The organism is Streptomyces scopuliridis RB72 (assembly GCF_000718095.1).
Lineage (GTDB): Bacteria > Actinomycetota > Actinomycetes > Streptomycetales > Streptomycetaceae > Streptomyces > Streptomyces scopuliridis.
This window is the reverse complement of the sequence record NZ_JOEI01000031.1, coordinates 1-57489: the sequence shown is the minus strand read 5'-3', so window position 1 is coordinate 57489 and position 57489 is coordinate 1. Positions and strand designations below refer to the sequence as shown.

The 57489-nt window shown below is 71.6% G+C and carries 48 protein-coding genes and 2 tRNA genes (1 of these 50 only partly in view); 17 read left to right on the top strand and 33 right to left on the bottom strand.

The window, feature by feature from the left end; genetic code table 11:
• Positions 1–316, top strand: the final stretch of a protein-coding gene (locus tag IF11_RS0130590) for an LLM class flavin-dependent oxidoreductase (RefSeq protein WP_030355024.1). 746 nt of this gene lie to the left of the window's left edge; only the last 316 of its 1062 coding nucleotides appear in the window; its start codon lies beyond the left edge, outside the window; its stop codon occupies positions 314–316.
• 38 nt (positions 317–354) lie between these two features.
• Here the strand turns inward: IF11_RS0130590 and IF11_RS0130585 are convergent, their stop codons facing one another.
• Positions 355–1503 carry a methyltransferase domain-containing protein gene (locus IF11_RS0130585; protein ID WP_063759266.1) on the bottom strand — a complete coding sequence of 383 codons (1149 nt, stop codon included), beginning with the start codon at positions 1501–1503 and terminating at the stop codon, positions 355–357.
• Positions 1504–1927: 424 nt separating this feature from the next.
• Entirely contained in the window at positions 1928–3871 is a 1944-nt protein-coding gene (locus IF11_RS0130580; protein WP_030355022.1) for a putative bifunctional diguanylate cyclase/phosphodiesterase, read from the bottom strand.
• 315 nt (positions 3872–4186) lie between these two features.
• Between IF11_RS0130580 and IF11_RS0130575 the strand changes: the two genes are divergently transcribed.
• Positions 4187–5467: a M6 family metalloprotease domain-containing protein gene (locus IF11_RS0130575; RefSeq protein ID WP_420894629.1), complete on the top strand. Its 1281-nt coding sequence runs from the start codon at positions 4187–4189 to the stop codon at positions 5465–5467.
• Between the two features lie 78 nt (positions 5468–5545).
• Here IF11_RS0130575 and IF11_RS0130570 read toward each other — a convergent pair.
• The 7 genes from IF11_RS0130570 to IF11_RS0130540 form a co-directional block, all read right to left on the bottom strand.
• Positions 5546–5619 (bottom strand) — tRNA-Lys (locus IF11_RS0130570).
• A gap of 85 nt (positions 5620–5704) precedes the next feature.
• Positions 5705–6406: a bifunctional DNA primase/polymerase gene (locus IF11_RS0130565; protein WP_106979296.1), complete on the bottom strand. Its 702-nt coding sequence runs from the start codon at positions 6404–6406 to the stop codon at positions 5705–5707.
• 157 nt (positions 6407–6563) lie between these two features.
• Positions 6564–6911 (bottom strand): hypothetical protein, encoded by a 348-nt coding sequence (locus IF11_RS0130560; protein ID WP_030355019.1) that lies wholly within the window; start codon positions 6909–6911, stop codon positions 6564–6566.
• Positions 6912–7001: 90 nt separating this feature from the next.
• Positions 7002–8384, bottom strand: coding sequence for an AAA domain-containing protein (locus IF11_RS0130555; protein WP_030355018.1), 1383 nt, complete (start codon positions 8382–8384; stop codon positions 7002–7004).
• Positions 8381–10021, bottom strand: coding sequence for a hypothetical protein (locus tag IF11_RS0130550; RefSeq protein WP_030355017.1), 1641 nt, complete (start codon positions 10019–10021; stop codon positions 8381–8383). The genes IF11_RS0130555 and IF11_RS0130550 overlap by 4 nt, the downstream gene beginning before the upstream one ends.
• Positions 10012–11256 carry a hypothetical protein gene (locus IF11_RS0130545; protein WP_030355016.1) on the bottom strand — a complete coding sequence of 415 codons (1245 nt, stop codon included), beginning with the start codon at positions 11254–11256 and terminating at the stop codon, positions 10012–10014. Before IF11_RS0130545 ends, IF11_RS0130550 begins: the two co-directional genes overlap by 10 nt.
• On the bottom strand, positions 11174–12187 hold the full coding sequence (locus IF11_RS0130540; protein WP_030355015.1) for a phosphatase PAP2 family protein: 1014 nt from the start codon (positions 12185–12187) through the stop codon (positions 11174–11176). The genes IF11_RS0130545 and IF11_RS0130540 overlap by 83 nt, the downstream gene beginning before the upstream one ends.
• 230 nt (positions 12188–12417) lie before the next feature.
• Between IF11_RS0130540 and IF11_RS0130530 the strand changes: the two genes are divergently transcribed.
• Entirely contained in the window at positions 12418–13014 is a 597-nt protein-coding gene (locus IF11_RS0130530) for a histidine phosphatase family protein (protein ID WP_030355014.1), read from the top strand.
• 46 nt (positions 13015–13060) lie between these two features.
• Here the strand turns inward: IF11_RS0130530 and IF11_RS0130525 are convergent, their stop codons facing one another.
• A complete protein-coding gene (locus tag IF11_RS0130525; RefSeq protein ID WP_030355013.1) occupies positions 13061–14431 on the bottom strand; it encodes an NsdA family TPR-like regulatory protein in 1371 nt (456 codons plus the stop codon).
• Positions 14432–14707: 276 nt separating this feature from the next.
• On the opposite strand from IF11_RS0130525, the gene IF11_RS0130520 reads away from it, so the two are divergent.
• Entirely contained in the window at positions 14708–15139 is a 432-nt protein-coding gene (locus tag IF11_RS0130520) for a hypothetical protein (RefSeq protein ID WP_030355012.1), read from the top strand.
• A 212-nt stretch (positions 15140–15351) separates the two neighbouring features.
• Complete coding sequence (locus IF11_RS0130515) at positions 15352–16212, top strand: spermidine synthase (protein ID WP_030355011.1); 861 nt, start codon at positions 15352–15354, stop codon at positions 16210–16212.
• A gap of 23 nt (positions 16213–16235) precedes the next feature.
• Here IF11_RS0130515 and IF11_RS0130510 read toward each other — a convergent pair whose 3' ends face one another.
• Positions 16236–16799 (bottom strand): hypothetical protein, encoded by a 564-nt coding sequence (locus IF11_RS0130510; protein WP_037729028.1) that lies wholly within the window; start codon positions 16797–16799, stop codon positions 16236–16238.
• 132 nt (positions 16800–16931) lie between these two features.
• Here IF11_RS0130510 and IF11_RS0130505 point away from each other — a divergent pair, with 132 nt between their 5' ends.
• On the top strand, positions 16932–17738 hold the full coding sequence (locus IF11_RS0130505) for a response regulator transcription factor (protein WP_240627899.1): 807 nt from the start codon (positions 16932–16934) through the stop codon (positions 17736–17738).
• On the top strand, positions 17735–19129 hold the full coding sequence (locus IF11_RS0130500) for a sensor histidine kinase (protein WP_030355008.1): 1395 nt from the start codon (positions 17735–17737) through the stop codon (positions 19127–19129). Before IF11_RS0130505 ends, IF11_RS0130500 begins: the two co-directional genes overlap by 4 nt.
• A 221-nt stretch (positions 19130–19350) precedes the next feature.
• Here IF11_RS0130500 and IF11_RS0130495 read toward each other — a convergent pair whose 3' ends face one another.
• From IF11_RS0130495 to IF11_RS0130480, 4 genes are all read right to left on the bottom strand, one after another.
• Positions 19351–20769, bottom strand: coding sequence for a GH1 family beta-glucosidase (locus IF11_RS0130495; protein ID WP_030355007.1), 1419 nt, complete (start codon positions 20767–20769; stop codon positions 19351–19353).
• Between the two features lie 162 nt (positions 20770–20931).
• Positions 20932–21828 (bottom strand): carbohydrate ABC transporter permease, encoded by an 897-nt coding sequence (locus IF11_RS0130490; protein ID WP_030355006.1) that lies wholly within the window; start codon positions 21826–21828, stop codon positions 20932–20934.
• 9 nt (positions 21829–21837) lie between these two features.
• Complete coding sequence (locus tag IF11_RS0130485; RefSeq protein ID WP_078491005.1) at positions 21838–22908, bottom strand: carbohydrate ABC transporter permease; 1071 nt, start codon at positions 22906–22908, stop codon at positions 21838–21840.
• A 3-nt stretch (positions 22909–22911) separates the two neighbouring features.
• The gene (locus IF11_RS0130480) at positions 22912–24246 is read right to left on the bottom strand and encodes an ABC transporter substrate-binding protein (RefSeq protein ID WP_030355004.1); all 1335 of its coding nucleotides are present in this window, start codon (positions 24244–24246) and stop codon (positions 22912–22914) included.
• A 202-nt stretch (positions 24247–24448) separates the two neighbouring features.
• Here IF11_RS0130480 and IF11_RS0130475 point away from each other — a divergent pair, with 202 nt between their 5' ends.
• On the top strand, positions 24449–25597 hold the full coding sequence (locus tag IF11_RS0130475) for a LacI family DNA-binding transcriptional regulator (protein WP_078491004.1): 1149 nt from the start codon (positions 24449–24451) through the stop codon (positions 25595–25597).
• 385 nt (positions 25598–25982) lie between these two features.
• Here the strand turns inward: IF11_RS0130475 and IF11_RS0130470 are convergent.
• The 4 genes from IF11_RS0130470 to IF11_RS41695 all read right to left on the bottom strand — a co-directional run bounded on the left by IF11_RS0130470 (position 25983) and on the right by IF11_RS41695 (position 28838).
• Positions 25983–26055, bottom strand: a tRNA-His gene (locus tag IF11_RS0130470).
• Between the two features lie 105 nt (positions 26056–26160).
• Complete coding sequence (gene orn, locus IF11_RS0130465) at positions 26161–26763, bottom strand: oligoribonuclease (protein ID WP_037729002.1); 603 nt, start codon at positions 26761–26763, stop codon at positions 26161–26163.
• 10 nt (positions 26764–26773) lie between these two features.
• A complete protein-coding gene (locus IF11_RS0130460) occupies positions 26774–27994 on the bottom strand; it encodes a GlxA family transcriptional regulator (RefSeq protein WP_030355001.1) in 1221 nt (406 codons plus the stop codon).
• A gap of 478 nt (positions 27995–28472) precedes the next feature.
• Positions 28473–28838 carry a hypothetical protein gene (locus IF11_RS41695; protein ID WP_211266766.1) on the bottom strand — a complete coding sequence of 122 codons (366 nt, stop codon included), beginning with the start codon at positions 28836–28838 and terminating at the stop codon, positions 28473–28475.
• A 290-nt stretch (positions 28839–29128) separates the two neighbouring features.
• Between IF11_RS41695 and IF11_RS0130450 the strand changes: the two genes are divergently transcribed.
• Both IF11_RS0130450 and IF11_RS0130445 read left to right on the top strand, forming a co-directional pair.
• On the top strand, positions 29129–29650 hold the full coding sequence (locus IF11_RS0130450; RefSeq protein ID WP_030354999.1) for a universal stress protein: 522 nt from the start codon (positions 29129–29131) through the stop codon (positions 29648–29650).
• 245 nt (positions 29651–29895) lie between these two features.
• Positions 29896–30474, top strand: a complete 579-nt coding sequence (locus IF11_RS0130445) for an acetate uptake transporter (RefSeq protein ID WP_030354998.1) — start codon at positions 29896–29898, stop codon at positions 30472–30474.
• Positions 30475–30656: 182 nt separating this feature from the next.
• Here IF11_RS0130445 and glmS read toward each other — a convergent pair whose 3' ends face one another.
• Positions 30657–32486, bottom strand: coding sequence for a glutamine--fructose-6-phosphate transaminase (isomerizing) (gene glmS / locus IF11_RS0130440; protein WP_030354997.1), 1830 nt, complete (start codon positions 32484–32486; stop codon positions 30657–30659).
• Between the two features lie 64 nt (positions 32487–32550).
• Positions 32551–32826: a hypothetical protein gene (locus IF11_RS0130435; RefSeq protein ID WP_030354996.1), complete on the bottom strand. Its 276-nt coding sequence runs from the start codon at positions 32824–32826 to the stop codon at positions 32551–32553.
• Between the two features lie 257 nt (positions 32827–33083).
• Between IF11_RS0130435 and IF11_RS0130430 the strand changes: the two genes are divergently transcribed.
• The gene (locus IF11_RS0130430) at positions 33084–34772 is read left to right on the top strand and encodes a beta-N-acetylhexosaminidase (protein WP_030354995.1); all 1689 of its coding nucleotides are present in this window, start codon (positions 33084–33086) and stop codon (positions 34770–34772) included.
• Positions 34773–34844: 72 nt separating this feature from the next.
• Here IF11_RS0130430 and IF11_RS0130425 read toward each other — a convergent pair whose 3' ends face one another.
• The 9 genes from IF11_RS0130425 to IF11_RS0130385 form a co-directional block, all read right to left on the bottom strand.
• On the bottom strand, positions 34845–36623 hold the full coding sequence (locus IF11_RS0130425; RefSeq protein ID WP_030354994.1) for an IucA/IucC family protein: 1779 nt from the start codon (positions 36621–36623) through the stop codon (positions 34845–34847).
• Entirely contained in the window at positions 36610–37206 is a 597-nt protein-coding gene (locus IF11_RS0130420; RefSeq protein WP_051746371.1) for a GNAT family N-acetyltransferase, read from the bottom strand. Before IF11_RS0130420 ends, IF11_RS0130425 begins: the two co-directional genes overlap by 14 nt.
• On the bottom strand, positions 37203–38525 hold the full coding sequence (locus IF11_RS0130415) for a lysine N(6)-hydroxylase/L-ornithine N(5)-oxygenase family protein (RefSeq protein WP_051746370.1): 1323 nt from the start codon (positions 38523–38525) through the stop codon (positions 37203–37205). Before IF11_RS0130415 ends, IF11_RS0130420 begins: the two co-directional genes overlap by 4 nt.
• Positions 38509–39954 (bottom strand): pyridoxal phosphate-dependent decarboxylase family protein, encoded by a 1446-nt coding sequence (locus tag IF11_RS0130410; protein ID WP_030354991.1) that lies wholly within the window; start codon positions 39952–39954, stop codon positions 38509–38511. The genes IF11_RS0130415 and IF11_RS0130410 overlap by 17 nt, the downstream gene beginning before the upstream one ends.
• Positions 39955–39998: 44 nt before the next feature.
• The gene (locus IF11_RS0130405; RefSeq protein ID WP_030354990.1) at positions 39999–40838 is read right to left on the bottom strand and encodes a siderophore-interacting protein; all 840 of its coding nucleotides are present in this window, start codon (positions 40836–40838) and stop codon (positions 39999–40001) included.
• A 106-nt stretch (positions 40839–40944) separates the two neighbouring features.
• The gene (locus IF11_RS0130400; protein WP_030354989.1) at positions 40945–42120 is read right to left on the bottom strand and encodes an acyl-CoA dehydrogenase family protein; all 1176 of its coding nucleotides are present in this window, start codon (positions 42118–42120) and stop codon (positions 40945–40947) included.
• A gap of 6 nt (positions 42121–42126) precedes the next feature.
• Positions 42127–43074 (bottom strand): hydroxymethylglutaryl-CoA lyase, encoded by a 948-nt coding sequence (locus tag IF11_RS0130395; protein WP_030354988.1) that lies wholly within the window; start codon positions 43072–43074, stop codon positions 42127–42129.
• Positions 43071–45044, bottom strand: a complete 1974-nt coding sequence (locus IF11_RS0130390) for an ATP-binding protein (RefSeq protein ID WP_030354987.1) — start codon at positions 45042–45044, stop codon at positions 43071–43073. Before IF11_RS0130390 ends, IF11_RS0130395 begins: the two co-directional genes overlap by 4 nt.
• An 8-nt stretch (positions 45045–45052) precedes the next feature.
• Positions 45053–46684: a carboxyl transferase domain-containing protein gene (locus IF11_RS0130385; RefSeq protein WP_030354986.1), complete on the bottom strand. Its 1632-nt coding sequence runs from the start codon at positions 46682–46684 to the stop codon at positions 45053–45055.
• A 99-nt stretch (positions 46685–46783) separates the two neighbouring features.
• Between IF11_RS0130385 and IF11_RS0130380 the strand changes: the two genes are divergently transcribed.
• Positions 46784–47443 (top strand): SACE_7040 family transcriptional regulator, encoded by a 660-nt coding sequence (locus IF11_RS0130380; protein ID WP_078491003.1) that lies wholly within the window; start codon positions 46784–46786, stop codon positions 47441–47443.
• 168 nt (positions 47444–47611) lie between these two features.
• Positions 47612–48391, top strand: a complete 780-nt coding sequence (locus tag IF11_RS0130375) for a phosphatase (RefSeq protein ID WP_030354984.1) — start codon at positions 47612–47614, stop codon at positions 48389–48391.
• A gap of 38 nt (positions 48392–48429) precedes the next feature.
• Here IF11_RS0130375 and IF11_RS0130370 read toward each other — a convergent pair whose 3' ends face one another.
• The 3 genes from IF11_RS0130370 to IF11_RS0130360 form a co-directional block, all read right to left on the bottom strand.
• The gene (locus IF11_RS0130370) at positions 48430–49587 is read right to left on the bottom strand and encodes an acyl-CoA dehydrogenase family protein (RefSeq protein WP_030354983.1); all 1158 of its coding nucleotides are present in this window, start codon (positions 49585–49587) and stop codon (positions 48430–48432) included.
• Positions 49588–49691: 104 nt separating this feature from the next.
• Positions 49692–50216, bottom strand: a complete 525-nt coding sequence (locus IF11_RS0130365; protein WP_030354982.1) for a DUF1203 domain-containing protein — start codon at positions 50214–50216, stop codon at positions 49692–49694.
• Positions 50217–50398: 182 nt separating this feature from the next.
• Positions 50399–51859 carry a PucR family transcriptional regulator gene (locus IF11_RS0130360; RefSeq protein ID WP_051746369.1) on the bottom strand — a complete coding sequence of 487 codons (1461 nt, stop codon included), beginning with the start codon at positions 51857–51859 and terminating at the stop codon, positions 50399–50401.
• 127 nt (positions 51860–51986) lie between these two features.
• Between IF11_RS0130360 and IF11_RS0130355 the strand changes: the two genes are divergently transcribed.
• The 4 genes from IF11_RS0130355 to IF11_RS0130340 all read left to right on the top strand — a co-directional run bounded on the left by IF11_RS0130355 (position 51987) and on the right by IF11_RS0130340 (position 57390).
• Entirely contained in the window at positions 51987–53495 is a 1509-nt protein-coding gene (locus IF11_RS0130355) for a sodium:solute symporter family protein (RefSeq protein ID WP_030354980.1), read from the top strand.
• Between the two features lie 183 nt (positions 53496–53678).
• Positions 53679–54689, top strand: a complete 1011-nt coding sequence (gene speB, locus IF11_RS0130350; protein WP_030354979.1) for an agmatinase — start codon at positions 53679–53681, stop codon at positions 54687–54689.
• Positions 54686–56365 carry a thiamine pyrophosphate-binding protein gene (locus IF11_RS0130345; RefSeq protein ID WP_030354978.1) on the top strand — a complete coding sequence of 560 codons (1680 nt, stop codon included), beginning with the start codon at positions 54686–54688 and terminating at the stop codon, positions 56363–56365. Before speB ends, IF11_RS0130345 begins: the two co-directional genes overlap by 4 nt.
• A 161-nt stretch (positions 56366–56526) precedes the next feature.
• Positions 56527–57390 carry a serine hydrolase gene (locus IF11_RS0130340; RefSeq protein ID WP_030354977.1) on the top strand — a complete coding sequence of 288 codons (864 nt, stop codon included), beginning with the start codon at positions 56527–56529 and terminating at the stop codon, positions 57388–57390.
• Positions 57391–57489 lie beyond the last annotated feature (99 nt).

Sequence of the window (57489 nt, the reverse complement as noted above, 5' to 3'; positions counted from 1 at the left end):
CAGCGAGCGCGAGGCCCGCCGCCAGGTCATGTCCGGCGCCCTCTCCATGGTCCAGCTGCGCACCGGGCGGCCGGGACTCGTCCCGTCGCCGGAGGAGGCCGAGGCGTACCGGTTCAGCTCGATGGAGCAGGAATTCGTGGACAGCTGGCTGGCCAATATCGTGCACGGCACCCCGGACGCGGTCCGCGACGGCCTCAACGACCTTCAGAAGCGCACGGGCGCCGACGAGTTGATGATCACCGCCCATGCGCACAGCGGCGAGGAGCGGCTGCGCAGCTATGAGCTGATCGCGGACGCGTACGGCCTGCCGGCCTGACGGTCTGTGGGGCCTGGCACTTCGGGGCGGTCCCGGGGTCACCGCCCCGTCTCGTCCGCCCCTGTCGTGAGGGCCCCTGTCGTGAGGACCCCCGCCTGGGTGTGGAGCCACGGGGTCTGACGGCCGTCAGGGGTGACGGTCAGACCGAAGCGCTCCGGGCCCGGACTGCCGGCCCGGAGCCACCACCGGTACGTGGCCTCGACCTCGTCCCAGAGCCGGCGCGGGCCGTACTGCCAGACCGTGAGCCGCTGGTCCGTCCGGCCGTCCCAGTCGACGGCCGCCCAGGACGTGGTGTCGGTGGTGGCGAGCCAGAGCCGGGACGCCACGCCATGCACATCCGGATTGTCGTGCCAGGCGCGCCAGATGTCCGGGAGCCGCAGGCCGATGGCGAAGCGCGCGGCCGGATCGTCGCCCGCCACCGCCCAGGGGCACAGCTCCGTGGCGGACCGCTCGGGCAGCTGGTCGTCCTCCACGACATCGCGGTAGATCCGCAGATCCGTGCGCTGGTTGCGGATGAGCATGAACGCGGAGTGCGGGGAGAACCGGCCGGACGCGCTGCCGTCGTCCCGCACGGTGAGCCGCAGCAGCCCGAAGCGGAACCAGGGCGACTCCCAGGGCGTCAGGATCACCCCGCCCGGCCGGGTCTGCTCCAGCCAGGCGCGCGGCACCCGCCGTACGGAGCAGGTGGCGACGACCCGGTCGTACGGCGCGCCGGGCGCGTACCCCGACGCGCCGTCGCCCGTGACGATCCGGGGCTCCAGGCCGGCCCTCCGGAGACGGCGCGCGGCCTGCGCGCTGAGCCGGGGATCCAGCTCGACGCTGGTCACGCGCTCACTGCCCAGCCGATGCGCCAGCAGCCCCGCGTTCCAGCCGGTGCCGGTGCCGATCTCCAGCACGCGGTGGCCGTCCTCCACCGCCAGCAGGCGCAGCATACGGAAGACGATCGAAGGGGCCGACGCCGAGGACGAGGCCCGGCGCTCGCCGTCGCCCGGATCCCGGCCGTCATCGATCCCGTCATCGATTCCGTCATTGACCTGTGTCACCACCGGACCGTTCGCGTACGCGGCACGGAGCCAGTGGTCCGGTGCCGCGCCGCGGGTACAGGCCGTCAGATCGTCATCGACCCAGACCCTCTCCGGCAGGAAGCGATGCGCGTTGTCGGAGTCGTCCGAGTACGGCCGGGCCATCCACAACGCCGATCCTCCGCCTTGCGATGCTCCCCCGTGGCCTGAACGGCACGGGGGTACCCCCGGCACCGGACTGCCGCGGCCTGATCCGCGAAGATCCGCCGGACAGGCCCTGGCCGTACCGGGATCCTCGCCCCCCGCGTGCTTGCCGTCGCCCCCGCCGCCGGTCCTGCCCGTTCCCCAGCTCATGAGCTCATGCCTTTTGCTCCCGTCGTCTCCGCCGCTGTCGTGGTCCGGCGACCCAGCGGGACAGACGCCGGGACGCCCTTCCACGATCACCCAGCGCCCGGATCACCGGCAAGGCCGCCCGAACGAATGGCGAGTCCCCGCCAGCCAAGGGCCCATCCGTTCGGGTAAGGGCCGTTACGTAAGGGCCGTTACGTAACGGTGCCGGTGGCCGTCGCCTCCCGGGCGGGAGCGGGCGTCACGCGCCTCTCGGACTGGCCGCGACCATCTCCCCGATCCGCTCCGGCGCCACCGGACGGGAGAAGAGCCAGCCCTGCCCCGTGTCACAGCCGATCCGCTGGAGCCGCGCCGCCTGGCCCGAGGTCTCCACGCACTCCGCGGTGACCGTCAGCCCCAGCCGGTGCGCGAGCTGGATCATGGCCTCCACGATCGTCTCGTCGGCCGGGCTCGGATGGACGCCCTCGTCGTAGCGGAAACCGCGGACGAACGAGCCGTCCAGCTTGAGGACCGAGACGGGCAGCCGGCTGAGATACGCGAGGTTCGAGTAGCCGGTGCCGAAGTCGTCGATGGCGATCCGTACGCCCATGTCGCTCAGCGCCTGGAGCGCCTGGAGTGGCCGGCCCGCCGAGCCCATCACCGCGGACTCCGTCAGCTCCAGTTGCAGCAGTTGCGGCGCGAGTCCGGTCTCCGCGAGGATCTCCGCCACGTCCGCGACCAGATCGGAGTCCCAGACCTGGCGTACGGCGACATTGACGCTGACGAAGAGCGGCCGGGTGTGCGGGTGGTCCAGCTGCCACCGTCTCGCCTGGCGGCACGCCGTGCGCAGGACCCAGCGGCCTAGCTGCACGATCGAGCCGTCCTCCTCGGCGATCCCGATGAACCGGTTCGGCGCCAGAGTCCCGAACTGCGGGTGGTTCCAGCGCACCAGCGCCTCCACGCCCCGGACGGCCCCGTCGGCCATCCCCACCAGCGGCTGGTACTGGAGCACGAACTCCTCGCGTTCCACCGCCGGCCGCAGCGTCGAGGTGAGCGCCTGCCGGGTCATCCGGTGGGCGTTGCGCTCCGGGTCGAAGAGGGTCCAGCGGGCCTTCCCGTCGGCCTTCGCCCAGTACAGCGTGGTGTCGGCGGCCTGCATCAGACCCGTCGGGGTGGTGCCTTCCGCGGCCCGCTCCACGACCCCGATCGACGCCGAGACCGAGAGCCGCTGCCCGGCCAGGTCGAAGGGGCGCTGGAGCGCGGTGAGTACGGAGCGGGCCAGATCGGCGAGTTGTTCCGTACCGGTGGAGTCCTCGACGAGGATCGCGAACTCGTCCCCGCCGAGCCGCGCGACCAGATGCCCGCCGCTGCGGGTATAGCCGTCGTGGTCGGCGCACTCGGTGAGCCGGGTCGCCACGGCGGCGAGCAGCCGGTCGCCGGTGCGATGGCCGAGCGTGTCGTTGACGGCCTTGAAGCCGTCGAGATCGAGGTAGCACAGCCCGATCCGCCCTGTTCTGCCATCGCCGTACGACCGGCGGTCCAGATAGGCGGGGGACACGCCGTACGCCACGCCGTCGTACGCCGAGGCCTCCAGCGCGGAGGCGAGCCGTTCGAAGAACAGGGTGCGGTTGGGCAGCCGGGTCACCGGATCGTGCATCTGGAGATGGCGCAGCCGCGCCTGGAGCTCGCGCCGGTCGCTGATGTCCGCGATCGACAGCAGCGCGCCGCGGCTCTCCGGTACGGGGACGACGGTGACCTCGGCCCAGACGGTCCGCCCGTCGGGGTGCTTGAGCCGGCGGGTGCAGCGGAAGCGGGCGCGCCGGCGCTCCAGCACCGCGCGATAGGCCTCCCAGGTGCGGCTGTCGGAGGCGAGGTCGACGAGATCGGCCGCGGCCCGGCCGGTGAGCGCGGCGGGCTCGGTGTCGAGGAGCACGGCGAGCGCGTCGTTGGCGCTCGCCACCGCGCCTTCGTCGTCGATCACGGCCATGGCGAGTTCGGCGGCCCGGAAGGCGCCGCGGAAGTCCTGTGCGTCGCACGGCGCATGAGCGCCGGCCCCCGTATGCGCGTCGCCCGGGGTATGCGCGTCGTGCCCGCCCGGCGGCTCGGCGGCCGTTCTGCCGAAGGTATGACGCTCCGTGACGGGTGGCCGTGCGATGCCGGCCGCCGCGACCGCCGCTGGACGCGGCCCTTCGGAGGTTCCGCTCACGGCTCGCTCCCGCGGTGCAGTCGTGTCGTACAGAGTGGTCGGGACGGTCTGCCAGGGAAAGTGTGCCGATCATAGAGGCAGGCCGGGCGGCCATTCCAGCTCCTGGACAGCGAAGAGGCCCCGGAACCCCGCCGGCTTGCCACCGGGCGATCGTTTCTGCACGTCTGTGGCACCGGAAGAGCCCGCCGTGATCGCCTGTGACTTTCCGTGACGCGTCGGGGTGTCGGGTTGCCGACGCCGTGATCACGAGCCTCCTCACCCATGTGGTGCAGCGGAACAGGGCGTAGTCGTACAAAACGACCCAAGGTGGGAGTGGTGTCCCCCCATCCGGAGCCGGAGGTCGATGTGGAGCGTCCGCAGCCACCCGGGGGAGTGGAACGGCCCCGCCTGCGCAGGACCGCGGCCGCCGTGACCTCCCTCGTGGCGCTCGCCGCCACATCGCTGATCGCCGGGCCCGCCGGGGCCTCGGCCCCCGAAGGACCCTGCGCCCTGCCGCGCACCGGTGCCCATCACTCCCTCGGCCTCGACACCTGGAACGCCTCCTATCCGCGCCCGGACCGCGCCCTCGACGCGGTCATGATCTTTCTCTCCTTCCCCGACTCGGCGCCGCTGGCCGACCCCGCCGAGCTGGCGGCCGATCACTTCCCGGCCACCAGCCGCTTCTACGAGCAGGCGTCGTACGGGAAGTTCGCGCTGCGCGCCCACCCCCAGCTCCAGTGGTTCCGGATGCCGCACGCCTCCACCGACTACGGGATACGGCGCGACTGGGAGCCCGCCCGGCGCACGGCCTATCTGCGGGACGCGCTGGCCGCGGCCGATCCGGCGGTCGACTTCTCGCGCTACGACGTCGTGTATCTGGTCGCCGATCCCGACGCGCCCGGTGTCGACTCCGATGCCACGAAAGTGGTCAACTTCGACCGGCCGATGCGGGCGGACGGCACGGACATCCGGCGTATCGTCACCGTCTTCGAGCGGCACCCGCCCGACCGCAATGTGCTGGCCCACGAGACCGGGCATGTCTTCGATCTGGCGGACCTCTACCACCGGCCCACGAACGGCAAGGGCGACTGGGACACCTATGTCGGTGACTGGGATGTGATGGGAAGCCAGTTCGGGATGGCGCCCGATCTCTTCGGCTGGCACAAGTGGAAGCTCGGCTGGCTGGACCAGCGGCAGGTGCGGTGCGTGCCGCCCACGGGCACGAGCCTGCTCACCCTGGAGCCGATCGCGGCGGCGCCCACCCCCGGCGGGAGCGCCGGGACCCGGCTCGCGGTCGTCAGGACCGGCCGGAACACCGCGCTGGCCATCGAGGCCCGCGCGGCGACCGGCAACGATCTGCACACCTGCACCGAGGGGGTGCTGATCTACCGGGTACGCAGCGAGACGGCGTCGGGCGGCGGTCCGGTCGAGGTGGTGGACACCCATCCCGGTGGTGAGGCCTGCTGGGACCGGTCGGTCTATCCGCCGCTGGCGGACGCGCCGCTGGGGGTCGGCGAGACCTTCACGGTGGAGGGGGAGCGGACGCGGGTGGAGGTGGCGGACCGTACGCCCACGGGGGCCTGGACCGTCAAGATCACCCCGGAGGTCGCGCCTTAGAGCCGCTACAGCCACTGGCGCCTTGTGGACGGAAGACGAAGGAGCCCCTCGCTCGCGCGAGAGGCTCCTTCATGTCTGTGCGCCGCCAGGGACTCGAACCCCGGACCCGCTGATTAAGAGTCAGCTGCTCTAACCAACTGAGCTAGCGGCGCCTGCTGACGTCGTAGACCTTAGCACTCGGATCGGCGCGAAGAAAAATCGATATACGCGGGCCCGTCCAGAAGGCGTTTCCCGTGGTCAGGAGCACGACTGGGGCAGCCGGGCAGCCGCTCCCGCCACCGCTCCCGTCGACGGTTCGGGCGCCGTCCTGGGGCGCGGTACGGAGCCGGTCCCGGAGGCCGTCTGGTCGCGGGCCGCCCGTACGCACGCCCAGAGCAGCACATCGGGTCCCGGCAACCAGGGGTGGCGGGTGTCCGGGGCGACCAGCCAGCGCGGACCCGACGCGGGGCCCGGCGACAGCGGCGGTACGGTCACCGCGTCGCCGGTGCCGTGGCAGAGCAGGGGCGGCGGTGCCGTCTCCCGCCCGCTGTTGCCCGAGCCGCCCCACTCCTCCCAGGAGAGCAGGGACGGCAGCCGCTGGGCGGTGCCCGGCGCGGTGAAGAGGAGCGTACGGCCCCGGTACGCGGCGACCGGCCCGGAGCCGGGACCGTCCGACCAGAGCCGGTCCAGCATGCGCCGGCCGAAGATCGCGGGGGCGTTCACCACATCGAAGGCGGAGCCGCAGGGCAGCACCGCGGGGGCGGTCGGGTGGGCGGTCCAGAGGGAGAGCGTGGAGCGGGAGTACGGTCCGGCGGAGACGAGCCACTCCGCGCCTGCCGGGGTGACCCGCGCGGTGTGATGGCGGCCCTCGTCACGGAGCAGACCGAAGATGTCGGTGCGGCGCTCGTCGTCGCTCATACCGGGACTCAGCGGGGATTCATCTCGTAACCATGCGCTCATGGCAGTCAGATCTACCGGGAGTAATGAACCCGTTCCCGAGAGTTCGCGAAAGACGGGACAGGGGGGCGCGGGGAGGCGTAACCTGCGCGCCGCATATGCCACACGAGTGCCACACCTGGCTCACCCGGCCCGCCGGCACCTCCCGTGCCGCCCGGTCTCACTGGCTCGCCATGCCCTCGCCGCTCAGCAGGTCCCGGCCGAACTCGACCATCTTCTTCGTGTAGTCCTCGGTCCACTGCGCGCGCAGCGCGATGTCCGCCGTCGTCAGCCGGTCGAAACGGCGGGGATCGGCGAGCTGCGCGGCGGCGATCGCCTGGAACTCGACGGCCCGGTCGGTCGCCGCGCGGAACGCGAGAGTCAGTTCCGTGGCTCTGGCCAGCAGGTCGGCGGGGTCGTCGATGGATTCGAGGTCGAAGAAGTGCTCGGGGTCGGCGACCGCCTCCGAGGGCTCGAAGAGCAGCGGTGCCGGCCGCAGCCGCCGCTCGCTCCGCTCGGGATCCGGCATCGGTTTTCCTCCTGCTCGTGCGTGTACGGCCTCTCGGCCACCGTCCATTGTCCCGCCCGGCGCAAGGGGGCCTCGTGTCGCGCCCATTTCTCAGGGCTGCCAGCTCACCCGGTGCTCCGAGAGCCGCGCCAGGACCGAGTGGTTCGCCTCCCAGCCGTCCGGGAACTTCACCGTCACTCCCAGCCGCACCGGCTCCGTCGACGGGTGCTCGTCCAGCAGCTCCGCCACGCCCGCGCGGCACACCACGACACACGCGTGCCGGTGCCGGGACGCGAGGACGCACAGCCGGCCCGTCTCCAGATGGAACGCGGTGGCGTCCGGCCGGCCGGAGAGCGGGTGGAGCACCACCGTGACATCGAACTCACGGCCCTGGAGCCGGTTCGCGGTGTCCACGGCCACCCCGCTCACCCCCAGCTCCGCGAGGGCCGCGCGGACCGCCGCCGCCTGGTCGCGGTGGGCGGTGCCGACCGCGATCCGGTCGGCCGTCACCGGCACCGGACCGGGGGAGCGCTCGCTGGTGGCCGCGCCGCCGCGGTCCAGCATTCTGCGGACGACCAGCGCCACGGCCCGTACCGCCTCCGGGTCCGTACGGGGCGTACGCCGGGCGGGCAGCTCCAGCAGCCCCCAGCCGGACGCGGCCGCCTCGTCGAGCACCCGGTCGGGACCCGAGCCGTCGGAGGGGACTCCGAACGTGAGCCCGCGGTCGCCGTGGCCCGTACCGCTGCGGAACGGGGTGTACGGATAGAACGCGTCCGACACGAGCGGCGCCGCGGACGCGGGCAGCCGCCAGGAGACGGGCAGCCGGTGCTGGGGCAGCTCGGGGTTGTGCGCGAGGAGCGTGGAGACCGCGCTCGCGGACGGGTCGTACGACAGCCCCGCCCACTGGTCCGCGCCCACCACGCTGAACGGGTCCAGCTGGCCGGGGTCGCCGACGAACAGCGCGCGTTCGAAGAGCCCGGCGACGGCGAGCAGCGCGTCCGAACGCATCTGGTACGCCTCGTCCACGATGGCGTGCCGCCAGGGCTCGACGCCCTGCACATGCGCCCACTTCGCCGCTGTCGAGATCACGACATCGAGGCCCGCCAGATCCGCCGCCTTCGCGGACTTGCGGACGTTCGGCAGCGCGTCCAGGGCCTTGTCGTACGGGTCGGGGTCATTGCTGTGCAGCCGGCCGACCGGCAGCTCGGGGTCCTTCTCGGCGAGCCGTGCGACCAGGTCGTCCACCTGCGCGTTGGTCTGTGCGACGACCATCAAGGGCCGTCCGGCGGCGGCCAGTTCGCGGGCGGCCCGGACGACGAGCGTCGACTTGCCCGCGCCGGGCGGCGAGTCCACGACCACGCCGCGGTGGGTGCCGTGCAGCGTGTCGCGCAGGATCGCGTCGGTGGCACGCGCGGCGGCGGCGCCCGGATCGAAGGCGGCCCGGCCGGTGGCGGGGCCTGACGTGGCGGGGCTCGACGCGGTGGTGTCCGTCACAGGAAGTCCTCCTCGGTGACCGGGTCGGGAGCGTGAGCCTCGGCCCGGGCGTGGGGCGGGGTCGCGTCGTCCGCGCCCGGCGGCCCGCCGTGGGTCCACGGGGTCTCCTCCGGGTCCGGCAGTTTCGGGCCGCCGCGCTGGTCGTGCTCGAAGAGCGTCCAGGCGATCCGGTCGCCCTTCTCCGGCACGGAACCGGGAGCGGGCTCCTTGCCACGGCCCATACGGTCGGTCAGCCGCAGCACCAGCACACCGTCGGCATCGTTGTCGTCGGCGTCCTCGGCGGACGACCGTACGAACTCCGCCGACTGCGGCTTGCCGTCCAGCGAGCGGAACACCTTCGTACCCGCCTCCAGATGCGGCCGGTCGTCGGTGCGGACGGTGACCAGCGGGCGCGGGCTCGGCCGCTTGCTCTCGCTGTACGCCATCACCACCTCCGTCACCTCGCTCAGGAACGCCTCGCCCGACAGCCTGCGCCCCGCGAACACCAGCGGATCGTCCAGCGCCTCCTGGGCCTCAAGCTGCGCCTGCGCCGTCTCGCGCGAGGCGAGCTTCTGCGCCGCCGTCACCGCGTCGTCCAGCCGTGGCTGCGGCGGCTCCCCGGCGCGCACCCGGTCGCGATGGCCGGTGAACGACCAGCGGTCGCGCGTCCAGCGGTCGGCGACGCGCTCCCCCTCCGGCAGCGCGCGCAGCAGGTCGAGACCGTGCCACACCGCGTCCCACGTCGGCCGCATGACGCCCGCGAGCAGTTCGCGGATGTCCCGCTCCGCCGCGCTCAGCCGGGCCAGTTGCTCCTCCGCGCCGGGCCCGTCCTCGGCCGCCGCGAGCGCCTGGCGCGCCCGGTCGTACCCCTCGATGGCGGGCGCGAGCAGCCTGTTGTCGAACGCCGGGTCCGTGGCGGGCCCCGCCGGAGGGCAGCGCAGCTGTCCGCCGCGGTCCCGGTCCAGCTCGGCCCGGAGCGCCGCCTCGGCGCCCGAGACGCCCTCCGGCGGATCGATCCAGGCGAGCAGCGCGCCGAGATGCTGGTCCTCCAGGCTGGACTGCCCGGTCGCCCAGTGACGGTTCAGCAGATCGGTCGCCGCGAGCAGCAGCGAGGACCCCGGCACCCGCGCGCGCTCGCCGTAGTGCGTCAGCCAGCGGCCGAGCAACGGCACGCGCGGCGGCGCGGGATACGGCGTGTCCGGATCGTCCTCGGCCGTACGCCGGAACCGCATCGACCGCCCCAGCAGCCGTACGAAGTCGATGCCCGGCCGGCTGGGCACGATCAACTGTGGCGCGTCCACGCACAGTTCGACCTCGACCTTGACCCGCTTGCCGGTCTCCGGGTCCGTCTCATTGCGCTCGGCGGGCTCGATCACCTCGGCGTACGTGTCCAGATACGGCAGCACGGCCTCGGCCAGCTCGCCGAGGAACGCGAACCGCAGATCGCGGTCGCGCGGCTGCGCGACGGTCAGCAGCCGGGGCGCGTCCCGGTCCGTCCCGACCAGCGCGCCGAGCGGGGCCCCGGCCTCGCCCGCCGTGGTGAGCGGCACGAGCACCAGCGGCTCGTCCGAGATCCGGCGGTGCCGGACGGTGGCCAGCGGCCGGGCCCGTCCGCTCTCCACGGCCTCCAGCCGCGCGAGCGTACTGATCAGCGACATGTGACCGCCTCGTTCGCGGACCCGATCGCTGAAACCGCCGGCCCGGATCCGTCGACCGCGCCATCAGCCGGCGCACCGGAAGCCCCGGCCGCCGCCAGCGCCTCCGCCCGCAGCGCCGCCGCCCTGCGCAGCGCGCTGACCGTCGGGTCAGCCGGGTCGCCCGCCCCGCCGTGCGCCGCCGCCAGCACAGCGCCGACCGTGGTCAGACCGCCCAGCTCGCCCCGTACCCCACGGCCCAGCGTCTCCACCGCGCCCTCGGCGCGGGCCCGGTGGCGGCAGTGGAAGGCCAGTTCGCAGGCGGACAGGCACTCGGGCGCGTAGGCCGCCGCGACCGATTCGACCGCGGCCGTCAGCTCCTCGCCCGAGCAGTGGCCGAGGTCGAAGGTGGTGCCCTCGGGCAGCCCGGCCGCGATGTCCTCGATCCGGGTCAGCCTGGCGAGCTGACGGCGCGTCACCGACAGCTGCTTGCGTACGTCCACGACCGACGCGGCCGGCAGGTTGGAGAAGTCCTTGGGACAGACCAGCAGTACGCGGTCCGCCACCTCCGCGCCCGCCGTGTGCAGGGCGACCCGCTCCAGCGCCAGTACGTACACCGCGGCCTGCCGCGCCGCCGCGCCCACCTTCGCCGCGTCCGCCGAACCGTCGATCATCGGGAAGGACTTGATCTCCACGACCGTCCACCGGCCGTCCGGACGCACCACGACCGCGTCCGGCTCCAGATACGCGGGGGAGCCCGCTACCTCAAGGGCCAGCAGCGGATGGTCGAGCAGCGCCCAGGCCCGTGCCTCCGTGGCCTCGCGCAGGGCCAGCGCCGTACGGGCTGTACGCCCCTCGGGACCGGCCGCCGACAGATCGGGGACGAGCACCTCACCGGAGGCGGGCGGGGGTGACTGCCCGCTGAGCCGTTCGGACAGCAGCCGCATCAGCTCCGTACCGCCGTCGGCCTTGACCTTGGCCTCGAACGCGTTGCCGCGCATGAACGCGAACTGCGACTGGCCGTACGGGGCGGGCGAGCCGAGCGCCGACGCGAGCGCCGCCTTGTCGACCCCGGCTCCGTCCAGCAGGGCGCGCCGCCGGCAGCCGGGGTTGGCCGCGAGGGCGGCCAGCGCGCGGGCGTCGAGCGGATGCGGCGCGACGGCGGGGCCGCGCAGCTCAGCGAGCCGTCGCCGGAGTGTCGTCTGCGGAGGTGGTGCCGGAGGTGCTGGTGCGGGTCCGCTGCCCAGGGAATCGCTCACCCGCGGAAGTCTCGCATCCGCCGCTGACAATCGGGTCTTTACGGGGTGATGTACGGGACGACGTACGGGGCGACAAGGCGGCGGAAGGGTCCACGGGGGAGGCCGCGGCGGGTGACACGGCGGCCGGCGCCGGCGACCGCCCGAAGCGGTCCGTGGCCGCGACCCGTATGCGCTCGGCCGCCCGCAGCGCCGGCCGGGTCAGCAGCGCTCCGAGGCCCATCACCGCCGCGCCCGCGACCGCGTCCAGGAAGTAGTGGTTCGCGGTCCCCATCACCACCACGGTGATGAGCAGCGGATAGCCGGCGCCCACCCACCTCACCAGCGGCGTACGGCCGTGCCGCCACAGCAGCACCCCGCACCACAGGGCCCAGCCGACATGCAGGCTCGGCATCGCCGCGTACTGGTTGGTCATCCCGCCGAGACCGCGCGGCGCGCTCGCCTCGTCGCCCCACCAGCCGTACGCGCTGTACTGCGCCATGGTGTCGACGAAGCCGTGCCCGGCCGCCAGCAGCCGGGGCGGGCAGGTGGGCAGGAGGGTGAAGCCGGCCAGGCCGAGGACGGTGGAGAGCATCAGCCAGGTACGGGCGGCCCGGTAGCGGGCGGGGCGGCGGCGGAAGACCCAGACGAGAACGGCCGGGGTGACGAGGTAGTGCAGCGAGGCATAGGCGAAGTCGGCGGGTATGCCGAGGGCCGGGGTGCTGGTGAAGAGCCGGTTGAGCGGGTGCTCGGCGTTGAGGAGGAGCGCCTTTTCCACCCGGAGGATGGCAAGTCCGTGGTCGACGGCTGTCGACACATCGCCCCGTGCGAGCAGCCGGCCCAGTGAGTACGCCGTGTAGACCAGGACGAGCATCGTCAGCTCGGTCCACCAGCGGGGCCGGGGGCCAGGGCGTGTCGTCCCGGGGCTCTGCGGCGCGCTGGCGCTGTACGGCATTCGGACGGTCTCCATCGTCAATTCACGCAGCTGTCGGCCGACGTTCAACCGTACGGTGTAAGTGATTGAGCCCTTCGACCGGGTGTACCTCCGGAAGAATGTTCGACAACATCGCCCCCGACAGGGAGAGGGACGCGGCGATCTTCCGGGAGGTTGCCCCTGGAGGTCGCCCTTCGTTCAGGTGCGCGATGATGGAACAGCACCAGTTGTGAACCTCAGGGAGCACCTTCATGGCACCGCGCATCCTGCTCGCCCGGCACGGTCAGACGGCCTGGTCGCTGTCCGGCCAACACACGGGCAGGACGGACATCCCGCTGCTCGACGAGGGCCGGCGCGGCGCCAAGCTGCTGGGCGAACGCCTCCATCAGGCGCCCTGGTCGGGGCTGCCCGGCGTGGAGATACGCACCAGCCCGCTCGTACGCGCCGCCGAGACCTGCGCGCTGGCCGGCTTCGGCGACCGGGCCGAGGAGTGGGACGCGCTGATGGAGTTCGACTACGGCGCGTACGAGGGCATGACCCCGGCGCGGATAAAGGCGGATCGCCCCGACTGGTTCATCTGGCGTGACGGCGTCCCGGACGGCGAGACCCTGGAGCAGGTCTCCGCCCGCGCCGACGAGGTCGTCTCCTGGGCGCGCTCGGCGGACCGTGACGTCCTGGTCTTCGCCCACGGCCACATCCTGCGTGCGATCGGCGCGCGCTGGCTGGGCGAGGACATCTCGTTCGCGGCGCGCATCCGGCTCGACCCGACGTCGGTGTCGGTGCTGAGCTGGGCGTACGAGATGCCGGCGATCCAGGTCTGGAACGACACGGCGCATCTCACGCCCTGACTGCGGGCTCCGGGCTGCGGCTTCCGGTCCCGTCCGGTCCTGGTCCTTACGCCCGGATGTTCGTCGAGGCGTGGCGGTCCAGGAAGGCGCCCACCTCCGGCACCCGCCGCTGCGGCAGCAGGACCCGCGCCGTGGCCGCGAGTCTCGTATGGATACGGGACGACTGGACGACATCCAGCTGATCCAGCACCTGATTTCCGGCCGCCGCCGCCTCGTCCGGCGCGCCGGCCCGGGCCAGGTCCGTGGCCAGCTCCACCCGGTACAGCGCGAGATTGCGGGCGAAGTGCGGATCCTGGAGCGCCGTCGCGCGGTGGGCGTGCCGGGCCGCGCGCGACCAGTCGCCCAACGCCGCGTGACACAGCGCCTCCTGCGACTCCAGCTCGGGCTCGCCGAAGAAGGACATCCACTCGGGGTCGGCGTCCGAGGGGCCGCGGTCGAAGAGGCCATGGGCCCGGGACAGCGACTGCTCGCAGTTCGTACGGTCGCCCAGCTTGGCCCAGCCGGCCGCCTCGCGCAGGGCGAGCAGCGACAGCAGCCGCGGCGAGGACAGATGCCTGGCGGCGCGCCGGCCCGCCTGCGCGGTCCGTACCGCTTCCCGGTACCGGCCCGAATCCTTCGCCAGGAACGAGGTGTTGGCGAAGGCGTGCGCCTCCACCCCCGGATCGTTCACCATCCGCGCGGTCGCCAGCGCCTCCGCGTAGTGCGAGCGCGCGTCGTCGAAACGGCCGGAGTCATGGGCGAGCCAGCCCACCGAGATCGACAGCTCGCCGGCGCCCGCGTAGAGCCGGTCGGCGGTGGACTGGCGGGCGGGCGTGCCCGAGTCGAGCAGCGCGTACGCGGCGCGCAGCGGCTGGGCGGCCTGCCGGTAGATCCCGTCGGCGCCGTGCCGGTCGTCCAGCAGCCGGATCCGCCGGACGGCCGCCTCGACGGCGATCACCTCGGCGTCGCCGACCAGCCGCGGTGTCCGGCGCGGCGTGGGTACGGCCGCGACGGCCGTACCGCCGAGACCGAGGGAGGCGGCCACCACCGTGACAGGGCCGCTCGTCATGAACGCGCGACGCAGCACGTCGCTCTCCTCGCCGGTATCGCTGGTGTCGCTCCGGGTGTTGGCGGTGTCCACCCTGTCCGCGGTGGTCACCGAGGCCCGCGCCGCTCTGCCGCGTACGTGCTCGCGCGGAGAGAAGCCCAGGTCCTTCAGGGTCAGTCCGGGGAACATATGCAGGAAGACCCGTTCGTACGCGTAGTTGGGGCAGCGGATCTCGCCTGCCTCCACCCGTCCGATATAACGTGCGTCACAGGCGACTTGTTCACCGATCTCCCGCGCGGCCCTGCGTACGGCGGCGGCGAACTCCCCCGGCGAGCGCCGCGCGCGCAGCCGGCGGAAGGCGAGGTTGGGAACTGCCCGAGACGACGCCATGGCCGAGCCCTCTCCTGGTACAGCCGTTGGTGCCCGCGGGGCACCCGGAGCGTGCGGTGCGGTGTGGCGCGGTGTCCAACTCCGGTTGTTCCGAGGTTGTTCCGACGGGCAGAACGTACCGGCTGTGACGGTCTTGACACATAGAGTTTTCCCACAAAGCGGATTTCTCGCCCATGATCTGCCATGAACTGCCATCTTTTTCGACGGTGCGCCGCCGTAGCTGTTGACGCCGCCCCGCGTTGAACCGCGTGGGAGACGCTCAATGTGGAGGTCGGTATGGACACCAGTGGTGGCTCGCGGACGACTGCTCGGCGCGTGCCCGGCCAGGAGTGCGGCGCGCGTCCCGGGGACGACGCCGGGGAGCCCTGCGACCTGGTGACGGTGCCGGCCCGGCAGGGCCTCGAAGCGGTGGACATCCTGCGCCGGGGGGGCGCCACTCCCAAGGTGGGGCCGGTGCTCCACGACGGGCCCTGCGACACCCTCGGCTTTCTGGTCCCGCCGGGTACGGCCGCGGGCTGGGACATGCCGGGCAGCGCCTGCACGCAGACGAACGGCCGAGGTCTCCGTCTCCCCGCGGAACCCCCGGTCATCGGCTCGGACTGGCTGCTCCACCCCGACACGACGGGCCCGGTCACGGATCCGGCGCTGCTGAGGGAGGCGCTGGGCGAGGCGGCCCGGCTCCTTGAGGCCGCCGACCGATGTAGATAGCCGGAGTCGTTCCCTACGGGCACCCCACCCCACCCTCGCGGTGAACCAGACGCACTGGTCGCGCACGACCGCCGGCGAGTGAGCCGAAGGGCGCGCCGCTGTCGAAAGGGAGAGCGCGCGGAGGTTCCCGAGGTACGAGGGAATCGAGCACGGTCGACCGTCGACAGGGGCATAAGGCGCCCGGAGGCGAACCGAGCCCTCAGAATAGGTACGTGGCCAAGAACAAGCGCCGGGCCCCGTCCGCGACGGTCCTGGCCGAGGATGTCGACGGCGGGCGCGCCGAGCTGGTGCCCGACCGGGAGCGGGCGCGGGCCTGGTCGTTGCTGATCGACGGGGCTCCGCAGTCCCATGTCGACCTCGACGACCCCGCGTATCTCTCCTTCGCGTATCAGCGCAGGCTCGGCCATGTCGCGGATCTCGTCGCCCCCGCGGGCCGGCCGCTGCATGTCGTGCACCTCGGCGGCGGGGCCTTCACCCTCGCCCGGTACATCGCCGCCACGCGCCCCCGCTCCACCCAGCAGATCGTGGAAGTGGACGGCCCCCTCGTCCACTTCGTACGCGAGCGGCTTCCGCTGGACCCGAACGCCCGGATCCGCGTCCGCACCACCGATGCGCGGGCCGGGCTCGCGAAAGTGCCGGACGGCTGGGCGGATCTGGTGATCGCCGATGTGTTCGGTGGCGCCCGTACCCCCGCGCATCTGACCAGCGTCGAGTTCCTGGGCGACGTACGCCGGGTCCTGAAGCCCGACGGCCATTACGCGGCCAATCTGGCGGACGGCCCGCCGCTCGCGCATCTGCGCGGCCAGATCGCCACCGCCGCCACCGTCTTCGGGCGGCTCGCGCTCGCCGCCGATCCGGCGGTGTTCCGGGGGCGCCGCTTCGGGAACGCCGTACTGCTCGCCTCGGACCGTGAGCTGCCCGTCGCCGAGCTGACCCGCCGGGTCGCGAGCGATCCGCATCCGGGGCGGGTGGAACACGGCAGGGCGCTGGCCGACTTCACCGGCGGCGCGGCCGTGGTGACCGACGCGAGCGCCAAGGCCTCGCCGCCGCCCCCGGCCGACGCGTTCAAGTAGCCCGGCTCGTAAGGCCGAATCGCTCAGCGGTCGTCGAACTGCACCATCGGCGGATGGCCGTTCCAGGTGCAGAACACCGAGACCTCCCGGTGGTCCCGCGTGAACGTCACCCGGATCCACGCCGGTTGTGTCCACACCTGCATCTGCCAGCCGCTGTCGGGCGTGGCCGAGACCAGTTCGGCCGAGGCGGCGCCGATGTCGAAGACGACCCGGCCGCCGTCGACCGTATAGCTCTTCACCTCGCCGGAGGAGCCGGACGGTTCGGCCTCCGTGCCCGCGCCCCTGTCCGTGTGTCCGCCCGTGTCCTTCGTCTCCTTGGGCGGTGGAGGCGACGAGGGGCGCTCGCTGCGGCTCGGTGTCGCCGCGGGCGAGGAAGGCGGCTTCGCGGACGGGCTCGGGGGATGCCACGTGGACGAGGCGAGAGGGCTCGCGCCCGGCTCCGTCGCGCTGTCCACGGGCAGCGGGAGCGCGCGCGGCGGGTCGTACGCCGTCCCCGCCATGACCGAGTGGACGCCCCACCACGACAGCGTGACCGCCGCGCCCGTGGCGAGCGACCACGCCAGGGTGTGTACGAGTCCCATGCGCATCCGGACCATACTGCACCACCCGCACCACGGCTGTCCCGTGAGCGCCGGGAAGGGACACCGGCCACGGCCGACCCGGGCCGACCCGCGCCGACCGGCCCTCCCGTACGTCCCGGATGGCGTACGGTGCCGCCCATGCCCAGTGTGCTCGTGGTCGAGGACGACCAGTTCGTACGCTCCGCCCTCATCAGGCACTTGACCGAGGCCTCCCACACCGTGCGGAGCGTCGGCACGGCTCTGGAGGCGCTGCGCGAGGTGGCCCATTTCCGGTTCGACGTGGTCATTCTCGACCTCGGTCTGCCCGATCTGGACGGCGCGGAGGCGCTGAAGATGCTGCGCGGCATCACCGACGTACCGGTGATCATCGCCACCGCGCGGGACGACGAGGCGGAGATCGTACGGCTGCTCAACGACGGTGCCGACGACTACCTGACCAAGCCGTTCTCGGTCGAGCATCTGGCGGCCAGGATGGCGGCCGTGCTGCGCCGTTCGCGCGCCACCGCCGGCGAGGCCACGCCGCCGCGCGTCATCCGGGTCGGCGGGCTCTCCATCGATCCGCTGCGCCGCCAGGCCGAGTTGGACGGGGCCCGGCTGGATCTGACCCGGCGGGAGTTCGACCTGCTGACGTTTCTCGCCGGGCGCCCCGGGGTGGTCGTGGCGCGCAAGGAACTGCTCGCGGAGGTGTGGCAGCAGTCGTACGGCGACGACCAGACCATCGACGTCCATCTCTCCTGGCTGCGGCGGAAACTCGGCGAGACGGCGGCCAGGCCGCGCTATCTGCACACGCTGCGCGGAGTCGGGGTGAAGCTGGAGCCGCCCGTCCCTGAGGTGCCCGTATCCGAGCCACCTGTAAGGGAGTTGCCCCTCCCCGAGCCGCGCCCCGAGCCGCCCGTTCCAGGTACGCAGGCGACCGGGGCGCCCGTCGTGGAGCCGCCCGTATGAGATGGGCCCTGGTCAAGGTGGCCGTGGCCGTTACGGTCATGGTCGTCGTGGCCTTCGCCGTCCCGCTCGGACTGGTCATCAAGGAGATGGCCAGGGACCGCGCGTTCTCCAACGCCGAGCGGCAGGCCGCCGCCATCGCCCCCACCCTCTCCATCACCACCGACCGCGAGCCGCTGGAGCGGGCCATCGCCTCCACCAACGCCGGTGCCGACGGCCGGATGGCCGTGCATGTCCCGGCGGCTACGGGGCCGGAGACCGGCCGGCTGGACATCGGGCGCGGCCGGGCCGCCGAGAAGGATCTGCGGACCGTCCAGCGGATCCCGCGCGCGGCCATGGCCGAGGTCGCGGGCGGTTCCGTACTGCTCCAGCCGACGGCCCTCGGCTCCGGCCAGATCGCGGTCGTCGAGATCTACGTCCCCCAGAACGAGGTCTCCAAGGGCGTCACCACCGCCTGGCTGGTGCTCGCGGGCGTCGGGTTCGCGCTGATCGTCGGGTCCGTCGCCGTCGCTGACCGGCTCGGCGTACGGATGGTCGAGCCCGCCCAGCGGCTCGCCGGCGCCGCGCACGCGCTGGGCGAGGGAAAGCTCGGCGCGCGGGTCCCGGAGGAGGGCCCCGCCGAACTGCGGTCCGCCGCGGTCGCCTTCAACTCCATGGCCGACCAGGTCGTCGGGCTCCTCGCCAACGAGCGGGAACTCGCGGCCGATCTCTCGCACCGGCTGCGCACCCCGCTCACCGTACTGCGCCTCAACGCCGCGTCCCTGGGCGAGGGACCGGCCGCCGACCAGACCAGGGCCGCCGTCGCGCAGCTGGAGCGCGAGGTCGACACGATCATCCGTACCGCCCGTGAGGCCAAGCCGCAGACGGTGGCGGCGGGTCCGGCCGGCGGGTGCGACGTCTCGGAAGTCGTCAGGGAGCGGATGGACTTCTGGTCGGCGCTGGCGGAGGACGAGGGGCGTACGGCACGGGTCGCCGGCATCGGCCGTCCCGTACGTATCCCGGTCGTCCGCGCCGAACTGGCCGCCGCCCTCGACGCGTTGCTCGGCAATGTCTTCCGCCACACCCCGGAGGGCACGGCCTTCTCCGTCGATGTGCACAACGGGGAGGACGCCGTGATCGTCCTCGTCTCGGACGCGGGCTCCGGCATCGCCGACCCGAAGGCCGCCCTCGCCCGGGGCAACAGCGGCGGCCGGGAGGGCTCGACCGGGCTCGGCCTGGACATCGTGCGCAGGGTGGCCGAGTCGACGGGCGGTGACGTACGGATCGGACGCTCGGTGCTCGGCGGTACCGAGGTACGGATCTGGATCGGCCTCGACGGCTGGCGCCCCACGGACGGGCCGCGCCGGGGCCACCGGCTGAGGCGCCGCGGACGCCGCGCGAGTCCGGACCTTTAACGGCTTCCGATGCGCCCCTTAAGCGCGCCCTAAGAACAGCGGCGCCCGCCCGGAACGGGCTGTTCGTCCGGATCGGGGCGGCTAACGTGCAGACATCAGCATCCCCTCGACCGTCCCCCCTCGACTGGCCCCACCCCCGCCCCCGGGCCCCAGGACCGCGCGCCCCGGCCGGTACGTAACCCCCCACCCGGCCGGGGCGCGCACCCCCCGCTCAACAGGCGTCAGCCGATGGGCACCTCCGGCAGCACCCCCGTACCCGCCAGCCGGGCATACCAGCGCGCGCTCGACTTCGGTGTACGGCGCTGTGTCTCGTAGTCCACATGGACCGCGCCGAAGCGCTTGCCATAGCCGTACGACCACTCGAAGTTGTCCATCAGCGACCAGAGGAAGTAGCCGCGCACATCGGCCCCGTCGGCGATCGCGCGCTGTACCGCCGACAGATGGCCGTGCAGATAGCGGATCCGGTCCGGGTCGTGGACCGCGCCGTCGGCGTCCGGCTTGTCGGCGTACGCCGCGCCGTTCTCGGTGATCATCAGGGGCAGTCCGGGCGCCTCGCGCGTATAGCGCAGCAGCAGGTCGTACAGTCCGCTCGGATCCACCGACCAGCCCATCTCGGTCAGTTCGCCGGGCGGCTGGTGGAAGGCGACGGATTCGGCGCCCGGCCAGGGGGAGTGCTCGCTCGCGCCGTGGCCGTCCTGACGGCTCCGGCGGCCGGCGTCCTGGCCGTCGGCGGCGGAGACCACCGCAGGCTGGTAGTAGTTGATGCCCAGCGAGTCCAGCGGCTGCCGGCTGATGGCCTCGTCGCCGGCGCGGACGAACGCCCAGTCGGTCAGCCGCGCGGTGTCCGCGAGGAGGTCCTCGGGGTACGCGCCGGCCAGCATCGGGCCGGTGAAGACCCGGTTCGCCAGGGCGTCGATACGGCGTCGCGCGTCCAGGTCCTCGGGTGACCGCGTACGGGCCCTGACCGCCGCAGGGTTGAGGCTCACCGAGACCTGGTCGCGCGCCGGGAGCACGGAGCGCAGCGTCTGGACCGCGAGCCCGTGGCCGAGGTTGAGATGGTGGGCGGCGCGCAGGGCGGCCACCGGGTCCGTGCGGCCGGGGGCGTGCACACCGGATCCGTACCCCAGGAAGGCGCTGCACCAGGGCTCGTTGAGGGTCGTCCAGCGCGTCACCCGGTCGCCGAGCGCCTCGGCGACGGTCCGCGCGTACTCCGCGAAGCGGTACGCCGTCTCGCGCTCGGGCCAGCCGCCCGCGGCCTCCAGCTCCTGCGGCAGGTCCCAGTGGTAGAGCGTCAGAACGGGCTCGATGCCATGGGCGAGCAGATCGTCGACCAGACCGCGGTAGAAGTCGAGACCGCGCTGTATGGCCGGGCCGCGGCCGGTGGGCTGGACGCGCGGCCAGGAGACCGAGAAGCGGTACGCGTTCACGCCGAGGTCCGCCATCATCCGGACGTCCTCGGCCCTGCGGTGGAAGTGGTCGACGGCGATATCGCCGGTGTCTCCCTTCTCCACCTTGCCGGGGGTATGGCTGAAGGTGTCCCAGATGGAGGGCGTGCGGCCGTTCGCCCGTGCCGCGCCCTCGATCTGGTACGCGGCGGTGGCGGTGCCCCACAGGAACCCGGGCGGAAAGGTGTCGGACATGGTGCGGCTCCCGTTGACCGTAGGGATGGGGGGATGTGGTGGTACGAGTGGGGTGCAGGGGTGCAGGGGTGCAGGGGTGCAGGGGTGCAGGGGTGCAGGGGTGCTGTACGGGGGCTGCGGCCGTACGAGGACCGGCCGTACGAGGACCGGCCGTACGGGCCTTCAGCCCTTGACCGCGCCCTGCATGATGCCGCCGACGATATGTCTGCCGAAGATCACGAACGCGAGCAGCAGCGGCAGCGTGCCCAGCAGCGCTCCGGCCATGATCACCGACTGGTCGGGGATATAGCCGCGGCCGAGTCCGGTCAGCGCCACCTGCACGGTGGGGCTGCCGTTCTGGGTCAGCGCGATGATGGGCCAGAAGAAGTCGTTCCAGGCCATCACGAAGGTCAGTATCCCGAGCACGGCCATCGCGGGCCGTGCGGCCGGGAAGACCACATGCCACACCACCCGCCAGCTGCTCGCGCCGTCCACCCGGGCCGCCTCGATCAGCTCGGTGGGCAGCGCCCCGGTCAGATACTGCCGCATGAAGAACACACCGAACGCGCTGACCAGGGTGGGCAGGATGACGGACTGGAGCTGATCGGTCCAGGACAGCTCGGCGATCAGCATGTACAGCGGTACGACGCTGAGCTGCGGCGGCACCATCATCGTGCCGATCACCAGCAGCAGAAGCAGATTCTTGAACCGGAAGCGCAGCTTGGCGAAGGCGAAACCGGCGAGCGTGGAGAAGAGCACCGTACCCGCCGCGATCGCCCCGGCGACGATCGTCGTATTGAGCAGGGCCGTGCCCATATTGGCGTCGGTCCAGGCGATTTCGAGGTTCTTGAAGAGGTTTCCGCCGAACCAGAAGGGCGGTGGGGTCTGGGCGAGCCGGGTGTTGTTGCGGGAGGCCGCGACCGCCGTCCACACCAGGGGGAAGAGCGAGCCCGCGGTGAAGAGGATCAGTACGGCGTGGGTGATCCGCCCGCCGTGCAACTGGCGCCCCGCGCCCTTCCTGTTCCTGCCACTGATCACGTTCCGGGTCCGCTGCCCGCCGGTCTGTGAAGTCGTCGCCATCTCTCTCCCCTACGCGCTCTTGCGGAGACGGCGGGCGATGATCCAGTTCACCGCGCCGATGATCAGCAGGATCAGGAACATCGTCCAGGCGATCGCCGAGGCCCGGCCGAGATGCAGATTCACCCAGCCCTGCTCGTACAGATAGAGCCCGAGCGTCTGGAACTGGTGATCCGCCCCGCCCGTCGCGCCCGCGCCGCCGTTGAACAGCAGCGGCTCGCCGAAGAGCTGGGTCGCGCCGATCGTCGAGACCACGCACGTGAACAGGATCGTCGGCCGCAGCGAAGGGACGGTCACATGCAGGAACTGCTGCCACCGCGAGGCCCCGTCCAGCGCCGCCGACTCGTACAGATCGTCCGGGATGGCCTGCATCGCCGCCAGATAGATCAGCGCGTTGTAGCCGGTCCAGCGCCAGATGACGATCGTGGAGACCGCGAGCTGTGAGGTCCAGGCGCCGTTCTGCCAGTCGACCGGGTCGATGCCGGCCAGCCCCAGCACCCAGTTGATCATTCCGTAGTCGCGGCCGAAGAGGAGGACGAAGACGAGCGTCGCGGCGGCCACCGAGGTGGCGTACGGAGTGAGCACCGCGACCCGGAAGAACATCGAGCCGCGCAGCCGGTAGTTGAGCAGATGCGCGATGCCCAGCGCGATCAGCAGCTGCGGAACGGTCGAGAGAATCCCGATGGTGACGGTGTTCCTCAGCGCGTTCCAGAAGAAGTCGTCACTGATCAGCCGGGAGAAGTTCCGCAGCCCCACCCACTCCATGTCGGTGGGCGCGGTCAGCTCCACCCGGTGGAGCGAGGCCCAGCCGGTGTAGAGGAGCGGGAAGAGGCCGAAGGCCAGGAAGAAGACGAAGAACGGGGCGATGAAGGCGTACGGGCTCCACCGCACGTCGCGGCGGTACCAGCGGCTGCGCCGCTCCCGGCGCCGGTCGTCCCGTTCCTCGCCCCGCGGCGCCGGTCGCTCCCGCCCCCGCTGCCGCTTCTCCTGCCGTTCCCGAGGGCCGGCGGGCGCCGTGTCCCCGACCCCCGTCGTGTCCCCGACGCCCGCCTCCGGGACGGCGGTCGCGTCACTGCTGGCCATCGGTCACTGGTCCAGTGCGTTGTCGATCGCCTTGACGGCCGCGTTCCAGCCGTCCTTGGAGGACGTGCCCTTCTGGTCGACCTGGAGCATGCCGACATCGGCCAGGTTCTGCGCGATGATCAGGTCCTTCGGACCGACGATCTGGACCGGTACGCCCTGGGCGGCGGCGGAGAAGATCTCCCCGATCGGGGCGTTGCCGAAGTACTCGTGCTTCGCGCCGGACACGGCGGGCAGCGCGTACGCCGCCTGGGAGCTGGGGAAGCTGCCGCGCTTCGCGAAGAACGTGGCCTGCTGTTCGGGCGCGGTCAGCCAGGCGACGAGTTCGGCCGCCTCCTTCTTGTGCTTGCCCGCCTCGGGCACGACCAGGAAGGAGCCGCCCCAGTTGCTGGGCTTCGGCGCGGCGGCCACGTCCCACTTGCCCTTGCCCGCGGCGCCGGACTTGTCCTGGATGTAGCCGAGCATCCAGGCCGGGCAGGAGACGGTGGCGAAGCCGGCGTTCGCGTACCCCTGGTCCCAGGCCGGGGTGAACTGCTGGAGTTTGGCGGTCAGTCCCGCCCCGGCGAACTCCGCGGCGATGTCCCACGCGTTCCGTACGGCCGGGTTGGTCTTGTAGATGACCTTGCCGTCCTTGTCGTAGAACCGGTTCGCCTCGCTGCCGGTGATGGCGGCCATGACACCGCTCGCCGAGTCCACGAAGGCCGTTCCCTTGGGCGCCTTGGCCTTGAACTTCTTCCCCGCGTCCAGATACTTCCGCCAGTCGCCCGCCCAGAGCGCGCCGACCGACGCCCGGTCGGAGGGGAGCCCTGCCGCGGCGAAGAGGTCCTTGCGGTAGCAGATGCCCTCGGGCCCGATGTCGGTGCCGAGCCCTATGGTCCGGCCTGCCTCGTTGGTGGCCTGCGCCCACTTCCACGGCAGGAAGCTGTCCTGCCGTACGCCGTCGGTCTTGCCGAGGTCCACGAGCTTGTCCGCCTGGGTGGCGGTGACCTCGGCGATGTTGTTGACCTCGACCGCCTGGATGTCGGCGAGTCCGCTGCCGCTGCCGAGGTGGGTGAGCAGCTGGGGGTAGTAGTTCTCGTTGCGCTCGATGGATGTCTGTTTGATGACGACGTCGGGGTGGAGCTTCATGTACTGGTCGTAGAGCCCGGCCTCCTTCAGGCCGAAGGCCCCGAAGACCCCCACCGTGAGCGTGGTCTTCCCCTTGCCGCCGTCTCCGCCGCCGCTCGTGGCGCTGCCGGAGGGGCCTTCGCTGTCCTGGGCGCAGCCGGCCAGGACTCCCGCGCCGAGCGCGGCGACGGCCGCGAGGACCACCACCCGGGACGAGCGAGTACGTGTACGCATGACGTCCTCCTAGTGCACCGGCCTGCCGGCCCTCCGGGCCCTGTGGGCGGCCGTCCGGGCGTGGTCGGGCAGCGTGCGGGGCATGTATGGGTCGGGTACGGTGGGAGCGCTCCCATGTGTGATGGGTTGAAGCGTCGCGGGTCCCCGTAGGGGTGTCAAGGGACCGGGCTGGACTCGGGACGGATTCATTGGGGAGGCGGAGATGACAGCTCGCACGGCCCGTGAGGCACCTGAGCCCCGTACGGCACGTGCGGCTCGTACGGACCGGACGGCTGGTACGGACCGGACGGCTCCTGCGGCTCCTGCGGCCCGGTCGCGCGGCGGGAAGGCGCCCACGCTCGAAGAGGTGGCCGCGCATGCCGGGGTCGGGCGGGGCACGGTCTCCCGGGTGATCAACGGCTCGCCGCGGGTGAGCGCGCCGACGAGGGCCGCGGTGGAGGCGGCCATCGCCGAGCTGGGGTACGTACCGAACCGCGCGGCCCGCGCGCTCGCCGCCAACCGCGCCGACGCGATCGCCCTGGTGGTGCCCGAGCCGGAGGCGCGGTTCTTCGCCGAGCCGTACTTCTCGGACATCGTCAGCGGGGTGGGCGAGGCGCTCGCCGAGACCGGGATGCAGCTGCTGCTCACCTTCGCGGGCGGCGCGCGCGAGCGCCGCAGGCTGGCGCAGTACCTGGCCGCGCACCGGGTGGACGGGGTGCTGCTGGTCTCGGTCCGCGCGGACGATCCGCTGCCGGACCTGCTGGCCGGGACCGGCATCCCGACGGTCATCAGCGGACGCCGCTCGGCGGCCGAACCGCTGCCCTCGGTCGACTCCGACAACGCCGGTGGCGCGCGTACGGCCGTGGCGCATCTGCTCTCCCGGGGCCGCCGTACGATCGCGACGATCACCGGACGCCTGGAGGTCTACGGCGCGTCCTGCCGCCTGGACGGCTACCGCCGGGCCCTCGCCGAGGCCGGCCACGCTCCGGACGAGTCGCTGATCGCCGTGGCCGACTTCACGGAGGAGGGCGGCCGGCGCGCGATGCGCGAACTACTGGCCCGCCGCCCGGCCCTGGACGCGGTCTTCGCGGCCTCCGACGTCATGGCGGCCGGCGCCCGCCAAACCCTCCGCGCGGCGGGCCGGCGCATACCGGACGACGTGGCGCTGATCGGCTTCGACGACTCGGCGATAGCCCGCCACATGGACCCGCCCCTGACGAGCGTCCGCCAGCCGATAGAGGAGATGGGCCGGGCGATGGCCCGGCTGGTCCTGTCGGAGGCCGGGCCGACGCCGCCCGGGAAGCCGGAGCCCGGGGCAGGCCCGCAGCAGCTGGTACTGCCGACGGAACTGGTGGTGCGGGGCTCGTCCTGAGAAGGCGGTGGGCGCTCCGAGGGCAAAAACAGTCCCCGGTAGTGCTGCGCGTGTCCTGAAGCTTCAGTCGTCACTGCTGCCTCGGTATCGCGCCGGCTTGCCGGGGGCCTGAACCACATCCTGTCCAAGTCACTCCGCCGACCAGACGTCCTCACCGGCTTTGTGGCTCTTTCGGTTTTGTGGTCTATTTATCAGCTTGCATCAGATATAGGACGAGTCAATAGGATTTGGGTAAATTTTTCAGCAGGCGTGAGAGCGACCAGCCGCCGCGCCTTCTTCCTTCTTGGGCGGCCCGGGGTGGAACGCCTCCGCGCGCGTACTCGTCGCGCTCCTGGGCACGAAGAAGGCCCGGCCTGCTTTCGCAGGTCGGGCCTTGATCGACAAGGGTGAGTAACGGGACTTGAACCCGCGACATCCTGGACCACAACCAGGTGCTCTACCAGCTGAGCTATACCCACCAAGGGCCGGTCTTCGTTCCCTACCGGCCGAGAAAAAGTGTACAGGGTCCGCGAGGGTGCTCGCGCCCGGATTCCGGGGGCCGGGGCCGGGCCCGGCGGGGGTGGTTATTCCGCGGGGCGTACGTGCTTCGCGGCGATCTGCTTGGCCGTGTCCGAGTCCGGGCCCGGCTGGGGTACGAAGACCGCTTCGCGGTAGTAGCGCAGCTCCGCGATGGATTCGCGGATGTCCGCCAGCGCGCGGTGGTTGCCGCTCTTCTCCGGGCTGTTGAAGTAGGCCCGCGGGTACCAGCGGCGGGCCAGCTCCTTGATCGAGGAGACATCGACGATGCGGTAGTGGAGGTAGCCCTCCAGCGTCGGCATGTCGCGGAGCAGGAAGCCCCGGTCGGTGCCGACCGTGTTTCCGCACAGCGGGGCCTTGCCGGGCTCCTTCACATGCTCGCGTACGTACGCGAGGACCTGCTCCTCGGCGGCGGCGAGCGTGGTGCCGCCCGCCAGCTCGTCGAGGAGTCCCGAGGCGGTGTGCATCTGCCGCACCACCTCGGGCATGGTCTCCAGCGCCGCGTCCGGCGGGCGGATCACGATGTCCACCCCTTCGCCGAGCACGTTCAGCTCCGAGTCGGTGACCAGCGCGGCCACCTCGATGAGTGCGTCGTCCGTCAGCGAGAGCCCGGTCATCTCGCAGTCGATCCACACCATTCGATCGTTCATGCGCCTTACCCTACGGGGCGCTCCGCTGACCGGGCAGACTCGGACGGCCCGGACCTGTCGCGTACATGTCGGAGCCGGTCTTTCCGTGCTCCGCCACCGACGCCGACGCCGCCGCCTGGCCGGGCGTGCTGGCGGCTGCCGCCGCCCGCCTGGAGTGCGGGGACGCCTGGGCGGGGACGATCGACTCCATGACCCCGTGGGGCATGGACTCGCCCTGTGGCCGGCGGGCCCGGTAGGCGGACCGGTAGGCCGCCGGGGACGAGCCCAGCTGGCGCCGGAAGTGGCCGCGCAGCGCCACCGGGGAGCGGAAGCCGCAGCGGCCCGCGACCTCGTCGACCGAGTAGTCGGAGGTCTCCAGCAGCCGCTGCGCCTGCAGCACCCGCTGGGTGATCAGCCACTGCAGCGGCGCGCTCCCGGTGAGCGAGCGGAACCGCCGGTCGAACGTACGGCGGCTCATGTACGCGCGGGCCGCGAGCGTCTCCACGTCGAACTGCTCGTGCAGATGCTCCAGCGCCCAGGCCACGACCTCGGCGAGCGGGTCGGAGCCGATTTCCTCTGGTAAAGACCTGTCCAGATAGCGCTCCTGGCCGCCGCTGCGCCGTGGTGGTACGACCAGTCTGCGGGCGAGCGCCCCCGCCGCCTCCGCGCCGTGATCCGTCCGGACTATGTGCAGACACAGATCGATTCCGGCCGCTGTCCCCGCGGAGGTGAGCACATCTCCGTCATCGACGAACAGCTCTCTCGGATCCACATGGACGGACGGATAACGCTTGGCGAGCGTCGGTGCGTACATCCAGTGCGTGGTGGCCGGCCGGCCGTCCAGCAGACCGGCCGCGGCGAGCACGAACGCGCCGGTGCACAGACCGACGATTCGCGCGCCCTCTTCATGGGCACGGCGCAACGCGTCCAGTGCCTCCGGCGGTGGCGGTGATGTGATCGACCGCCAGGCCGGTACCACTACCGTGCCGGCCCTGCTGATCGCCTCCAGGCCGTACGGCGCGGTGAGTTCGAGGCCGCCGGTGGTGCGCAGCGGCCCGTCCTCCCCGCCGCAGACGAGCAGGCGATAGCGGGGAACCCCGGCGTCCTGGCGGTCGATTCCGAACACGGAGAGCGGGATGGAGCTCTCGAAGATGGGGCCACCGCTGAAGAGCAGCACAGCGACGACTTCCCGGCGACGTCGCCCGGAAAGTTTGCGTGCTGACTCCGGTGCGGCAGTGGAGTCCTGGCTCATGGTGCTAAGCCCCCCTCGGTGTTCGCGTCTCCCCGTTCTTGTCGGGCCTCTCGCTCCTGCACGATTCCCCTCGGTTTTGCACGGGTCCCCAGCCTTCGATACTCATGATCGAATCTACTGTGTTCCGTGGTGCCGGCGTGACAAGTTCTCCAACCGGCGCTATGTCGACAAGGCAACTTGGCGCGAAGCATTCGATCACGAAGCGTTCCACTCGGAAGCCGAGAGTGGAAGTGGGCGTCGCATGCATGGCCCGTCCCCGTAGGGTGCCCAGGACCGCTGCGGTCCTTTCTTCCCTGGTGGCAAGGGGGTTGGCAGGCCATTTCACCAAGGGGTCTACTCAAGCGCGAAGTTGGCTGAAAAGCGATGGGTGCGTCGGTGTGACGCACTCAGTCTCCCGGCGCACGCCTTTCGCGCACGCGCGAGCCCCGGCGCGCCCCTTGGTGGCTCGGGGAGTGACGGCTTCCGGACGTTGCGTACGTTACGTACGTCCTGGCCTCCTCCGCACGCTGTCCGGGCGCTGCCGGGCGGCGGCGCGCTCGGACCCGCGCGGTAGCGGCCGGCGGAGCGCGGTCACCGCGACGAGACCGGCCGCGGCCGCCGCCGTGCCGCCGAAGGACGCGCGGTACACCGCGAGGACCACCGGGACCAGCGGACAGCTGAAAGCCACCCGGCCGGCCACGTCGTCCGCCGGGTCCGCGGCGGGCCGCGTGGCGGGCGCGACGGGGACCGGCGGGGGCCGGTGCGGCTCCGCTCGGTGCGCCCCATGATGCGCCCCGGGGTGCGCTCCGTGGCGCGCGGGCCCCGCGGAGACAGCCGGGGCCTGAGCGGTGGGTGGTGCGGGCACAGGGGCTCCCTGGGGCCGGGGACATGGCCGATGGCCAACGAGGAGCGGAGTCGTCCGGTCACTCCGGGTCCGCACGGGGACAGCTGTAGAGACCATCCGGCATTGCCATCCGGGACGCCCTCGTGCATGCTCCCTGGAACGCCGCGTGTGGGGCGCCGGGCTCTGGGCATGAGAGGAGTGCCGCCGTACCCTTTGGGGTATGGGCTTGGGAAGATGATTCCCGGACACAGCTCCCCCTGTCACGCCACTTGTTGATCCTTCTCAAGAGGACTTCCTTCGCCGAGACACCCATGGCCGGTCACGAAATCCCAGAACCCGCAGACCGCGAGCAGGTAGCCGACCCACTGTCGGACCTGCAAGCGGCGGAACAGACGCGCGCTTCCTGCGATCCCGCCTTCCGGCACGGAGTCGTTGTCGGCTTCGACGGCTCGATGTCGAGTGAGCGGGCCCTCGCGTATGCCATCGGCATGGCCAGACGGCTGGGCTCGGGCCTGATCATCGTCCATGTCGCCAACCGGCTGCCCACCACGGTCTGGGCGGGCTGTGAGCCCCCTGTCTTCGTGGATGTGCCCGATCACCGCACGGAAGTGCTCGGCCTCGAACTGGCCTGTGCGGACTATCTCGCCGAGGTGCCGTGGATCCTGGTCGAGCGCGGCGGCGACATCTGCCATGAACTCGAAGAGGTCGGCCAGGAGTACTCCGCCGACGCGATCGTCGTCGGATCCACGCACGGCATCGTCGGGCGGATCTTCGGCTCGGTGGCGGGGCGGCTGGCGCGGCGCGCGCAGCGGCCCGTCGTGGTGATTCCGTAACTCCCAGGCCGTGTTCGAGAAGTAGCGCCGCTGTCTCGGCGCTACCGTCTCCACTCGCAAATTCCTCCTGCGCGCGACCCTCCTTGTGCATCAGCCGCTTTGGTGTCAACTCCGCGCTGACGGGGTGTCAACTCCCTTGCCCGCACTGTGAATCTACTCACAGGTAGAGGTGGATTGCGTGCTTGTGAAGGGTACATATCGGCCGCTGGGACACAGCACCACGCACATCGTGAAGGGAGCCCGCCGTGGACAACGCCGTCTCTGCGGGAAGCGCTACTTCAACCTGGGTCCTGGGCCATCTCGCCCTGGGCCTCACCCTGCTCGCCTTCGGAATCGGACACGCCGGCGTCGTCGACGGAGTGACGGCGGTCGCCGCCGTCTCGCTCGCGCTCTATGTCGGCGGCATCGCCCTCTTCCTCGCCGGACTGCTCGAATTCCGGGCGGGTGACTCATTCACCGGTACGGCCTTCGCGGGCCTCGGCGCGTTCTGGTTCACCTGGGGGACCGGAGTCGGCCATCAGGTCTCCGCGGACGCCGCCGGGCTGTTCCTCGTCCTGTGGGCGCTCCTGGCGTTTAGCCTGGCCGTCGGCGGCGCGGGCGCGGGGCCGCTGGTACAAAGCGCGTACGGACTGTTCTGTGTCGGGCTGCTGCTGCTCGCCGTGGGCCAGTTCGCCGACAGTACGGGCCTCACCAAGGTCGGTGGCTGGTTCGCCGTCGTGGCGGGCCTCGCCTCCTGGTACGCGGCGACGGCCGCGCTCGCCAAGTGGCCGACCGCCCTGCCGCGCCGTCGTGCTGCCGGCCGAGGAGTGACGGCCACCGGCTGAGGCAGCCGCGGGCCCGCGCCAAGGGCAAGGGCCTGTCCGGCTGATCCATGAAGATCCGCCGGACAGGCCCTGGCGCCGGCCCCTTCGGGGAGCGCCCCCAGCGCGATGGGTGGCACGCGCTGGGGGCGCTCTCGCCGTACGGCGCCTCGTGTCGTACCGGCCACGCGAGTGGGGGCGAGCCGCTACTCGACCGTCACGGACTTCGCGAGGTTACGGGGCTTGTCGATGTCCCGGCCCAGCGCCAGCGCCGTGTGGTAGGCGAGCAGCTGGAGCGGGATGCCCAGCAGGATCGGGTCCAGCTCCGTCTCGTTCTTCGGCACGACGATGGTGTGGTCGGCCTTCTCCTGCGGCTGGTGCGCCACCGCCAGGATCGGGCCGCTGCGGGCCTTGATCTCCTCCAGCGCCGCCCGGTTCTTCTCCAGCAGATCGTCGTCGGGGACGATCGCGACCGTCGGCAGCGCCGGCTCGATCAGGGCGAGCGGGCCGTGCTTCAGCTCCGAGGCCGGATACGCCTCGGCGTGGATGTAGGAGATCTCCTTCAGCTTCAGCGATGCCTCCAGCGCCACCGGATAGCCCCGCACCCTGCCGATGAACATCATGGAGCTGACCTGCGCGTACTGCGCCGCCAGCTTGGCGATGTCGTCCTCCGTCGCCAGGATCTCGGCGATCTGGGCGGGCAGCCTGCGCAGCCCGTCGATGATCCGCTTGCCGTCCGCGACCGACAGATCACGGATCCGGCCCAGATGCAGCGCGAGCAGGGCGAACGAGACCACGGTGTTGGTGAAGCACTTGGTGGAGACGACACAGACCTCCGGCCCCGCGTGCACGTACACGCCGCCGTCGGTCTCCCGGGCGATCGCCGAGCCGACGACATTCACCACGCCCAGTACGCGCGCGCCCTTGCGCTTCAGCTCCTGCACCGCGGCAAGCACGTCGTACGTCTCGCCCGACTGGGACACCGCGACATACAGGGTGTCGGGGTCCACGACCGGATTGCGGTAGCGGAACTCGGAGGCGGGCTCGGCGTCCGCCGGGATCCGGGCCAGCTCCTCGATCAGCTGCGCGCCGATCAGCCCGGCGTGGTACGAGGTGCCACAGCCGAGGATCTTGATCCGGCGCACCCCGCGCGCCTCCCGCGCGTCCAGGTTGAGGCCGCCCAGATGCACGGTGGAGAACCGGTCGTCGATCCGGCCGCGCAGCACCCGGTCCACGGAGTCGACCTGCTCCGAGATCTCCTTGTGCATATAGGTGTCGTGGCCGCCCATGTCGTACGACTCGGCCTCCCACTCCACGGTGGTCGGCGTCGCCGAGGTGCGCGAGCCCTCGGTGGTGTACGTACGGAAGTCGTCGGCCTTGAGGGTGGCCATCTCGCCGTCGTCCAGCGTCACGACCTGGCGGGTGTGCGAGACCAGCGCGGCCACGTCGGAGGCGACGAACATCTCCTTCTCGCCGATGCCCAGGACGACCGGCGAGCCATTGCGGGCGACGACGATACGGTCCGCGAAATCGGCGTGCAGGACGGCGATGCCGTACGTGCCCTCGATCAGCTGGAGCGCCTGGCGGACCTTCTCCTCCAGGGTCGCGGCCTGGGAGCGGGCGATGAGATGGGTGACCACCTCGGTGTCGGTCTCCGACCGGAACACCACACCGTCGGCCTCCAGCTTGACCCGAAGCTCCGAGGCGTTGTCGATGATGCCGTTGTGGACGAGGGCGACCTTGCCCTCCGGGTCCATGTGCGGGTGCGCGTTCTCGTCGCTCGGGGCGCCATGGGTGGCCCAGCGGGTGTGCGCGATCCCGGTGGTGCCGGAGAAGCGCTTGGGTACGCGGGCCTCCAGCTCGCGGACCCGGCCCTTGGCCTTGACCATCTTCAGCGCGGCCGGCTTGCCCGCGGCGGGCTTGCCGGTGATGACCAGCCCGGCCGAGTCGTACCCCCGGTACTCCAGCCGCTGCAAGCCCTCCAGCAGCAGCGGTGCCACATCACGCTTTCCGATGTATCCGACGATTCCGCACATACAGTCTCTGTCCCTCCTGAATCACGGTGTCCTGAGTTACGGGTGCTCCGCACGATCAGCACGGTCAGCCGTAGACGATGCGGCGCAGCTGCCGCAGCGAGAGCGCCGGGGGCGCCACCGCGCGGTGCGGCAGCTCGGCCGCGATCCGCTCGAAGATCTCCGCGTTCGTGGACCCACCGGACTGCATCTCCCGGTGGCGGCGGCGGACGAACTCCTCGGTCGTCTCGTCGAAGTACGCCAGCACGTCGAGCACCACACGGGCGGCCTCACCGCGCTGGAGCGCGGTGCTGCGGACCAGATGGTCGATGAGGTCGTCGTACGACGGGCGGCGTTCGAGCACTTGTTGATATTGCGGGTGACCGAGGGGCTTTGCAAGAAATCTGCCCGGAATCGGGCAGGATTCGCTGAAAACGAGGGCCGAAAGAGGGAAGGCAGAGGCTCGGAGTGGGGGCGGCGGTGAGCTCGGCGACCCCCGCGCGGTCCTTCAGGCGGGCGGAAATTGGTCTACACCTTGACCGCCGGTGGGACGGGCGGGTCCCATGGTGGTGCTCGGCACCGCAGGTGAGTACCCGGTCGCACCGTCGAAGGGACAATCTTGTGAGACAGCACAGCACGTTCCCCCGTCTGTTCGGTTCGCTGCTGCTCGTCGTGGCGGCCGGTATCTCCGGCATCGGAATGTCCAGCGTCGGAGCCGTGCCGGAGCGTGGCGCTCCGGGTCCCGCCCATGAGCCCGCCGCGCGCCCGCTCGATCAGATCGTGCCCGCTCCCGCCCAGGTCAGGGCGGGCGGGGCGGCGTACACCCTCACCGCGCGCAGCCGGATCCAGGTCGAGGGCCGGTCGTACGAGGACGCTCGCGAGGCCCGCCGGATCGGCTCGTATCTGGCCGGGCTCCTGCGGCCCTCGACCGGTTACGCACTGCCCGTCACCGACCGCCGCGGAGAGGGCGGCATCCGGCTGCGGCTCGTCGGCTCCGGCGACCGGGACCGCGAAAGGGGACAGGAAAGGGACAGGGCGCTGGGCGAGGAGGGCTACCGCCTGGAGTCCGGCCGCGGCGGTGTCACCATCACCGCCCAGGAGCCCGCCGGGCTCTTCCACGGCGTCCAGACCCTGCGGCAGCTGCTGCCCGCCTCCGTGGAGAAGCGGACCCCCCAGCGCGGCCCCTGGACGGTCGCGGGCGGCACCGTCACCGACACCCCGCGCTACGCCTACCGGGGCGCGATGCTCGATGTCTCACGGCACTTCCTGACGGTCGATCAGGTCAGGCTCTATATCGATCAGTTGGCGCTCTACAAGATCAACAAACTGCATCTGCATCTCTCCGACGACCAGGGCTGGCGGATCGCCATCGACTCCTGGCCGCGCCTGGCCACGTACGGCGGCTCCACCCAGGTCGGCGGCGGCCCCGGCGGCTACTACACCAAGGCCCAGTACCGGGAGCTGGTGAGCTACGCGGCCTCCCGTCACCTGGAGGTCATCCCGGAGATCGACATGCCGGGCCACACCAACGCCGCCCTCGCCTCGTACGCCGAGCTGAACTGCGACGGCGTCGCGCCCCCGCTCTACACCGGCACGGCGGTCGGCTTCAGCTCGCTGTGCGCGCCCAAGGAGGTGACGTACGACTTCGTGGACGACGTGATCCGCGAACTGGCCGCCCTCACGCCCGGGAAGTATCTCCACATCGGCGGCGACGAGGCCCACTCCACCAGCCACGCCGACTATGTGACCTTCATGGAGCGGACGCAGGCGGTTGTCCAGAAGTACGGGAAGACCGTCGTCGGCTGGCATCAGCTGACCGGCGCCACGCCGGTGGAGGGGGCCGTCGCCCAGTACTGGGGGTACGACGCCACGAGCGCCGCCGAGCGCGCGCAGGTCGCGGCGGCGGCCAAGAAGGGCACCCGGCTGATCCTCTCCCCGGCGGACCGGGTGTACCTGGACATGAAGTACGACAGGACCACCGTGCTGGGCCAGTCCTGGGCCGGCTACACGGAGGTGGACCGCTCGTACGACTGGAACCCGGCCACCTATCTCGCCGGCGCGGGCGTGCCCGAGGACGCGGTGCTCGGTGTCGAGGCGCCGCTGTGGACCGAGACCCTCGCGACGAGCGACCAGCTGGAGTCCATGGCCTTCCCGCGGCTGCCCGGCATCGCCGAACTGGGCTGGTCGCCGGCCGCCACGCACGACTGGAACACGTACAAGGCCCGGCTGGCGGCGCAGGGGCCGCGCATGGCGGCGCTCGGGATCGACTACTACCGCTCGCCGCTGGTGAACTGGCCGGCCGGCCAATAGGGCCGGAAAAGCCGGAAAGGAGCGGGCGCCGGGGGCTCTGCCAGCCCCCGGCGCCCGCCCGTACCCGGGCCGCTACGACGCGAACCGCGCGAGCGGATTCGTCAGCGTCCCGACGAGCTGGAGCGCGCCCGCCGGATCCTGGAGGTCGACCATCTGCTCGTTGTCGCGCAGCTGGAGCCGGTTGAGGCAGGACAGCGCGAACTCGCCGGTGAACAGGTCGTACTGGCGGAATTTGTCGGCGAGTTGGGGTACGGACTCCTGGTAGCCCCGGACGCACTCGGCAACGGTCCGCCAGAACGTCTCCTCGTCCAGCACCCCGTCGGAGACGAGCGACGCGTTCAGGAAGCGGAAGAAGCAGTCGAAGACATCGGTGAAGACCGACAGCGCCTTCATGTCCTCCGGCACCTCCGCGCGGATCCGCTCGACGGCGGGCGGCAGCACCGCGTCCGGGTCCATCACCGCGATCTCCTCGGCGATGTCCTTGAAGATCGCCCGCTGGACGGTGCCGTCCTCGACGACCAGGATGACGTTCTCACCGTGCGGCATGAACACCAGGTCGTACGCGTAGAAGGAGTGCAGCACCGGCACCAGATACGCGTCCAGATAGCGGCGCAGCCAGTCGGCCGGCGTGCGCCCCGACTCGGCGATCAGCGCGCCCGCGAAGGACGCGCCGTCCCGGTCGGTGTGCAGCAGCGACGCCATGGTGGCCAGCCGTTCCCCGCCCCGCAGCGAGGGCACCGGGCTCTCCCGCCAGAGCGCGGCCAGCATCTTCAGATACGGCGAGCCCTTGGCGGTGGCGGCCTCGTACTGGCGGTGGTGGTAGCCGATGGCGGCCCGCTCCCGGATGATCGAGAACCGCGCGGCCCGCAGCGTGTCGTCGCCCTCGATCAGCCGCGCCAGCCAGTCGTTGATGGCGGGCGTGGCCTCCATGTACGCGGCGGAGAGCCCGCGCATGAAGCCCATGTTGAGGACCGACAGCGCGGTCTTGACGTAATGCCTGGCCGGATCGCTCGTGTTGAAGAAGGTACGGATCGACTGCTGGGCCAGATAGCTGTCGTCGCCCTCGCCGACACAGACCAGATGGTGCCGCGCCACCTCGGCGGCGAAGGTGACGGACAGCTTGTTCCACCACTGCCAGGGATGCACCGGGATCAGGAAGTAGTCCCCGGGGTCGAGCCCCTGGCCGCGCAGCACGCCGTCGAACCGCTCCAGGGTCTCCGGCGCCAGCTCCCGCCGTATCAGCGAGTGGTAGTCGAGCCCGGCGCCCGCCGTGAAGGTGGCGCGGTCGCGGCGGGCCGCGAGCCAGATCAGCCGGACGGGGCTGGCGGTCTCGGGGGCGTACGCGCGGTACTCGTCCACCCCGAAGCCGAGCCGGCCGTTGTTGGCGACGAAGCAGGGGTGGCCCTCGGTCATCCCCGTCTCGATCTCCTGGAAACCGGCGCCGGCCAGTTCGGCGGAGGTGACCGGCTTCTTGGTGAGTTTGTACGCCGTGCCGGCGAGCGTGGCGGAGATCTCCTCCAGATAGACCGGCAGGATCGCGGCGGAGAGCCCCAGGGTCTCGCGCAGCTCGATGAAGAACTCCAGCGGGTCCAGCGGCAGTTCGGCGGCGCCGCGATGGCGGGTGAGGGACTCGGCGGGGATCTGCCAGTGGTCGAGCGCGAAGCGGCGCGCGGTGAAGCGGTACTCCGTCGCGCCGTCGTCGGAGCGGACGCGGTAGCGGTCCTCGCCCAGCGCCTCGGGGATCAGGAGGCGTTCGTGGGAGAACTCCGCCAGCCCTTTGCGGATCAGCAGCCGGCCCGCCCGCTCCCAGAGCGCGGGGGTCAGATGCGCGACGCTGTCAGTGACGTTCATGACTGGCTCCTTGTGCCGCGCGGAACAGCTCGCGCGTGCAGATGCTGAGGTAGGCGTCCTTCTCCGGCTTCGCGAGCTTCTCCACGATCCGGAAACCGACGGCCTCGTTGAGGGCGTGCACGGCGGTGTTGCGTACATCGGGCTCGACCACCACGCGCCGTACGGAGGGGTCGTCGAAGAGCAGCTCCATCACGGTCGTGAGCACGGCGCGGGTGAAGCCGTGCAGCTGCCGCGCTCCGTCGACCGGCGCGACCAGGAAGTGCATCCCGATGTCGCCGGGCTCGGCGTCGTACAGCCCCTTCAGCTCCACCTCCGCCGGGTTGTAGCGCTCGGTCAGAAAGGCCGGGCCCCCCTCGTGCAGCCCGATGAAGGCGTCATGGTTCCCGGCCGCCGCGATCGCCATGTACTCCCGCTCCACATCCGGGAGCGAGGCGCCCTGCATCAGCCAGTAGGCGGCTTTGGGGTGGGTGACCCAGCCGTGCAGCAGCTCGGCGTCGGTGAACGGGTCGACGGGCCGCACCTCGAACCGGCCGAGCCGCTCGTCGGTGCGTACGTACACGATGTCCGTGGTCCGCTCGCTCATACGACAGTGCCTTCCGGGGCCGAGAACTCCTGGAACGCGATGGCCTTCTCGACCGGGTAGTACGCGCGCCCGAGCAGCTCGCCGATGATGTACGCGTTGCGGTACGGGCCCATGCCCAGGTCGGGCGAGGTGATGCTGTGCGTGTGCACGCCCGCGTTCTGGAGGAAGATCCCGCGCCCGGTGATGTCGATGCTGTAGTTGCGGGCGACATCGAAGCGGCCGTGGCCGTCCCGGCGGATCCGGTCGTCCACCGGCTCCAGGAAGTCGGGCGTGACGTACGTGTAGCCGGTGGCCAGGACCAGGCCCTGGGTCGCGAGAGAGAAGTCCCGCTCCTGCTCCTCCTGCCGCAGCCCCAGCGTGTAGGTGCCCTTGGCGAAGGCGGCCGAGGTGAGGGCGGTGTTGGCCAGCAGCCTCGTGGGCACCGGGCCTTTCAGGTTCTTCCGGTAGAGCAGATCGAAGATCTCGTTGATCAGATCCGAGTCGATGCCCTTGAACAGGCCCTTCTGGCCCGCCTCCAGCCGGTAGCGGGTGGCCTCGGGCAGCGCGTGGAAGTAGTCGATGTACTCCGGGGAGGTCATCTCCAGCGTGAGCTTGGTGTATTCGAGCGGGAAGAAGCGCGGCGACCGCGTGATCCAGTTGAGCTGGTAGCCATGGACATCGATGTCGGAGAGCAGGTCGTAGTAGATCTCCGCCGCGCTCTGCCCGCTGCCGATGAGCGTGATGGACTCCTTGGCCTGGAGCGCGGCCTTTCCCTGCACATAGCGGGAGTTGTGCAGGAAGTCGCCGCCGAGCCCCCGGCAGGATTCGGGAACGTACGGCGGGGTGCCTGTGCCGAGGACGAGGTGGCGGGCCCGGTACGTCTCATCCCCGGCCCTGACCACGTACAGCCCGCTCCCGTCGTCGTAGGCGACCGAGGTCACCGTCCGGTTGAAGCGCACGCTGGTGAGCTTCGCGGCGGCCCAGCGGCAGTAGTCGTTGTACTCCGTCCGCAGCGGATAGAAGTTCTCGCGGATGTAGAACGAGTACAGCCGGCCGGATTCCTTGAGGTAGTTGAGGAAGGAGTACGGCGAGGTCGGATCCGCCAGGGTGACGAGGTCGGAGAGGAACGGCGTCTGGAGGTGGGCCCCTTCGAGGAACATCCCCGAGTGCCACTCGAAGTCCGGTTTCGACTCCAGGAAGACACCGTCGAGTTCGGCTATCGGCTCGGTCAGACAGGCGAGACCGAGGTTGAAGGGCCCGAGCCCGATGCCGATGAAGTCGTGTGAGGCCTGGGGGGCGTGCGAGGCATGGGGGGCGTGCGGCTCACGAGGCGCGGACAAGGTTCTCTCCTCCCAGGTACTGCTCGGCGTGGCCGGCGATCAGATCGAGGACGGCCGCGATGTCCCGGATCGAGGTCTCGGGGTTGAGCAGGGTGAACTTGAGGTACTGACGGCCGCCGACGCTCGTCCCCGCGACCACGGCCTCGCCGGAGGCGAACAGCGCCTTGCGGGCGTGCAGATTGGCCCGGTCGATCGCCGAGGGGCTGGTGATACGGGCGGGGACATAGCGGAAGACGAGCGTGGAGAGCCGGGGCTCCACGACGACGTCGTAGCGCGGGTCCGCGGCGAGCAGCCGCCAGCCCTCGGCGGCCAGCTCGCACACCTCGTCGAAGAGCTGCCCGATCCCGTCCGCGCCCATCACGCGCAGGGTCATCCACAGTTTGAGGGCGTCGAAGCGGCGGGTGGTCTGGAGGGACTTGTCGACCTGGTTGGGGATGCGCTCCTCCACCGTCCTGCGCGGATTGAGATAGTCCGCGTGGTACGTGGCATGGCGCAGCGTGGCCCCGTCCCGGACCAGCACGGCCGAGGAACTCACCGGCTGGAAGAAGGACTTGTGGTAGTCGACGGTGACGGAGTCGGCGTGCTCGATGCCGTCGAGGAGTGAGCGGCGGGTGGTGGAGGCCAGCAGTCCGCAGCCGTACGCCGCGTCGACATGCAGCCAGGTGCCGTACTGCGCGCAGAGCGCGGCGATCTCGGGCAGCGGGTCGATGGAGCCGAAGTCGGTGGTGCCCGCGGTCGCGACGACGGCCATCGGGATCAGGCCCTCGGCGCGGCAGCGTTCCAGCTCGGCGGCGAGGGCGACGGTCCGCATGCGCTTGTCGCGGTCGCAGGGTACGGACACGACGGCGTCGGGGCCGAGCCCGAGCAGGGTGGCCGACTTCTGCACGCTGAAGTGGCTGCACTCGGAGGTGAGGACGCGCAGTTTCGTGGGCGTGTCCGCCTTGGCCTCCTCGCGGGCGAGCAGCAGGGCCTGGAGGTTGGACTGCGTACCACCGGACGTGAAGACCCCGTCTGCGGACGCGCCGAGTCCGATGCGGCCCGCCGTCCAGTCGATCAGCCGGCGCTCGATCAGGGTGCCGCCCGCGCTCTGGTCCCAGGTGTCGAGCGAGGAGTTGACGGCGGAGAGCACGGTCTCGCCGAGCACCGCGGGGATGACGACCGGGCAGTTGAGATGGGCGAGATAGCGGGGGTGATGGAAGTAGACGGCGTCCCTGAGATAGACGCGCTCCAGTTCGTCGAGGGCGGCGGAGGCGTCTCCCAGGGGCCGGTCCAGATCGACGGCGGACACGACCGGGGCCAGCGCTTCCGGTGTGACTCCGGTGAACGGCCTTTTCGTCGTGGCGAGTCGGTCCGCCACCCGCTCGACTCCCTCGGTCACGGAGCGCCGGTAGCGCTCCGCCGTCGCGTCATTGAGCAGGTGCGCACGCATCAAGGTCCTCCCGGACGTGTGGGTGAAGGTAAGGTTAACCTAACCTAACCTTTACCCACTCGGGAGGCCGCCTCCTCCCGCAACTGCTCCTCGCTCAGGCCCCGTCGCCAGTAGCCGGTGAACGTGACGTGCCGCCGGTCGATCCCGCGCTCATGGACCAGATGGCGGCGCAGCGCCTTGACGGTCCCCGACTCCCCGGCGATCCAGGCATACGGTGCGTCGCCGCGCGGCCCGGCGGCGCGTACGGCCTCCAGCGCGGTGGGCGCGCCCTCCTCCCGTATCAGCCAGGTGATCCTGGCGTCGGCGGCGGTGCGCAGCGGATGGCGGTCGCCGGAGAACGGCACATCGAGCCAGATATCGGCGGGCAGCCCGGCCGGCAGCCACTCCAGAATCGCCGAGGCGGCGGGCAGGGCCGTCTCATCGGCCCAGATCAGTACGGAGTCGGTGCCGGCGGGCGGCCGGAAACGTACGGCGGTGTTGTCCGCGACGGCCGGGCCCAGGATCAGCACCCGGTCGCCGGGTGAGGCGCGCTCCGCCCAGCGGCAGGCGGGGCCGCCGTCGGCGTGCAGCGCGAAGTCGATATCGGCCTCGTCCGGGTCGCGCCGCTGCTCCCGCAGGGTGTACGAGCGCATCACGGCCCGTACGCCGGCGGGCAGCGCCCGCCAGGCGGCCCACCATCCGTCGCCCTCCTCGACGGGGACGACGGGCGCGCGCCGGCCCGGGTGCGGCAGGAAGAGGGAGAGGCTCTGGTCGCGGCCGCCCGCGGCGAGGCCGGTCAGGTCCTCGCCGCCGAAGGTGATACGGACCAGGGACGGGCCGAGCCGCCGTGTCCGTATGACCTGGAGGGAGAAGAAACGGAACGGGGTGGTCTCAGCCGTCTTCATGGGCATCGGTCGGCCTTCTGTGCGCGGGTCCTGAGGAATAGAAAGTAGGTTAGCCTAACCTCACTTATTGCCTCAGGAATTGGCCGGCCCGCGCACCGGCCGAGCCTCAGCCCGTCGGAGTCAGATCCGCCAGCCCCAACTCCCGTGCGATCAGCATCCGCTGGACCTCGCTCGTTCCCTCACCGATCTCCAGGATCTTGGAGTCGCGCCACATCCTGGCCACCGGATACTCATTCATGAAGCCGTATCCGCCATGGATCTGGGTGGCTTCACGGGCGTTGTCGACGGCGACGGTCGAGGAGTAGAGCTTCGCCAGCGCCGCCTCCTTCTTGAACGGCTCGCCGTGCGCCAGCCGGGAGGCCGCGTCCCGCCAGCCGATCCGCGCCATGTGCGCGCGCATCTCCATGTCGGCGATCTTGAACTGGATGGCCTGGTTGGCGCCGATCGGCCGGCCGAAGGCGTGCCGCTCGCGCGCGTACGCCACCGACTCGTCCACACACCCCTGGGCGAGCCCGGTCGCCAGCGCGGAGATCGCGATCCTGCCCTCGTCGAGGATCCGCAGGAACTGCGCGTACCCGCGGCCCTCCTCGCCCAGCAGATGGCCCAGCGGGACCCGGACGTCCGCGAACGACAGCTCGCGGGTGTCCGACGCGTTCCAGCCGACCTTCGAGTACGGGGCGGCGACCGTGAAGCCGGGGGTGCCCGACGGCACGATGATCGAGGAGATCTCCGGACGGCCGTCCTCCTTGCGGCCGGTGACGGCGGTGACCGTGACCAGGCCGGTGATGTCCGTACCGGAGTTGGTGATGAAGCACTTGGTGCCATTGATCACCCAGGAGTCGCCGTCGCGCACGGCGGTGGTGCGCGTGCCGCCCGCGTCCGAACCGCAGTCCGGTTCCGTCAGGCCGAACGCGCCGAGCAGCTCGCCCGAGCAGAGCCGGGGCAGCCACTCACGCTTCTGCTCCTCCGTACCGAAGCGGTGGATGGGCATGGCGCCCAGCGAGACCCCGGCCTCCAGGGTGATCGCCACCGAGGAGTCGACACGGGCCAGCTCCTCCAGGGCGATACCGAGCGCGAGATAGTCGCCGCCCATGCCGCCGTACTCCTCCGGGAACGGCAGCCCGAACAGCCCCATCCGGCCCATCTCACGGACGATCTCGTAGGGGAACTCATGCCGCTCGTAGAAGTCGCCGATCTTGGGCGCGACGACCTCGCGGGCGAACTCCTCGACAGTGCGGCGCAGTTCTTCATGCTCGGCGGAGAGCCGGTGGTCCAGGGACATCGATGGTCACTCCTTGTGGGAGAGGGCGCGTACGGTACGGGAGGGGCTGGGGCGGCCCAGCCGTTCGGCCAGCCAGCCGCTGGTGGCGACGAGCCGGCCGAGATCGACGCCGGTTTCGATACCGAGGCCGTCGAGCATCCACACGAGGTCTTCGGTGGCGAGATTTCCGGTCGCGCTCTTCGCGTACGGGCAGCCGCCGAGGCCGCCCGCGGAGGCGTCCACGGTGGTCACCCCGTGCTGGAGCGCCGCGAGGGTGTTGGCGAGCGCCTGGCCGTACGTGTCGTGGAAATGCACCGCGAGGACGTCGGTCGGTACGCCCTCCTCGTTCAGTTCGGCGAGGAGCGTCTGCACATGGCCGGGGGTAGCGACACCGATGGTGTCCCCGAGGCTCAGCTCGTCGCACCCCATGTCCCGCAGGGCCTTGGCGACCCTGACGACCTGGTGGATCGGGACCGGGCCTTCCCAGGGGTCGCCGAAGCACATCGAGAGATAGCCGCGGACCCACATCCGGTCGTCCCGGGCCCTGGCGACGACCGGCTCGAACATGGCGAGCGACTCGTCGACCGTCCGGTTGAGATTGGCCTTGGCGAAGGATTCCGTGGCGCTGCCGAACACGGCGATACGGCGGGCGCCCAGCGCGATGGCGCGGTCCAGCCCGCGCCCGTTCGGCACGAGCACGGGAAGCTCGATGTCGGGGGCGCCGCCGAGGTCGGCGAGCATCGGGAACAGCCGCTCGGCATCGGCCAGTTGGGGCACCCATTCGGGGCGGACGAAGCTGGTCGCCTCGATGGTGGTCAGCCCGGCGTGGGCCAGGCGGTGGATGAACTCCGCCTTGACCTCGGTCGGTACGACGGCCTTCTCGTTCTGGAGTCCGTCGCGCGCGCCCACCTCATGGATACGGACCCGGGGCGGCAGGCCCTGCGCGGGCACCGCCATGGGCAGTCCTTCGGTCATGACTCCTCCTCGGCGGGGCCGGCCGGCGCGACGACGGCCAGTACCTGATCCATGGCGACGGTGGAGCCGGGGGTGACGTCCAGCTCGGTGACCGTGCCGCCGTGCGGCGCGGAGATGACGTGCTCCATCTTCATCGCCTCCACGACCAGCAGACTCTGACCGGCCGTCACCTCGTCGCCGACGGCCACCTTGACGACGGTGACCGTCCCGGGCATCGGCGCGGTCAGCGCGTCCACACCGCCCGCCCCGGCGGCCCCGCGCAGAGCCGCCTCGACGGGGTCGAAGTCCTGGACGTGCCAGCTGTCCCCGTCCCTGCCGAGCCAGTCGCCCGCGCGGTGGAAGGTGTGGGTCACCCCGTCCATGGTGACCGTGACCCGACCGGGCTCCACCCGGAACCGGTCCGCGGGCGGCGCCTCCCGCGTCACGGGTTCAAGTCCCGCAACCCGCAGCGGATGGCGGACCGGCTGGGGTACGCCGCCGAGGCGCCAGCCGTACGGTACGGAGAAGGGGTCCACCCATTCCGCGGTCGCGGGCGGCAGCAGCCCCGACTGACGGACCGCCGCCGCGGCCGCGTACACCTCCGGCGGGACCGTCTCCGCCAGCAGCCCGGCCGCCTCGCGCTCGACCAGCCCCGTGTCCAGCTCGCCCGCGGCCACCGAGGGGTGGGCCAGCAGCCGGCGCAGGAAGCCCGCGTTCGTCGGGACCCCGAGCGTGACCGTCTCCGCGAGCGCCGCGCGGAGTCTGCGCAGGGCCGTGGCGCGGTCGGGGCCGTACGCGATGACCTTGGAGAGCATCGGGTCGTAGGCGCTGCCGACGTCCGCGCCCTCGGAGAGGCCCGAGTCGGTCCGTACGCCGTCGCCCTCCGGCTCGCGCAGGGCGAGCACCGTACCGCCGGAGGGCAGGAAGCCGCGGGCGGGATCCTCGGCGCAGACGCGCGCCTCCACCGCATGGCCGTCGAACGCGATGTCGTCCTGGCCGAAGGGCAGTTCCTCGCCGGAGGCGATCCGCAGCTGCCACTCCACCAGATCCAGGCCGCGCTTCCCGCCGACCGACACCGCCAGCTCGGTCACGGGGTGCTCGACCTGGAGGCGGGTGTTCATCTCCATGAAGAAGTACGACGACGGGTCGCCGCCGGGGACGATGAACTCGACCGTGCCCGCGCCCGCGTATCCGCACGAGCGCGCCGCCCGGACCGCCGCCTCGCCCATCGCCGCGCGCGTCGCCTCGTCCAGCAGGACGGACGGCGCCTCCTCGATGACCTTCTGGTGGCGGCGCTGGAGCGAGCACTCGCGCTCGCCCAGATGCACCACGTTCCCATGGGTGTCCGCCAGGACCTGGATCTCGATATGGCGCGGGCGGTCCACCCAGCGCTCCACCAGGAGCGTGTCGTCCCCGAAGGAGGAGCGCGCCTCGCGCCGGGCCGCCGCGATCTCCTCGGCGAGCGCCGCCTCGGACCGCACCAGCCGCATGCCCTTGCCGCCGCCGCCCGCCGAGGGCTTCAGCAGCACCGGCATGCCGATCCCGCGCGCCGCCTCGGCCAGCTGGTCATCGCTCAGTCCGCCGCCCGAGGAGCCGGGCACCACCGGGACCCCGGCGGTCCGTACGGTCTCCTTGGCGCGGATCTTGTCGCCCATCAGCGCGATGGCGGGGGCGGGCGGGCCGACGAAGACCAGCCCCGCGTCCGCGCAGGCGCGCGCGAAGGCGGCGTTCTCGGCGAGGAAGCCATAGCCGGGGTGGACCGCCCGCGCGCCGGTACGGGCCGCCGCCTCCAGCAGCCGGTCGACGCGGAGATAGCTCTCGGCCGCGGCGGCGGGCCCGATCCGTACGGCGGTGTCGGCCTCCCGTACATGCCGGGCATCCGCGTCCGCGTCGCTGAACACCGCGACCGAGCGCACGCCCAGCGCGCGCAGGGTGCGGATGACGCGGACCGCGATCTCGCCGCGGTTGGCGATCAGAACCGTGTCGAACATTCCCACCCTCACATCCGGAAGACGCCGAAGCCCTGCGCCGCGCTGTCCCTCGGGGGCAGTGGGGCGTTGGCACACGCGGTCAGGGCCAGACCCACCACCTGGCGGGTCTCCAGCGGGTCGATCACGCCGTCGTCCCAGAGCCGCGCGGTCGCGTAGTAGGCGTTGCCCTGGGTCTCGTACTGCGCGCGGATCGGGTCCTTGAAGGACTCCTCGGCCTCGGCCGGCCACTCCTCGCCGCGCCCCTCGATCTGGTCGCGCTTGACGGTGGCCAGCACGGACGCGGCCTGCTCGCCGCCCATCACCGAGATCTTGGCGTTGGGCCACATCCACAGGAAGCGGGGGGAGTAGGCCCGGCCGCACATCGAGTAGTTGCCCGCGCCGTACGAACCGCCGACCACGACCGTCAGCTTCGGCACCCGCGCGCAGGCGACGGCCGTCACCATCTTCGCGCCGTGCTTGGCGATCCCGCCCGCCTCGTAGTCCCGGCCGACCATGAAGCCCGAGATGTTCTGGAGGAAGAGCAGCGGGATCCCGCGCTGGTCGCACAGCTCGATGAAATGCGCGCCCTTCTGGGCGGACTCGGAGAACAGGATGCCGTTGTTGGCGATGACGCCGACCGGATGGCCGTGGATCCGCGCGAAGCCGGTGACCAGCGTGGTCCCGAACTCGGCCTTGAACTCGGTGAACCGCGAGCCGTCGACCAGCCGCGCGATCACCTCGCGGACGTCGTAGGGCGTACGGGAATCCACCGGCACCGCGCCGTACAGCCCGGCGGGGTCCACCTTGGGCTCCTCCACCGGCTCGACGGACCAGGGGAGCGGGCCGCGCGCGGGGAGCGTGGAGACGATCGTGCGGACGATGCGCAGCGCGTGCGCGTCGTCCTCGGCGAGATGGTCGGTGACTCCCGAGACCCGGGAGTGGACCTCGCCGCCGCCCAGCTCCTCGGCTGTGACGACCTCGCCGGTCGCCGCCTTCACCAGCGGCGGCCCGCCCAGGAAGATCGTGCCCTGCCCGCGGACGATCACGGCCTCGTCGCTCATCGCCGGGACGTACGCGCCGCCCGCCGTACAGGAGCCGAGCACCGCGGCGATCTGCGGGATACCGGCGCCGGACATCCGGGCCTGGTTGTAGAAGATCCGGCCGAAGTGGTCGCGGTCGGGGAAGACCTCGTCCTGCATCGGCAGGAAGGCGCCGCCGGAGTCCACCAGATAGAGGCAGGGGAGGCGGTTCTCCAGAGCCACTTCCTGGGCGCGGAGGTGTTTCTTCACCGTCATCGGGTAGTACGTACCGCCCTTGACCGTGGCGTCATTGGCGACCACCACGCACTCGCGGCCACTGACCCGGCCGATCCCGGCGATCACCCCGGCGGCCGGGGCGGCCCCGCCGTACATCCCCTCGGCCGCGAGCGGCGCCAGTTCCAGGAAGGGCGAGCCGGGGTCGAGGAGGGTGTCCACGCGGTCGCGCGGGAGCAGTTTCCCGCGCGCGGTGTGCCGGGCGCGGGCCTTCTCGCCGCCGCCGAGGCGCGCGGCGACGAGCCGGGAGCGCAGGCCGTCGGCCAGCTCCTGATGGGCCGCCTCATTGGCCCGCCATGCCTCGGACGCCGGATCGGCGGCGCTCGCCAGCACTGGTGCCTGCCGCATCGCTCGTAGCCCCCTCGCTGGGTTCACTGGTGTTAGTGAGCGTTAACGTGTTGCCTTCAGGTTAACGACCGCTAACGGCCCTGTCTAGAATGATTTCTCATGAGCACCAGGACCGCGGCCCCGACCCGCCGCGAGCAGATCCTCAGCGAGGCAGCGCGCCTCTTCGCCGAGCGCGGGTTCCACGGCGTCGGTGTCGACGAGATAGGGGCGGCCGTCGGCATCAGCGGGCCCGGTCTGTACCGCCATTTCGCGGGCAAGGACGCGATGCTCGCCGAGCTGCTGGTCGGCATCAGCGGACGGCTGCTGGACGGCGGGAAGCTGCGCGTACGGGGCGCGGGCGCGGCCGGTGACCCGGCAGCCGTACTGGCCTCGCTGATCGACGGACATATCGACTTCGCCCTCGACGACCGCCCGCTGATCACCCTCCACGACCGCGAGCTGGACCGCCTCAGGGACAGCGACCGCAAGCTGGTGCGCCAGCTTCAGCGGCAGTACGTGGAGCTGTGGGTCACGGTCGTACGGGAGCTGTACCCGGCCGTCCCGGAATCCCAGGCGCGCGGCGCGGTCCACGCGGTCTTCGGCCTGCTGAACTCGACGCCGCACCTCGGCTCGCCCGGCGGCGGCCTCCCGGGCCGCGCGGCGACGGAATCGCTGCTGCGCCGCCTGGCGCACGGCGCGTTCGCGGCGCTGGGCGAGACGGGTGAGTCGGGTGAGGTGGGCGGTATGGGTGAGCCGGGGGACGCCACCGGTCGCGGATGAGACGGGCGGTACGGACGCGCCGGGGGGACGCTGCCGGTCGCGGGTGAGGCCCGGCGCACCACGCCGACGGGTGCGTAACGGAGTCCGGGCTGGTCGAAGACCGGCCGAAGACCGTCCGGGAACCGGGACACCCGGCGCGGCGCGCGGGCCGGACGGCACAATGGGCTCATGCCGATACCGAGCCGTGCCGCCCTTGTCGACCATCTCGTCCGAACGCGTATCGCCGGGAACGTCGCGACGCCCCGTGACAACAACCTCTCCCACTACCGCAAGCTGGCCAACGGAGACCGCCACTACTGGCTCGGCCTGGAGCTGGGGGACCGCTGGACCGACGAGCAGGACGTGCTCGCCGTGATGGCCGAGCGGTGCGGGGTCAGCGACGACCCCGAGCACCGGGCCGGCCAGGACACCATCGATCCCGAGCTGACCGTGGACGGCCTGGAGCGGCTGGCCGCGCGGCTGCGCAAGGCCGCCGCCGGCAAGCAGCGCGTACTGTTCGCGACCGGCCACCCCGGCGGGCTGCTGGACGTGCACCGGCAGACCGCGGACGCCCTGCGGGCCGCGGGCTGCGAGATCGTACGGATCCCGGGCGGGCTCACCGCCGACGAGGGCATGGTCTTCCAGTTCGCCGATGTCGCGATGCTGGAGCGCGCCGCGACCCTCTGGCACACGCACTCGCCGGAGCCGATGCGGGCGATCCTGGACGGTCTGGAGCGCGAGGGCAGACCACAGCCCGATCTGGTGGTCGCGGACCACGGCTGGGCGGGGTGCGCGGGCCAGCGCGGACTGGACTCGGTCGGATACGCGGACTGCAACGACCCGGCCCTCTTCATCGCCGAGGCGGAAGGCACGCTGGAGGTGACCGTCCCACTGGACGACCATGTCACGGACCCGCGCTTCTACGACCCGATGACCGCCTACCTGCTGAACGAGGCGGGCCTGCTCTGACCGTACGGCCGCGGTCGGCGACGACCCGGCGTGTGGTCCTACAGCCCCATCGACTTGGCGATGATCATCTTCATGACCTCGCTGGTGCCGCCGTAGATCCGGTTGACGCGGTTGTCCGCGTACAGCCGGGCGATCGGGTACTCGTTCATATAGCCGTAGCCGCCGTGCAGCTGGAGGCACTTGTCGATGACGCGGTGCGCGACCTCGGTGGTGAAGAGCTTCGCGGACGCGGCCTCGGCGGCGGAGAGCTCGCCCAGGTCATGGGCCTCCAGCGCGCGGTCGACGACGGCCTCCGCCGCGTCCACCTCGGCCTTGCACGCGGCCAGTTCGAACTTCGTGTTCTGGAACGACGCGACGCTCTTGCCGAAGACCGTCCGCTCCTGGACGTACGCCTGCGCGAACCGGACCGCGGCGGCGGCCTGCGCGTACGCGCCGACGGCGATGCCCAGCCGCTCCTGCGGCAGATTCTGGCCGAGGTAGGAGAAGCCCTTGTTCTCCTCGCCGAGCAGATCCCCGACCGGGACCTTGACGTCGCTGAAGGACAGTTCGGCGGTGTCGGAGATCCGCAGCCCCAGCTTGTCGAGCTTGCGGCCGACCGCGTACCCCTCGGACTTCGTGTCCACGACCAGCAGCGAGATGCCGTACCGGCGGTCCTCGGCGGTCGGGGCGGCGGTACGGGCACACACGATCACCCGGTCCGCGTGCACGCCGCCGGTGATGAACGTCTTCGCGCCGTTCAGGACGTAGTGCGTGCCGTCCTCGGAGAGCCTGGCGGTGGTCTTCATACCGGCCAGGTCGGAGCCCGTGCCCGGCTCGGTCATGGCGATGGCGTACATCGTCCGGCCGCTGACGAAGTCCGGCAGCCAGCGCTTCTTCTGCTCGTCGGTGGCGTACGCCTTCAAGTAGGGCAGACAGAGCGCGACATGGACCCCGGAGCCGCCGAAGGAGACACCCGCGCGTGCGCACTCCTCGGTGACGACCGCCTGGAACTTGAACGATTCCTCACCCGCGCCGCCGTACTCCTCGGGCACCTCTATCCCGAAGATGCCCAGCTCGCCGAGTTGGTAGTAGAAGTCGCGGGGCGCCTGCCCCGCCGCGTACCACTCGTCGTGGACGGGGACGACCTCGGCCTCTATGAAGGCGCGAATGGTCTCCCGGAACGCCTCGTGGTCCTCGTTGTAGACGGTACGACGCACTGAAGTGCCTCCCCCTCGTGGCTAAGCGCTTGCTCATCCAAGTTACCCGGCGGTTCGTTCCGGTGTCCAGGCCCGGGGACGCCGACGCGACCGCCGACCACGGCCTACGGTCGCGGTCGCCGAACCTCGAACTGGAAGCAGCCGTACTCCAGGGCCCGCACATGCGCCACTGCCACCTCCGGCTCGGCGAACGCCTCCTCGAAAACCCGGTCGAACCCGGCCTCGGCGTCTTTCGGGATCTCGAAGAGGCGGCCCCCGACGATGCGTCCCGCGTCGTTGTAGCGGCGGATGGTGCGAAGTGCCCCCGGCCGCGCGAAGGGGTATCCCAGGGGCCTCCGTGGCTCTCCGCATTCGCCGGCGTGGATGAATACGGGCCCCGCTTCGTCGTAGGCTCCGGGCTCGGCCCCGGTATCCGACGCCCAGCGGCGCAGCGGCGCGTAAGAGACGAGGGCGACCCGCTCGCCGGGCTGGACGGCCCGCAGGCAGCAGCGCAGCGGGCTGCCCACGCAATCGAGGGGAACGCCGTCCTCGCGCGCGATGTACGGCCGCATCGGCCGCCCGGCGTCGTCGATGTCGCGGAGTTCCCTGAGCGCGGCGGGAGGGATGGGGAGAGGCGTGTACGCGGTCATGAGCCCAGCGTCGGCGGCCGGCCCCTCGGCGCGCTGGCGGAATCCGGACGGGGTGCTCAGCCCTGCGTGACGTTCTCCGCGTCGCGGAGAGCCGGGGCGCTCACCTGCCGGCGCCCGCGTACGACGACGAGCCCGTGTCGGGAGACTGACGGACTACGTCCGGCCGGGGCCGGCCCGGGCCGTCACGCCCAGCGCAGCGCGAACCACAGCTCCATCCGTACGTCCGCGTCGTCCAGGTCCGCGTCCAGCAGCGTCGCGCAGCGGGCGATGCGCTGGCGGACGGTGTTGCGGTGGACGGTCAGGGCCACCGCCGTGCGGTCCCAGCTGCCGTGCAGCGAGAGCCAGACGCGCAGCGTCTCGGCCAGGGCAGGTGAGCCGGTGAGCGGGGCCAGGCGGGTGCGGGCGTGGGCGGTGGCCTCCTCGGGGGCGAACAGGCCGGCGAGTCCCTCCCCGTGGTGGCGTACGAGCGGGGTACGGGTGGCCTCCGCGCGGCGCAGCGCGCGCTCGGCGCGGGTGTCGGCGGCGGCCAGTTCCGCCGGTTCCACCGGCTCGCTGACGCCCAGGGTCCAGCCGGGCCGTGCGGTGACCTCGCGGTCGGTGACGATCCGGGTCGTGGTGCCGTCCGTATCGACCAGCGCGCTGCCCAGCGCCGCCGCCAGCGCGCCCGCCGCGAAGGGCGTGGAGCCGCCGCGCGCGTGGACCACGCTCCACGGCCCCGGCCCGAGCAGCGGCGCGGCCTCGGCGGGCGTGGCCCCGAGCAGCAGCCGTACGAGCGCCGCCGAGCGGCCCGCCTCGGCCGCGCTCTGATGGGGCGCGGTGAGCAGCGACAGGAGGACGACGGCGACGCCGGCCACGGTGTGGTCCCCGGCCTCCCGCCCCTCGGTGGCCACGCCCAGGACGAGCCCCTGGCCGCCGCCGAGCGCGTACGCGGCGAGATGGGCGCCCTGGGCGGTGTCGGTGGCGGACGCCGGTCCGCCGCGTACCACCCGGGCCAGCCGGGCGAGGGCCGTACGCGCCCCCGGCGACGGGGCCCGGCCCGTGGTGTGCAGCTCCGCGCCGTCCGGCGCGAACAGCACCGCCCGGCCCCCCAGCCGCACCGCCAGCTGCCGCACCACCGCGGGCACCGGGTCCTGGCGCGCGGCGGCCGCCGCCAGACCCTGCTGCGCCTGGGTCACCCGCCGCAGCTCGCGGTGGCGTGCCTCCGCCATCAGCCGCCACACCCCGCGTGCGACGGTGGTGAACGGGGTACGGGGCGGCACTTCGAGCAGCGGCAGACCATGCCGGTCGCACGCCTCGACGAGCGCGGGCGGCACCGTGTCGTACACCGGCGTCACCCCGAAACCGAGCGCCGCCGCGCCCGCCTCGACCACCCGCGCCGCGTACTCGTCCGCGTACGCGTCGCTGAGCTGGACACCGGCGGTCAGCAGCAGCTCCCCGCCGAGCAGATACGGGTACGGATCGGCCATCTCGGAGGTGTGCACCCAGTGCACCACCTGGGAGCCGTCGTCCGGCGGCCCGGCGATCCGGCGCAGCCCGAGATCCCGGTCCGCGAGCAGCGCGGCCAGCGGGACCGGCGGGGTGGGCGGGGGAGCGGCGGGGCGCGCCGTGGAGCGCGGGGTGGGGTGCGGGGTGGGGTCCGTCATGGACGTTCCATCCATCAGTCGTACGTTGAGTGGATGAAACGTACACTTCAGCGCTGCTTTCCGGCCACCTACCGTCATGACCCACAAGAACGCGGGATGAAAAGTTGAGTCGAGACGGAGGAAGCCCATGGCTGTCGATTACGCGGTGATCGTCGTCTACCTGGCCGGCATGCTGGCCATGGGCTGGTGGGGCATGCGCCGCGCCAAGTCCAAGAGCGAGTTCCTGGTCGCGGGCCGCAGGCTCGGCCCCTGGATGTACTCGGGCACGATGGCCGCGATCGTCCTCGGCGGCGCCTCCACGATCGGCGGGGTCGGCCTCGGCTACAAGCACGGTCTCTCCGGCGCCTGGATGGTCTTCACCATCGGCCTCGGCCTGCTCGCCCTCTCGGTCTTCTTCTCCGCGCGGATCGCCCGGCTGAAGGTCTACACCGTCTCCGAGATGCTCGATCTGCGCTACGGCGGCCGGGCCGGGGTCATCTCCGGCATCGTGATGTGGGCGTACACACTGATGCTCGCGGTCACCTCGACCATCGCGTACGCCACGATCTTCGACGTCCTCTTCGATCTGAACCGCACCGTCGCGATCATCCTGGGCGGGGCGATCGTCGTCGCGTACTCGACGCTCGGCGGCATGTGGTCCATCACGCTCACCGACATGGTGCAGTTCGTCGTCAAGACCATCGGGGTGCTGCTGCTCCTGCTGCCCATCGCGGTGGTCAAGGCGGGCGGGTTCAGCGAGATGCGGGCGAAGCTGCCGGACGAGTACTTCGCGCCGTTCGGTATCGGCGGCGAGACAATCTTCACCTATGTGCTGATCTACACCTTCGGCATGCTGATCGGACAGGACATCTGGCAGCGGGTGTTCACGGCGCGCGGCGACAAGGTGGCGCGCTGGGGCGGCACTGTCGCCGGTACGTACTGTCTGGTGTACGCGCTGGCCGGAGCCGTCATCGGGACCGCGGCCAAGGTGCTCTACCCGAACCTGGGCAGCGCGGACGACGCGTTCGCGACCATCGTCAAGGACGAACTGCCCATGGGCGTACGGGGGCTGGTGCTGGCCGCCGCGCTCGCGGCCGTGATGTCGACCTCCTCGGGCGCGCTGATCGCCTGCGCGACCGTGGCGAACAACGACATCTGGTCGCGGCTGCGGAGGGTCGGCGGCCGGGGCGGTGGCGCGGCCGACGGGGCGGCCGGCGGGACGGACGGTGCCGAGCACGACGAGGTCAGGGGTAACCGGCTGTTCATCCTGATCATGGGGATCGGCGTCATCGCCATCGCGATCGCGCTGAACGATGTCGTCGAGGCGCTCACCGTCGCGTACAACCTGCTCGTCGGCGGACTGCTGGTGCCGATCCTCGGCGGTCTGCTCTGGAAGCGCGGGACGGTGTACGGCGCGCTGGCCGGCGTGATCGTGGGCGGCGGGGCGGTCGTGGGGCTGATGGCGACGTACGGCATCCTCGCCAACGAGCCCGTCTACTACGGACTGTTGTCCTCGCTGGCCGCCTATCTGATCGTCAGTCTGGCGACCAGGCCGACGGACGAAGCGGTGCTGGCCGCGTGGCGGCGCCGGCTCGCGGGCGAGACGGACGACGAGAGCCCCGAGACCTCGTCAGAACCAGCCGTTCCCGTGGGCTGAGCGCGGCGGACACACGACCCGGACCGGCCCATTGTCAGTGGGTCGGTCCATTCTTGACAGAGCACCACACAGCGGCACGCGGTGGCGTGTAGCGACATGTATCGGTACGCAGCAGTACACGGCAGTACACGGCAGTACACAGCAGCGCGGAGCCGCGCGAGCAATACCCGGAGAGGCCCGACGATGAGCAGCAACGGAAACGAATCCCAGGTCCCCGGCGCCGGAGGCCGCGACGGCGGCCCACGCGGCCCGGTCGACTCGTCCCGCGTCCCGAGGTACGCGGGCCCGGCCACCTTCGCCCGGCTGCCCCGGCTCGACGAGGTCGGCACCGCCGATGTCGCCGTCGTCGGCGTCCCCTTCGACACCGGCGTCTCCTACCGTCCCGGCGCCCGCTTCGGCGGAAACGCGATCCGGGAGGCGTCGCGCCTGCTGCGCCCGTACAACCCGGCCCAGGACGCCTCCCCGTTCGCGCTCGCGCAGGTCGCCGACGCCGGGGACATCGCCGCCAACCCGTTCGACATCAACGAGGCCGTCGACACCATCGAGGCCGCCGCCGACGAACTGCTCGGGACCGGCGCACGCCTGATGACCCTCGGCGGCGACCACACCATCGCGCTCCCGCTGCTGCGCTCGGTGGCGAAGCGGCACGGCCCGGTCGCGCTGCTCCACTTCGACGCCCATCTGGACACCTGGGACACCTACTTCGGCGCCGAGTACACCCATGGCACGCCGTTCCGCCGGGCCGTCGAGGAGGGCATCCTCGATACGGAGGCGCTCTCCCATGTCGGTACGCGCGGCCCGCTGTACGGCAAGCAGGACCTGGACGACGACGCCAAGATGGGCTTCGGGATCGTCACGTCCGCCGATGTGATGCGCCGGGGCGTGGACGAGATCGCCGACCAGCTGCGGCAGCGCATCGGGGACCGTCCGCTGTACATCTCGATCGACATCGATGTGCTGGACCCGGCGCACGCGCCCGGCACCGGCACGCCCGAGGCGGGCGGGCTGACCTCCCGTGAACTCCTCGAAATAGTGCGGGGACTGGCCTCCTGCAACGTGGTCTCGGCGGATGTCGTCGAGGTCGCGCCCGCGTACGACCACGCCGAGATCACCTCCGTCGCCGCCTCCCACACGGCGTACGAACTGACGACGATCATGTCCCGGCAGATCGCCGCCGGAAGGGCGTCGAAGTGACCCACGACCACGATCACGACCACGGGCCCCGGCCCCTCACCCCGGAGCAGACCGCCGCCGCCCTGGCGCCGCCCGCCGGGCGCAACGGGGGTGACCTGGTCGTCGAGACGCTGTACGGGCTCGGCGCCACAACCGTGTTCGGGCTGCCGGGACAGCACGCGCTGGGCATGTTCGACGCCCTGCGCCGGTCCTCGCTCCAGTACGTCGGCCTCCGTGTCGAGAACAACGCCGGGTTCGCCGCCGACGCGTACGGCAGGGTCACCGGCGAGGTCGCCCCGCTGCTGCTCTCCACCGGTCCGGGCGCCCTGACCTCGCTCGCCGCACTCCAGGAGGCGGCCGCCGCCTCCGCGCCCGTCCTCGCGATCTCCAGCCAGGTGCCGACGGCGGGGCTCGGCGGCGGCCGGCACGGCTATCTGCATGAACTCCGCGACCAGCAGGCGTCGTTCCGCGACATCGTGAAGTCCGTGCATCCCGTCCGCGCCGCCTCCCAGATCCCGTCCGCGATCGCCGCCGCCTGGGAGTCCGCGCTCACCGCGCCGCACGGCCCGGTCTGGGTCGAGATCCCGCAGGACGTCCTCCTCGCCGGGACGTCCCTGCCGGTCGTCACCGCCATGGACGCGACCCCGCGCGAGCTGATGCCCCGTCCCGAACTGACCGCCGTGGCCGCCCACGCGCTGTCGAACGCCGCCCGACCGGCGATCATCGCGGGCGGCGGAGTCGTACGCGCCGACGCCGCCGGCAAGCTCCGCGCGCTCGCCGAGAAGCTGTCCGCGCCGGTCGTCACCACCTTCGGCGGCAAAGGCGCCTTCCCCTGGGAGCATCCGCTCTCGCTCCAGTCCTGGCTGGAGGACCGCCACACCACGGACTTCCTCGAAGACGCGGACGTCCTCCTGGTGGTGGGCTCCGGACTCGGCGAACTCTCCTCGAACTACCACACGTTCCGTCCGCGCGGCCGGGTGATCCAGATCGAGGCGGACCTCGGCAAGCTGGAGTCCAACCACCCCGCCCTCGGCATCCACGCCGACGCCCGCAACGCGCTGTCCGCGCTGCTGGACGCGGTGAGCGAGCGCCGCGACCCGGCGGGCGCCGAGTCGGTCCGTACGGTGCTGGCGAAGGTACGGGCGAGGATCGACGCCCAGGACCTCACGCTGGAGCAGCGGGTGCTGGCCTCCGTACGCGACGCCCTGCCCGCCGCGTCCCCCAGCTTCTGGGACATGACGATCCTCGCCTACTGGGCCTGGTCCGCCTGGCCGGGCCCGATGCACTCCGGCCAGGGCGCGGGCGGCCTCGGCTACGCCTTCCCCGCCGCCCTGGGCGCGGCGGCGGCCGACCGTACGAAGCCGGTCCTCGCCGTCTCGGGCGACGGCGGCGCGATGTACTCGCTCGCGGAGCTGGCCACCGCCCGCCAGTACGACCTGCCGGTCACCTGGCTGATCGTGGACGACGGCGGCTACGGGATCCTGCGCGAGTACATGACGGACGCCTTCGGTGAGGCGACCGGCACGGAGCTCTCCCGCCCGGACTTCGTGGCGCTGTCCGAGTCCTTCGGCGTCCCGGCGGTCCGTACCACCCCGGAGTCGTTGCGTGAGGACCTCGCCAAGGCCCTCACGGAACCGGGCCCGTCGGTGGTCGTTCTCCCCGCCCTCCTCAGGATGTTCGCCCCGACCCATCTCTGAGGGGGCGCCTGGGGCCTGAGGGAGGGGTGCGGCAAGGGCGACAGTTGTGACAATCGCGACACCGATCGGCCGTACAACCATTCACCCGTCCGTGTGCATCATATTCAGCGGGCGCGCCGCGCGGAGCGCGCTCGCTGACGCTCCAGGGGCGGGAATCCTCCATGACTCACCAGCGAATACCCCGGCGTGCCCGGGGCCCGCTCGCCGCTGCCCTGGCGGCCGGCGTGCTCGTACCGGTGACCGCGGGAGCGGCGCCCGCCGCGGCGGCGGCTCCGGCCGTCGCCTGCACCTCGGACAAGACCGGGCTCGGGGCCAGGCTCGCCCAGGACATCACCGCGTCGCTCAAGGGCCGGAAGTCCACCACGGCCCTCGCGGTCCACGACCGCACGACCAATACGCGCTGCACCCTGCGCGCCACGCAGCAGTACGACTCCGCCAGTGTGGTCAAGGTCACTGTCCTCGCGACCCTGCTCTGGGACGCACAGAAGACGAACCGCAAACTGACCAAGCGTGAGACCGATCTCGCCACGGCCATGATCACCAAGTCGGACAACGCGTCGACCAGCGCGCTGTGGAAGCAGCTCGGCCCGACGAAGGTCAAGGGCTTCCTCAAGGCCGCGGGGATGACCCGGACCGTTCCGGGCGCGCGAGGCTCCTGGGGCCTCACCCAGATCACCGCGCAGGACGAGAAGCAGCTGCTGTCCCTGATCACCGCCAAGAACACCGTGCTCGGCGCCAACTCGCGCGCCTTCATCCTGGACCGGATGGGCAAGGTCGTCACGTCCCAGCGCTGGGGCGTACCGGCGGGCGCCCCGGCCACCGCCACCGTCCAGCTCAAGAACGGCTGGCTCCAGCGGTCCACCCACGGCTGGCGCGTGCACAGCGTCGGCGCGTTCACGGGCAAGGGCCACGACTACACCATCACCGTGCTCACCCACGACAACAAGACGATGAACGACGGCATCAACACCATCCAGGCCGTCGCCAGGGCCGTCCACAAGGATCTCGTCCAGGCCGGGGCCTAGCTAGGGCCTGTCTTCAAAGTCCCGCCTGCCCGGCGACGCCCGGCACGCACGCTCGCGGCGTTGTCGGGATCACCCCAGTACGTCCAGTACTGGGGCGAC

Excerpts from the sequence above, each read along its gene's own strand:
- IF11_RS0130385 (WP_030354986.1), bottom strand. The coding sequence starts at position 46,684 with ATGCGGCAGGCACCAGTGCTGGCGAGCGCCGCCGATCCGGCGTCCGAG.
- IF11_RS0130390 (WP_030354987.1), bottom strand. The coding sequence starts at position 45,044 with ATGTTCGACACGGTTCTGATCGCCAACCGCGGCGAGATCGCGGTCCGC.
- IF11_RS0130500 (WP_030355008.1), top strand. The coding sequence starts at position 17,735 with ATGAGATGGGCCCTGGTCAAGGTGGCCGTGGCCGTTACGGTCATGGTC.
- IF11_RS0130510 (WP_037729028.1), bottom strand. The coding sequence starts at position 16,799 with ATGCGCATGGGACTCGTACACACCCTGGCGTGGTCGCTCGCCACGGGC.
- IF11_RS0130460 (WP_030355001.1), bottom strand. The coding sequence starts at position 27,994 with ATGAGCCAGGACTCCACTGCCGCACCGGAGTCAGCACGCAAACTTTCC.
- IF11_RS0130375 (WP_030354984.1), top strand. The coding sequence starts at position 47,612 with ATGCCGATACCGAGCCGTGCCGCCCTTGTCGACCATCTCGTCCGAACG.
- IF11_RS0130540 (WP_030355015.1), bottom strand. The coding sequence starts at position 12,187 with ATGCCGTACAGCGCCAGCGCGCCGCAGAGCCCCGGGACGACACGCCCT.
- IF11_RS0130400 (WP_030354989.1), bottom strand. The coding sequence starts at position 42,120 with ATGTCCCTGGACCACCGGCTCTCCGCCGAGCATGAAGAACTGCGCCGC.
- IF11_RS0130420 (WP_051746371.1), bottom strand. The coding sequence starts at position 37,206 with ATGAGCGAGCGGACCACGGACATCGTGTACGTACGCACCGACGAGCGG.
- IF11_RS0130485 (WP_078491005.1), bottom strand. The coding sequence starts at position 22,908 with ATGGCCAGCAGTGACGCGACCGCCGTCCCGGAGGCGGGCGTCGGGGAC.
- speB (WP_030354979.1), top strand. The coding sequence starts at position 53,679 with ATGAGCAGCAACGGAAACGAATCCCAGGTCCCCGGCGCCGGAGGCCGC.
- IF11_RS0130365 (WP_030354982.1), bottom strand. The coding sequence starts at position 50,216 with ATGACCGCGTACACGCCTCTCCCCATCCCTCCCGCCGCGCTCAGGGAA.
- IF11_RS0130560 (WP_030355019.1), bottom strand. The coding sequence starts at position 6,911 with ATGCCGGATCCCGAGCGGAGCGAGCGGCGGCTGCGGCCGGCACCGCTG.
- IF11_RS0130530 (WP_030355014.1), top strand. The coding sequence starts at position 12,418 with ATGGCACCGCGCATCCTGCTCGCCCGGCACGGTCAGACGGCCTGGTCG.
- IF11_RS0130425 (WP_030354994.1), bottom strand. The coding sequence starts at position 36,623 with ATGAACGTCACTGACAGCGTCGCGCATCTGACCCCCGCGCTCTGGGAG.
- IF11_RS0130525 (WP_030355013.1), bottom strand. The coding sequence starts at position 14,431 with ATGGCGTCGTCTCGGGCAGTTCCCAACCTCGCCTTCCGCCGGCTGCGC.
- IF11_RS0130360 (WP_051746369.1), bottom strand. The coding sequence starts at position 51,859 with ATGACGGACCCCACCCCGCACCCCACCCCGCGCTCCACGGCGCGCCCC.
- IF11_RS0130585 (WP_063759266.1), bottom strand. The coding sequence starts at position 1,503 with ATGGCCCGGCCGTACTCGGACGACTCCGACAACGCGCATCGCTTCCTG.
- IF11_RS0130495 (WP_030355007.1), bottom strand. The coding sequence starts at position 20,769 with ATGTCCGACACCTTTCCGCCCGGGTTCCTGTGGGGCACCGCCACCGCC.
- IF11_RS0130410 (WP_030354991.1), bottom strand. The coding sequence starts at position 39,954 with ATGCGTGCGCACCTGCTCAATGACGCGACGGCGGAGCGCTACCGGCGC.
- IF11_RS0130355 (WP_030354980.1), top strand. The coding sequence starts at position 51,987 with ATGGCTGTCGATTACGCGGTGATCGTCGTCTACCTGGCCGGCATGCTG.
- IF11_RS0130480 (WP_030355004.1), bottom strand. The coding sequence starts at position 24,246 with ATGCGTACACGTACTCGCTCGTCCCGGGTGGTGGTCCTCGCGGCCGTC.
- IF11_RS0130405 (WP_030354990.1), bottom strand. The coding sequence starts at position 40,838 with ATGAAGACGGCTGAGACCACCCCGTTCCGTTTCTTCTCCCTCCAGGTC.
- IF11_RS0130380 (WP_078491003.1), top strand. The coding sequence starts at position 46,784 with ATGAGCACCAGGACCGCGGCCCCGACCCGCCGCGAGCAGATCCTCAGC.
- IF11_RS0130450 (WP_030354999.1), top strand. The coding sequence starts at position 29,129 with ATGGCCGGTCACGAAATCCCAGAACCCGCAGACCGCGAGCAGGTAGCC.
- IF11_RS0130490 (WP_030355006.1), bottom strand. The coding sequence starts at position 21,828 with ATGGCGACGACTTCACAGACCGGCGGGCAGCGGACCCGGAACGTGATC.
- IF11_RS0130505 (WP_240627899.1), top strand. The coding sequence starts at position 16,932 with ATGCCCAGTGTGCTCGTGGTCGAGGACGACCAGTTCGTACGCTCCGCC.
- IF11_RS0130395 (WP_030354988.1), bottom strand. The coding sequence starts at position 43,074 with ATGACCGAAGGACTGCCCATGGCGGTGCCCGCGCAGGGCCTGCCGCCC.
- orn (WP_037729002.1), bottom strand. The coding sequence starts at position 26,763 with ATGAACGATCGAATGGTGTGGATCGACTGCGAGATGACCGGGCTCTCG.
- IF11_RS0130520 (WP_030355012.1), top strand. The coding sequence starts at position 14,708 with ATGGACACCAGTGGTGGCTCGCGGACGACTGCTCGGCGCGTGCCCGGC.
- IF11_RS0130475 (WP_078491004.1), top strand. The coding sequence starts at position 24,449 with ATGACAGCTCGCACGGCCCGTGAGGCACCTGAGCCCCGTACGGCACGT.
- IF11_RS0130550 (WP_030355017.1), bottom strand. The coding sequence starts at position 10,021 with ATGTCGCTGATCAGTACGCTCGCGCGGCTGGAGGCCGTGGAGAGCGGA.
- IF11_RS0130340 (WP_030354977.1), top strand. The coding sequence starts at position 56,527 with ATGACTCACCAGCGAATACCCCGGCGTGCCCGGGGCCCGCTCGCCGCT.
- IF11_RS0130565 (WP_106979296.1), bottom strand. The coding sequence starts at position 6,406 with ATGAGCGCATGGTTACGAGATGAATCCCCGCTGAGTCCCGGTATGAGC.
- glmS (WP_030354997.1), bottom strand. The coding sequence starts at position 32,486 with ATGTGCGGAATCGTCGGATACATCGGAAAGCGTGATGTGGCACCGCTG.